A 40,959-nucleotide genomic window follows, 5' to 3' on the forward strand; every position below is an offset into this window, starting at 1 on the left:
TGAAAAATCCCATCTGTTTTGTAACCATAAAAAGCTCCTACATTTCCACCTACATAAGAACGGGTAATATCTTGCCAGTCATCAACAAAAGTTGGTGCGAACTGGGAAGAAAATTTCACAAATTCTTCTCCTCCAAGACTAGTAATTTCGTTGTCAATTGTTGTTAGATTAGCAGAAATATCCCATGTGAATTCTCCTTGAGTTTTTCTATAACCAAGCAAAAATTCAAAACCTTTATTCTGGATATTACCCGCATTTACTGGTCCAGAAGTAAAACCTGTTTGGGCTGGCTTTGTTTGGTACAACAAGAAATCTTTAGATTCTTTGTTGAAATAGTCCACTGTAAAATAAATTTTTCCATCAAGTAATTCTCCATCAATACCTAAATCAGTCTGAATTTGAGTTTCCCATTTCAAGGTACTGTTAGCTAATCCTGTTGGTGCCAGACCTGGCCAAAGTTGACCTCCAAAAGTATATCCGGCATCGTCTCCATTTACACCATTAGCATAAGTTGTTTTGTAAAGAAAAGGTCCAATTCCTTTGTAATTTCCTGTTTCTCCATAGCTTCCTCTTAACTTTAATACGTTAAAAATGCTATTTTTCATAAAAGATTCCTCATCTATGTTCCAACCCGCACCTGCAGAATAAAACGGAGAATATGGATCTTCTAAAAATCGATCTCCAACACCATCTCTTCTCGCTGTTGCTGTTACATAATATTTATTATCAAAGCTATAATTTAATCTTGCAAATTGACTCGCCAATGTACTGGTACGTGTATATCCATTTGTGTAATCAATTTTTCCAGCTGCCGATAAATCTCTTATATCATTACTTAAAAAATCTGAACCTCTTGTTGATAAAACTTCGGTAGTTCCTCTTTGAGCAGAAACCCCTATCAATAAATTGATTTTACTTTTGCCAAAAGATTTCGTGTAGTCTAATAATCCTTCAGCAATCCAATCATTATATAAATTATGAGAAATAGCATAAGATGCATTTGCTCTATTATCCGCATTGGCAGAACTACGGAAATAAGATGGTAAAAACTGAGCTCTATTATCACTAATAGTCGTAAAACCATAATTCCCTTTAATATTCAAACCTTCAATAATATCATATTCTAAGCCTAAATTGGCTTGTGTAGTATATTTTGCGTTATCATTATCTTGTTCTAAAGCTTGAGCCAAGACATTTGTACTTGTTGCAAATTGACTTACATCTCTAAAAGCACCATACAAACCATTATGATAAGGTAAATTTGTTCCTGTTGTATTAGACAAATAAGGAACGTTTGTGAATATTTTCCCTAAGTTATCATAACCACCACTTAACGATGTGTAAGTAGATTGTTTACTGTATTTTACATCCGCTTTGGCTCTAAATTTTTTGGTGATATCAAAATCACCTTTTAAACCTAAATTCCATTTTTTACTGGATGAACCTACAACAATTCCTTCTTCATCAGTAAGTCCAGCAGTTAAAGCTGCCCTTACATTATCACTTCCCCCTCTAATAGAAACATTAGTTCCGTATCTAACCGCAGATCTAAAAGCATAATCTTGCCAATCCACATTTGTTAAACCAGCCCCAGAATTCGCCCATTCAGGTAATGTTGCAACACCTTGAGCTGTACCCAGATCATTAGCAAATTTAGCAAACTGATTAACATTCAATAAGTCTATTTTTTTATGCAAATCACTTGTACTCAACCAAGTATTAAACTCAACAGCCATTGCACCTTTTTTAGCACTTTTGGTTTGCACAATCACAACTCCGTTACTTGCTCTAACTCCATACAAGGCTGAAGCAGAAGCATCTTTCAAAACAGAAATAGACTGAATATCATTAGGATTCAAATACGAAATATCTTCTATTGGGTATCCATCAACTATATATAATGGCGATGTACTTCCAAAAGAGCCGACGCCACGAATATTTACCGATATTCCTGAACCAGGAGCTCCAGAATCTTGTGTCACTTGCAAACCAGCAACTTTACCTTGCAAAGCCTGATCTACGGACGTTACTGGCATGCTTGTTAGTTTTTCTGAAGTTATTACCCCTACAGCACCAGTTAAGTCTTTTTTAGTGGTTTTTCCGTACGCCACCACTACAACTTCTTCTAATTTTTTCGAATCCGACTCGAGTACGATATTAATTTTTGTTTTTTCACCAACACTAACTTCTTGAGTAACAAAGCCTATGAATGAAAAAACCAAAACATCTGTTGATTTCAAACCGTTCAATATGTAATTTCCGTCAAAATCGGTTGTGCTTCCGTTGTTTGTTCCTTTTACAGTTACATTAACCCCTGGCAAGGCCCCATTAATATCTTTTACATTTCCCGATACGCTTGTTTGTGAAAAAGCAAAACTATTTGTCAATAAAAATAAAAACAACAATAGTAACTTATGATAATTAAACTTCCGATGAATTAAATTAAATAATGATTTTTCCATAATAATAAATTTGTTAGTTAGATTAAACAATCTCTGTAGTGAGGAGATTATTTTTTGGCATTGGTTGAATACCAAATAATTGACAAATTTATAATAGGATTTTACATCATATTGATATTATTATATCATTTAACGATAATATATTTTCAAAATCAAAGCTATAATTACACATAATTAAATTTAGATGGTAATTTTTTACGACATTATTATTTAATTCTTAAAATCACACATAAGTAATAATTAATAAAAACAAAAAAAACTCTTTGAAATACTTCTCAAAGAGTTTTGATAAATAATAATCATAAATGTTATAAGATCCTTTTCAATCCAGAGAAATCATCACGATATTGACTTGGAGTACATTTTTTAAAAGCCTTAAAACTTCTATTGAAATTAGCAATATTATTAAACCCAGATTTAAACGCAACCTCCGAAATACTTAGATCTTTTTCCACCAACCATCTGGCAGCATAACCTATTCGAATGTCATTTATATAATTGACAAATGTTTTCCCGGTGCGTTTTTTTATAAATCTGTTAAAAGAAATAGTTGTCATACTAGCAACTCCTGCCACTTCTTCTAACGACAATTTTTCTGCAAAATTCTTTTGAATATAATCATATATTAATTTCATCTTATCATATTCCTCAAATGTGTCATTTTCGACTGTAAATGTTGACAAAAGCCTTTGATTACGAGAGTTTGCAAGATCATATAGTATGGATATAATTTCCAGAAAATAATCCATTCCATCCAATTTGGATATCTTTATCAACCTTGGAGTAAGCATTTCAGCAACCTGTTTTGAAAATAAAATACCATGCACAGATCTATTAAACATTTCTTTAATAGGAGTCATAATTCTTCTCGACAGTAGAAAATCATGAAAAAGATCATGATGAAACTGAATTGTTATTTCATGAATATCTTTGCTTTTGCATTTATACTGTTCCCAACCGTGATACAAATTAGGCCCCACCAAAACCAGCTCAATATCATCAATTTCCTCAATATTATCTCCTACAACACGCTTTACTCCTTTTCCATTTAATATAAAATTAATCTCAAATTCGGGATGATAATGAATAGGATAATCGAATTCATCTTTAGTTCTGTCAAAAACTAGAAAGCTATCTTGAGACGCGAGCGGAACTATTTCTCTATGAAATTTTTTGAAACTACTCATAATTTTTTTTTGTTTGCAATAATAAGATATAAAATTGATAAAATAATATTAATTCAAAAGATGTTATTATTATCTTTAAAAATGGATTTATTTCATAAAAAAAAACATATTCAAAGCTTCAAATTATTTTAAAAGAAATTACCATACGTATGACTTTCTAAAAAAAATATCCCCTAATCTTTCGACCAGAGGATATCTTCAACTAATTCAAAAATCTATAAAAATCCAATATCGTCTATATAGATAATATTATCTGAGGTAAGTGGTATGTTGGAAAATTCTTGTATAAATACATTATTAAAAGTTCCTCCATCTAATGATTCAGGATGCAAATCTGAGATAGGAATTGAAATATTATTCCATGTACCTGGGATCAAAGTAACTGTAGTACCTTTGCTAGTGTTGCCTGTTTCGCTATTTATCGTTATAAAAATCTTAGTACTTTCGGTAGAATATACAGACATTTTAAGCAATTGATAATCTGCAGTATCTAAAACTAAATCGGAATTCATAAAAAATCCTGACCAAGGTTCTGCTACTTTTTTAATAGAATATGTACCTCTACTTACATTTTCAGTACTTTGAGCATCATAACTCCCTCCCCAGTCGTAAGCCCAACTTGGCAATGAATCTCCATAAAATAAGTACTTAACACCTATACTGCTAGGTTTAGAAACACCAAACTCAGTCTCTACAACAACAACACCATAAGTACCAAAATCAGCCGGCACTTTTACACGCATTTCGTATCTTGTTGGTGTTCCTTCAATCTCTGCCTCAGTATTATTAAATTTAACTGATTTTATTGATACAAAATTATCACCGTACAGTGTAATGATATCTCCAGGAGAAGCAAATGCTGTAGAAGCCCTAGAAATAACTGGTGCTGGAGCATTAATTTTAAATGGATAAACTACTGTACCACCTTTTGTAACCAATTTCAATTCATTCGAAACATTCTCAAACGGTGTGTTTTGATCAATTGTGACAAAAATAGTATTATCCGTAACCAATGCTGGATTAAAATAGGACTCTTTTCCGTTGAAATAAATTTTTTGGAGTCCTGAAAAGCCAGACCCTTTGATGATATACATTACTCCGGCATAACCTACCGAAGTCAACGAATCATTATGTGCAGGATTAACTGGTTTTGAGCTGCTCATTGCCTTACTTACACTATCAATTTTAAGTGGAGCAAGCTGCGCATCATCATCCGAACAAGATCCGAAACTAATTAAAAATATTGAAGCCATTACAAACAAGCTCAATATGTTATATATTTTTAAATTTTTCATATGTTACTATTTATTATTTTTTATCGGTTATATATATTGCATATCGTCATTGGTGTCTACCTCATCAATTGTCATTATATTTTAGTATTCAATGATTGTCAATTGTAGCCAATTTTACGGTGATGCTTATTTCATATTACCTTTTTATTAAACTAATTATTTAAATTCATAAGCTACTGGTGGATCTAGCAGCTTAGGATTTGTAACAACTTCGCTGGCCGGAATTGGAAAAATAAAATCAGACTCAACTGGAGTAACATAAAGACTTCCTCCCCACTGTCCTCTATTTTGTTTTTTAATCAATTCAATAGCTTCGGCTCTTGGCAAACGACATAAATCATACCAATACTCCCCTTCGAAAGCGAACTCCAATCTTCTTTGTTGAATCAAATCAGCATGAGTAATTGTAGTTACAGAAGGTAGTCCTGCTCTATTCAAGACTTGATTATAAGATCTCAAGGCTGTTGCATCCGAAGTGCTTGAATTTACACCCATAATTGCTTCCGCATTTATCAGTAACAAATCGGCATAACGCATAATATACATACAGCCACTAGTTCCATAAGCATCTTGAGGCCCAGTTTCATCTGTTTGTTTACCAAGAACAAATTTTTTAACATAAGATCCTGTTGCCGTACCTGAAGCAATTTTACTGCTAAAAGTATAACTGCTTCCTTGATCAGACACCAAATTAGAATATACATCACCTGATTTCATGAAAGTTTCTTTTCTTCTTTTGTCTTCAGGCTTATACTGACTCTGGATATCTGGAGTTGGAACATAACTAGCCCCCCAAGTACATTCAGTAAGCGAAGATGGGCCATATTGGATTGCATTGTAATTACTAAAACCCCAACCCATTGTAATAAATTGCCAAGAAAAAATAGACTCCTCGTTATTGTTATTTGATGGTAAAAACAAGTCTCCGAATGATTTTGCTGGTAATTCTGCCCCTCCTAAAAGCTTAAATTCACCACTAGCAATTACCTCATTTGATAATTTTACAGCTTCAGCATATTCTTTTCTGTACAAATGCACTTTAGCTAAAAAAGATTTTGCAGCACCGCTTGACAATCTAATATTTTCCGATTTATTTCCACCTCTAATTTTAGACGGCAAATTATTTACCGCATATTGGAAATCTCTTTTTATAAGAGTATAAACATCATCCACTGGATTTGTATTGATTAACGGATTTTGCATAAAGTCAAAATTGTTTTCAATAATTGGAACGTTCCCAAATAGTCTCACTAAGTAAAAATAGGCTAGCCCACGCATGAAATGAGCTTCGGCAACAGCAGTTTTTACAGTAACCGGGTTTACATCCGGACCAACATTTTTCTCTAAATTATTGATCAAGTTATTAGACTGAACCACAACAGAGAAACAAGTAGCCCATGGATCAGATAATGCCGGACTATTGGAGGTAAGTGAAAATGTTACCAATTCAGCGGCGTCAGCGCCTGCCTGACAATTTCCACTGGCCAACTCTCCTAATCCAACGTACCACTTTGTAGCAAAGGGCATCCATATTTTACCATAAAACGGAGTAAGACTAGCATCAACCTGTTCATTGGACGAATAAAAATTATCCATTGTATAACTATCTTCAGATGGTCGGTTCAAAAAATCATCACTACATGCTGATGACAGGAAAATAAGTGCCAATACGGCAATTATCTTTATATTTTTTATATTTTTCATAGCTGATTATAAATTAAAATTCAACATTTAATCCAAATGTGAAGGTTCTTGGTGATGGGTATCTACCATTATCTATTCCACTTAATAATACATCTTGATTTGTAGAACCAATCTCAGGGTCATATCCAGAATAGTCAGTGAACGTATATAAATTTTGAACTCCAGCATGCAATCTTAATCTTGTCAATCTAGCTTGAGAAATGACATTTGAAGGAAGATTGTATCCGAAAACTAAAGACTGTATTCTTAGATAAGAACCATCTTCGATATAACGATCAGAAATCAATAAGTTTGCATGGCCAATACCAACAACTGGTCTTGGAAATTTCGCATCTGTATTATCAGCAGTATAGAAATCTGCCGCCTCTGCAAGTTGATTTTGATACAATGAAGTGTTCATTGTGCCAGTTCTTCTTGTCAAGTTTAAAATTTTAGTTCCTTGAGCACCTTGCACAAAAACATTTAAATCAAAATTTTTATATTTAAAAACATTATTGAATCCAAAAGTGAATTTTGGTTGAGGATTACCAATTGCAACTACGTCTTTTTCATTTATTATCCCATCCCCATTTTGATCTTTATATTCAACATCCCCTAAAGAGCTTGGTGCTGGTTTTGTTCCTGTAAAAGGTACAGCTGCTTGGTCTAATTGTTCTTGAGTTCTAATGATTCCCAATGATTGGTATCCATAAAACTGCCCTATTGGTTGTCCTACTACAGTGTTTGTAACTACTGCTTGTGTGTAGTCATTCAGCATTGTTGTTTTGGCTAAATTTATACCATTTAACATACTTACTAATTCGTTCTCATTTTTAGAATATAGCAAAGTTGAACTCCAACTAAAGTTTTCACCAAATGTTTCTTTATAGTTTATAGAAAGGTCAATACCCTGGTTTTGCATACTTCCAACATTTGATATCGGTGCCGATACCCCTCCTTGATAATCAGAGCCACCAGTAAGATAAATTGGTAATGGCAATGGATATAAAAATCCAGCTGATTTTTTTCTATAAAAATCAACAATAGTTGACAACTTGGATTCAAACAAAGCAAACTCTAATCCTAAATCAACTTGTTTTGAATTTTCCCAAGTTACATCTGGATTAGCAAAATTACTTGCTAAAAACCCGTTCCCATTATACACTGGCATTGTTGTCAATCGAGAAGTATAGGCTCCGCCAGCGATATTTTGGTTTCCAGTTTCTCCATAACTAGCTCTTAACTTGATATTATCAACATATTTTTTTGTCTTTTCCATGAAAGACTCATTTGATAACTTCCAAGAAACAGCTGCAGAAGGGAAATAACCCCATTTATTACCTTCACCAAATTTAGAACTTCCATCTGCTCTCCAAGTTCCTGTAAAACCATATCTGTTGTCATATTCATAATTTACTCTTGTAAATAAAGAATACAAAGAACTGCTTCCTTTATAATCGGTACCTATCAAGGTAGATTTGTCTCCTAAATTGATTGTTGGATTATTGTTACTTACAAAATCTTTTACAGAGTATGAATTTCCGTTCCAATGATTATCATTTGCTTCTTGCCCCAATAACAAGTTAACATTATGATCACCAAAACTGTGAGCATAAGACAGTAAGTTTTTTACGTTCATCGAACTCCAATTTTGAGCTCTTGAAGTAAATTCAGCATGCTCATTTACCGATGTTCCCCAAACATAGCTTGGTTTAAATTCTGTATTTTCAGAAAATTCAGCGTTACCACCAATTTCAAAACGATACGTAAGACCTTCCGTAAATCTCACTTCCGAAAAGAAGTTCCCCATGAAATTTTTTCTAATCAAATTATTGGTATTTAATAATGCCTGAGCTACAGGATTAATAAAATATCCCTCACTTCCTCCTGGAGGCGGTCCAGCATAAGTTCCATCCAAATTTTTAACAACAACATCAGGAGAACTTAATAGCGAAGTACTAATAATACCATTACTAGAACCATTAAGAGTAATATCTTCATCAGAAAAACCTGCCGTTAAGTTGAAACCCATTCTTAACCAATCTTTTACTTTTGCATCCAAGTTTCCTCTGAAAGTATATTTTTTATAAGCTGAACCTATCACAGTACCCTCTTGATTGATAGCTCCTCCTGACACAAAATAGTTAATATCTTCTTTCCCGCCAGAAATAGATAATTGATGGCTCTTAAGAATTCCAGTTTGATAAATTTCGCCTTGCCAATCTGTTCCCTGACCTAATAAAGATGGGTCCACAAACTCTGGACGCAATCCATAACCATAAACATTTGACAATGCATTTTGTTGGGTTGCATACTGTTGAAGGCTCATTGTTTTAAGAAGTTTGGCCTGAGATTGCACTGCAAAATAAGTGTCATACACTAATTTTCCAGTTCCTTTTTTACCAGATTTAGTTGTTATAACAACAACACCATTTGCTCCTCTCGAACCATATATTGCTGTTGCGGCCGCATCCTTTAAAATATCCATACTTTCAATGTCATTCGGATTCAGAAAAGCAATTGGACTTACCACAACATTTGCAGGATTATCTTTTGAATGCGCTCCTGCCAATGGTCTTCCGCTAGTAGATTGATTATTACCATCACCAGAAATTGGAATACCATCAACAACATACAAAGGCTCGTTGGTTCCTCCTATTGAAGTTGCTCCACGAATATTGACAGAAACACTACTGCCTGGTTGACCAGAGTTATTCGTTACATAAACTCCAGCTGCTCTACCTTGCATCATTTTATCAACACTTACTAATGGAAGATCTTGTAAGTCTTTACCCTGAATGTTTGCAATTGAGCTATTAATGTAGCCTCGTTTGGAGCTACCATATCCCACTCGGATTACAATTTCTTTCAATTCTTGTGAAGCGTTAGTCAACACTACATCAAGTGTAGTTCGGCCTTCGACAATTATGTTTTTAGTAGAAAATCCTAAGAATGAAAAAGACAAAATAGCATTTGGTGATGCATCAATAGTATAAGTACCGTCAAAACCGGATGAGACCGATTTCTTAGTCCCTGTATTAGTAACATTGACACCAGCTAATGGCGTCCCACTAGCATCTTTAATAGTACCCTGAATTTTGGTCTGGGCAAAAATAAAGCTGCTTGTTAATAAGAAAAACATCATTGAAATCGATGCTATATCGATTTTCCAATGATCAAAATTAAAAAGTAATTTTTTCATCATAAAATTATTAGGTTAAATTCATAATCTCAGACGAGGAATGTCTGAGATTTTTTTGGGCATTATTTTTGGATTTGTACCTAACAAAACTATGACGGTCGTTAATATTATGTTAATACTATTGAGCCATTATATGATATTATTTCGCCAAACTAAAAAAACTCCATTACACATAATGAAACAATAACTGTGTTTATTTAAATTATTGATACTTAACAGCTCGTATTCATAAGACATATTGAATAATTCAAAAAAAAATGCCTCTTAAGTAGTTTTAAGAGGCATTTAATAAGAAAATGTCATTATTTACAAAACGTTCTCCAATTCCAAAAACCTATCACGATATTGACTTGGAGTGCATTTCTTGAAAGCTTTAAAACTCCTGTTAAAATTAGCTATATTATTAAAGCCAGATCTAAATGCAATCTCAGATATAGTAAGATCTTTCTCCACTAGCCATTTTGTTGCATATCCGAGACGGATATCATTGATATAATTGACAAAAGTATTTCCGGTCCGCTTTTTTATAAATCTATTAAAAGAAGTAGTCGTCATACTAACTGCGTTAGCCGCTTCATCCAATAATATTTTTTGAGAAAAATTCTTTTGTACGTAATCAAATATTGATTTCATTTTGTCATCCTCATCAAAAGCAGCTTTTTCGACATTTAATGTTGACAAAAGCCTTTGATTAGGGGAGTTTGCAAGATCAGAGAGTATAGAAATGATTTCCAAAAAATAATCCATTCCATTTACATCCAACTTAGATAACTTTGTCAACCTCGGAGTCAAGGTTCTAGCTACCTTATTTGAAAATGAAATACCCTGTGCTGAACGATTAAACATCTTCTTTATTGGCGCCATAGTTCGCTTAGACAACAAAAATTCATGAAAAAGCGTACCATCGAATTGAATAGTTATTACGTGTATGTTATTGCTCTTACAATTGTGCTGCTCCCAGCCATGAAGCAAATTTGGTCCTACCAAAATCAGATCAATGTTGCCCACCTCTTCTCTGCAGTCACCCACTATGCGTTTTAAACCTTTACCATTGAGAAAAAGAGAAATTTGAAATTCGGGATGATAATGTACCGGTAAATCATACTCATCTTTAGTTCTATCAAAAACCAAAAAACTATCCTGTGCTGTTAAAGGAACTATTTCTCTATGATACCTTTTACAATTGCTCATAATTATTTTTTTTGTTTGCAATAATAAGATATAAAATTGATAAAATAATATTAATTCCAAAGATGTTATTACTATATCTTTGAACACGGATTTATCTTATTAAAAGAAATACAGCGTTTAAAAAATATAAATCACTATTAATCACTATATTTTTTAACACATTAGCAAAAATTAATAAAATAAAACCTTCATTGCAAAATGAAGCCAAACTTAATATGAATCCTTTTGAATTTAATTAAGATCTAATATTCATTATCTCAACTTATGAAGAAAACACATTATATAATATCGTTTTTATTCGCTTTTAGCGCAATGCAATCAGGGTATTCACAAAAGAGTAATACTAAATTATCATTATGTGATAAGAAATCAACGAAATCTACCGTACAATTATATCAAAATTTAAACAAAACAGCGAAAAAAGGTATACTATTTGGTCATCAAGATGATTTAGCATACGGGGTAAACTGGAAATATGAAGAAGGAAGAAGTGACGTAAAAGATGTTGTTGGAGATTATCCTGCTGTGTACGGATGGGATTTAGGAGGTCTTGAATATAAATCTAATAAAAATATAGATGGAATTCCTTTTGATAAAATGAGGCAATATATCATCGACGGACACAAAAGAGGTGGTGTTATAACGATCAGTTGGCATTGCAACAATCCCTTGACTGGAGGAAATGCATGGGACACTACTCCAAAATCCTTAGCCTCTGTGTTGCCTGGGGGAGAAAGTCATGAAAAATACAAACAATGGCTTGATGAAGGGGTGAAATACATGCTTACTTTAAAAGACGAAAAAGGAGAACTTATTCCACTTTTATATCGTCCATACCATGAACTTACTGGGAATTGGTTTTGGTGGTGCAAAAACAACGGAAGTCCCGAAGAATTTAAACAACTCTGGAAATTTACTGTTGATTATTTTCAGAAAAAAGGGCTTCATAACTTGATTTATGTTTACAACACTGCCGGCGATTTTACCTCAAAAGAAGAATATCTGGAATATTATCCAGGCGCAGATTATGCTGATATTTTAAGTTTTGACAAATACCAATATAACGATCCTACACAAGACAACTCATTTGTTGAAAGCGCTCAAAAACAATTTGGAATAATAGATCAGATTGCCAAAGAGCAAAACAAAATTATAGCTTTTGCAGAGACCGGTTATGAGGCTATTCCATATAACAAATGGTGGACCAATACTTTGTTAAAATCAATGGCTAATTATAATATATCTTATGTTTTGGTATGGAGAAATCACGGTTGGCAGGAAAAAGAACAAAAAATGCATTATTATGCTCCATACAAAGGGCAAACTAGTGAAAAAGATTTTATAGATTTTTACAATTTAGATAATATCCTTTTCGAAAAAGACGCAGCAAAACTTAACCTTTACAAAAAATAAACCCCAAGATTATACTGTTAATAAAATGGAAGAAAAGATTAAATTAAAAGAAAAAATTGGTTACGGATTAGGAGATGCTGCATCGTCAATGTTTTGGAAAATTTTCAGCATGTACCTTATGTTTTTCTACACAGATGTTTTTGGAATAGCGCCAGCTGTTGTCGGAACCATGTTTTTAATTACCCGTATATGGGATTCTTGTTTTGATCCTTTAGTTGGAATTCTTGCCGATCGTACCAAAAGCCGTTGGGGTAAATTCAGACCGTATTTGTTATGGACAGCAATTCCTTTTGCAATAATTGGTGTACTTACTTTTTATACTCCAGATTTCGACGAAAAAGGAAAAATAATTTATGCTTACGTAACTTATTCGTTAATGATGATGATTTATTCTGTCATTAATGTGCCTTACGCTTCTTTATTAGGTGTAATGTCAGGGGACAGAAAAGAACGCACAACATTATCATCCTATCGTATGGTTTTCGCTTTTGGTGGGAGTTTATTAGCACTTTGGTTAATTGAGCCATTAGTAAACCATTTTGGAGGAAGTTTAAATTCCAAAGAAGGTTGGTTGTATACTATTATCGTTTTTGGAATGATCACTACGGTTTTCTTTTGGGGATGTTTTTTCTTAACAAAAGAAAGAGTTCAACCTATAAACGATGAAAAACCAAATTTAAAAGAAGACTTAAACGATCTTCTAAAAAACAGACCTTGGTGGATTCTGTTAGGTGCTGGAATTGGCGCTTTGATATTCAATTCAATTCGTGATGGAGCAGCTGTTTATTATTTTAAATATTATGTAAGCAGTACTGTAAGTTACAGTTTTAATATTTTTGGAGAGAATTTTGCAATGACTCCTACTACACTCTATTTAGTGTTAGGTCAAGCTGCAAATATTATTGGAGTAATTATAGCCACTCCTATTGCCAATAAAATTGGAAAAAAGAAAACTTTTTTCGGAGCTATGGCATTAGCAGCAATCCTAAGTGTCATTTTTTACTATTTAGGAAAAGAAGATGTAATTCTTATTATGGTTTTCCAAGTTTTAATTAGTATTTGTGCTGGTTGTATTTTCCCATTAATTTGGTCAATGTATGCAGATAGCGCTGATTACTCCGAATGGAAACAAGGCCGAAGAGCTACTGGTCTTATCTTTTCAGCTTCGTCCATGTCTCAAAAATTTGGATGGACAATTGGTGGTGCCGCAACGGGATGGCTTTTGGGATATTTTGGATTCCAGGCCAATGTTATTCAAACCGCTACTACACAAACCGGAATACAGTTGATGCTTAGTATTCTCCCAGCAATTGCCGCAGGTATATCCGTACTTTTTATCCTGTTCTATCCGCTTTCGGAAGAAAAACTTCAAGTTATTGAAGACGAACTTAATAATAAACGAAATATAAAATAATTAAAATATTATCTGATTTTAGCAAATTCTATTATGAATACAACAGCATTACAGCCCAATTTTAAAAAAATTAAAGCTAGTTTAGAAAACCAATTTAACACCTTAATACAAACCAAAAACGAACCACAAGATGGTGTCGGTAACGGAATTTACACACGTTACAAAAATCCGATTTTAACCGCTGCACACGCACCACTTGAATGGCGATTTGATTTTAATCCAGAAACAAATCCTTTGTTGTTGGAAAGAATTCAAATAAACGCCACTTTCAACGCAGGAGCTATAAAATGGAATGACAAATATGTTCTTGTAGCCCGTGTTGAAGGTGCTGACAGAAAATCTTTCTTCGCCATTGCCGAGAGCCCAAATGGTGTCGATAACTTCAAGTTTTGGGATAAACCTTGCGTGATTCCTCAAACAGCAGAACCCGACACTAATGTTTATGACATGCGTTTAATAAAACATGAAGACGGCTGGGTTTATGGTATTTTTTGTACCGAAAGAAAAGACCCTTCTGCCCCTACAGGTGACACTAGTACAGCAATTGCCAATGCAGGAATTGTGCGTACCAAAGATTTAATCAATTGGGAAAGATTACCTGATTTGGTTTCTAATACTGGACAACAACGCAACGTTGTATTGCATCCGGAATTTGTTGATGGAAAATACGCTTTGTACACTCGCCCTCAAGATGGATTTATTGATGTTGGAAACGGTGGCGGAATCGGACTTGGGTTTGTTGAAGACATGACTAATCCTGTTGTAAAAGAAGAAAAAATCATTTACGGAAAGCAATATCACACCGTTTACGAATTGAAAAATGGGCTTGGACCAGCACCTATCAAAACTGATAAAGGATGGTTGCATTTGGCTCACGGTGTGCGTAACACTGCTGCAGGTTTGCGTTATACATTGTACATGTTCATGACAGATCTAAATGATATTTCCAAAGTAACTCACGCTCCGGCAGGACATTTCATGGGACCTGAAGGCATAGAAAGAGTTGGAGATGTTTCGAATGTTTTATTCTCTAATGGATGGATTGAAGATAAAGACGGAACTGTTTATATCTATTACGCTTCTTCTGATACAAGAATGCACGTAGCTGTTTCTTCTGTAGAAAGATTAGTGGATTATGTGATCAATACTCCTGAGGACACATTAACTTCAGCAGGTTCTGTACAAACAATCATCAACCAGGTGAATAAAAACAAAGAAATTGCATAATCGTGAATTCAAATTTAAAAAATCTAAAAACCGAACTAAAGCTTGAACTTCAAAGCATTCTTTCCTATTGGATGGAAAAAACTGTTGATGCAAAAAACGGCGGTTTTGTTGGTCAGATAGATTACAATAACAACACAATTAGTGATGCTGAAAAAGGGTCTGTACTTAATGCACGTTTATTATGGACCTTTTCTGCAGCATATAAAATCTCAGGAAACAACGAGCATTTAAACACCGCCAAACGTGCTTTTGAATACATTTCAGAGCATTTTTACGACACTGAATTTGGTGGTATTTTTTGGAGTCTTCATGCTGATGGGACCCCAAAAGATACTAAAAACCAAATTTATGCTTTGGCTTTTGTTATCTATGGATTGAGTGAATATTATTCAGTTTCAAAAGATGAAAAAGCGTTGCAACTTGCGATTTCTTTATATTCTAAAATTCAGCAATACAGTTATGATTCTGATAAAGCCGGGTATTTAGAAGCTTTCACCCGTGATTGGCAACCTATTGAAGATTTGCGTTTAAGCGAAAAAGATGCCAACGAAAAGAAAACAATGAATACACATTTACATATTGTTGAAGGATATGCCAATTTGTATAAAGTCTGGAAAGATGAATCGTTACGAAAAGTTATTATTGAGTTACTAGAAACAATAGAAAAGTATTTCATCAATACTGAAACTGGACATTTGAGATTGTTTTTTGATGAAAATTGGGTAGAAAAAAAGGACGTCATCTCTTATGGACATGATATAGAAGCAGCCTGGCTTTTATTACAATGTGCCGAAATTGTTGCAGACGAAAATTTGATTGAACGCTATAAAAAATACGCCATTCAAATGGCAGAAGCAACAAAAGAAGGAATTGATACTGATGGTGGATTATGGTACGAATACGATCCAGAAACCAACGAATTAATGGCTGAAAAACACTGGTGGCCACAAGCCGAATTGATTATTGGTTATTTTACGGCTTGGCAACTTTCTGGTAAACAAGAATATTTGGATATTGTTCTCAAAAATTGGGAATTCACTCAAAAACACATCATCGACAAAGAAAACGGAGAGTGGTTTTGGGGTGTTAATAGCGATTACTCAAATATACAAAAAGATAAAGCTGGTTTTTGGAAATGCCCATATCACAACAGCAGAGCGTGTATTGAGTTAATTGACCGCATTTCGATTTAAATAAAACTTCAATTTAAATCCTAACGATTCCAAAAAAAAACAAATATGAAAAAATATTATACGCTTACGATTCTATCCATTTTATTTTTAGTATTTGCTTGTTCTGGAAGTGACTCAGACGCGACAACAGACATCCCTAACGATACTCCAAAAGGTGATCCACCAGTTGCAGGCGATACCGATCCATTGACCACTCAAAATGTAAAAACTTACATGGTCGATCCTAATGCAACTGCAGAAACCACTGCTCTATTTTATAATTTAAAAAAATTATCTAAAACTAAATTTGCTATTGGACAACAAGATGCATTTAATGGTTTTTACAACAATGGCGCTACAGATCAATCGGATATAAAGAAAACAACAGGATCTGATCCTGCGTTGCTAGGTTCTGATTTTATATTTATCACTGATAAAAATAATAATGAACAGGCTAATAATTGGTTTTATCAACAAGAACAAAAAACGATCAGCGATATCAAAGCGGCCTACGAAAAAGGAATGATCAATACGATGTCTTGGCATTTAAGGGAACCTAATAAAGAAGAAACTTTTTATGCCGATGACATGACTGCAGAACAAAAAGCGACAGCTTTCAAAAGTATTTTGCCAGGCGGCGCGAACCACGAATGGTATAAGAAAAAATTAGACAAAGTAGCTGCTGTTTTTTTGAAATTGAAAGATGTAAACGGAGTTTTAATTCCGGTAATTTTTAGACCTTTTCACGAGTTTGACGGAAGCTGGTTTTGGTGGGGAGCTAATTTTTGTACCGCTGACGAATACAAAACTGCCTATCAGTTTACCGTGACCTATTTGAAAGATACAAAAGGAGTTCATAATATTTTGTATGCCTTTTCTCCCGACAATTCTTATACTACATCTTCCAATTATTTGAGTCGTTATCCTGGTGATGCGTATGTAGATGTTTTGGGGATGGATAATTATGGTGACCTCAACAATCAAGGGCAAGCTGGTGCCGATAAAGCTAATGCTAAACTGAAAATATTATCTGATCTGGCGATCACCAAAGTGAAAATTGCTGCCATGACAGAAACGGGTTATAGAGTTACTACGAGTGTAAGTCCGGTAACCGATTGGTTTTCAACTTATCTTTACAATACTCTTACTGCAAATAGTATTCAGATTAGTTATATGATGTTTTGGAACAATAGTCAGGATGGTTACTATGTTCCAACGCCTTCAGCGACTAATGCCGCAGATTTTAAAACATTTGCAACCAAAACGAAATCAGCTTTGTTAAATACTTTGCCGAAGATGTATGAAATGCCAAAATGAATTTAAATTAGAACCAAAATATTTTAAAATAACGTAAAGCCCTAGCCCTGATAGTAGTGGAAATCCTTTTGTGCCGGGGTTCGGCACAAAAGATTGAAACGGATAGCAGGAATTAGCTCCTAAAAAAATAAATAATGACAAAAAGACTTTTTAAAACACTTGGTTTAACTTTACTACTATCTGTAATGGCTTGTCAAGCGCAAGAAAGAATCACTGTTAAAGGAACGCAATTTTTCAAAGGCGACAAGCCGTACTCCTACATTGGAACGAATTATTGGTATGGAAGTTTACTGGCTTCCAAAAAAGTTGGTGACCGAAAAAGATTGCTTCGCGAACTCGATTTAATGAAGAAAAACGGCATTGACAACTTGCGAATTTTGGTTGGTGGCGATGGTGGAAAATACGATTATACCGTTCGTCCTGCTTTGCAATATGAACAGGGAAAATATGATGCTGACTTATTGGACGGTTTGGATTTTTTGATTGCCGAAATGGGTAAACGCAATATGTATGCGGTTTTGTTTTTGACCAATAACTGGGAATGGTCTGGCGGAATGTCGCAATATTTGGAGTGGAATGGAAAAGGACCGATTCCTGTACCAGCGATCCCGCCAAATACGTGGCCGCAATTTATGTCGTATACAGAACAATTTCACAGTTGTGAGCCTTGTATGGAAGCGTTGAATAATCATGTGCGATTTATAATTGGCAGAACAAACGCTTATACACATAAAAAATACACCGAGGATAACACAATTATGGCGTGGCAGGTCGGAAATGAACCTAGACTTTTTACGGTAGAAAACGAAGCTAAATTTACAGCTTGGCTCAATAATATTGTTGATTTGATCGAAAGTTTGGATAATTACCATTTGATTTCGACAGGTTCTGAAGGTTTGAATAGTTCGAATGATGATATCGAAATTTTTAAAAGAACACATCTAAATCCTAATATCGATTATTTGACGATGCATATTTGGCCGAAAAACTGGAATTGGTTCAAGGCTGATAATGCCGAAAAAACATTGCCAACTACTCTTGAAAATGCTGGAATTTACATTGATAAACATGTAAAAGTGGCCAATGATTTAAAACGTCCAATTATCATTGAAGAATTTGGTTTACCAAGAGAAAATGAAAGTTTAACAGCTGGTTCTTCGGTTGCTAATAGAGATGTTTTTTATAATTATATTTTCGGAAGAGTTGCCGAAAGTGTAAAAAATCATGGCCCATTGCAAGCGGCTAACTTTTGGGGATTTGGTGGCGAAGGAAAAGCGGTTACTGCCGATGGTCATTGGAATCCCGGCGATCCATTAACAACAGATCCACCGCAGGAACCACAAGGGTTGAATTCGGTTTTTTCAACTGATAAATCGACTTTGGAAATTGTGAAGAAATACAATTCAGAATTCTGTAAAAAATAAGCCTCTCTAGACTTGAAGTCCATACTTTCAGTTTATCAGACTAAAAGTCTACAAGTTTGAACTACTTAGTTTCAACCACAAATTACACAAATTTGCACAAATATAATCTGTGGTAATTTGTGTAATTTGTGGTTGAAAACATTTTTAGAAACTGAAAACTAAATGCACTAAAATGTATAGTTTTAAACTATTTTCAATAAATACTCCATCATGAAAAAAACAGCTTTCCTTTTTTGTCTTTTATCCTTAAATCTTTTGTTTTCCCAGAAAGTACAAGACTTTGTTGTCACTTCTCCTAATGGAAAAATTAAAGTCAGCATTGTAATCAGCGATAAAATAACTTGGACTATCTCGCATGAAAAAGATATAGTTTTGGCTGCCTCCCCTATTTCAATGACTTTGGATCAAAATGAAGTTTTAGGAAAAAATGCTGTGCTTTTGAATTCGAAAAGAGAAAAAGTAAACCAGACATTTGATTCTCCTTTTTATAAGAAGAAATCTATTCAAAATAATTACAATCTTTTGCTTTTAAATTTTAAAAACGATTTTGCCATTGAGTATCGTGCTTTTGATGATGGTGTTGCATATCGTTTTATAACCAAAAAGAAAAAAGATATCACTGTAAAATCGGAAGAAGTAGTTTTGAATTTCGATCAGGATTACAATACTTTAATACCATATGTCCGTGATTTAAGAAATCCAAAAGACCCTTATATTTCTTCGTTTGAAGCGCATTACGAAAACAAAAAAGTCAGTGAATTTACCAAAGATACTTTGGCGTTTTTACCGTTTTTAATTGATTTTAAAAATCATAAAAAAGCAGTTTTTCTAGAAGCCAATCTGGAAGATTATCCGGGATTATTTGTAACCAATACCAAAGATAAAAAAGGGTTTGAAAGTCGTTTTTCTAAATATCCTTTACAGGAAAAAAACGGTGGATTCAATAATATCAACAGATTGATTACCGAAAGAGCTGATTATTTGGTAAAAACAAAAGGAACTCGCAATTTTCCGTGGCGAATTATTGTGATCTCAGAAAACGACAGGGATTTAGCCAATAATGATATGGTTCAAAAACTGTCTGAGCCATCAAAAATTAAAGATATCAGTTGGATAAAACCTGGAAAAGTAGCTTGGGACTGGTGGAATGACTGGAATATTTACAACATCGATTTTAAAGCCGGAATCAATACACAAACCTATAAATACTACATTGATTTTGCTTCTAAAAACAAGGTCGAATATGTAGTTCTTGACGAAGGCTGGAGTTTGGAAGAAGACATTATGAAACACAATCCAAATGTGGATTTGGAAGCTTTAATTGCTTACGGTAAAGAGCGAAATGTAGGCATTATTTTATGGAGTTCATGGATGGCATTGACCAAAAATACAGACGGAATTTTAAAGAATTATGCCGACTTAGGAATCAAAGGTTTCAAAGTTGACTTTTTAGACCGTGACGATGCCAAAATGGTCAATTCTGTTTATGATATTGCTCAAAAAGCAGCAGATTACAAACTACTATTGGATTTTCACGGTATGTATAAACCGACTGGAATTCAAAGAACTTTTCCAAATATTTTGAATTTTGAAGGTGTAAAAGGTCTTGAAAATAACAAATGGACACCAAATGATGATGTTCCTTTATACGACTGTTCGATTCCGTTTATCCGAATGATGGCTGGTCCTATGGATTATACTCCGGGAGCGATGCGCAATGCTACCAAAAGTGAATTCAAACCAAGTCATTCTAACCCTGTAAGCCAAGGAACTAGATGTCATCAATTGGCACTTTACACTATTTTTGAAGCGCCTTTACAAATGATGGCGGACAGTCCAACCGCTTACATGAAAGAACAGCAAAGTACTGATTTCATTGCTAAAATCCCAACTACATTTGATGAAACAGTAGCTTTAGATGGCGAAGTCGGAAAGTTTGTAGCATTAGCTAGACGAAAAAACACAACTTGGTATTTAGGTACTATTACAAACTGGGATTCTAGAGAAATCACCGTTGATTTTTCTTTCCTTGAAAAAGGCAAAACATACGAAGCCGAAATCTTCTCTGACGGATTAAACGCTGAAAAAGCAGCAAATGATTATAAAAGAGAAATTATAACGGTTGATTCGACCACTAAACTAAAATACAAATTGGCTAGCGGTGGCGGATTGGCGATGATTATTTTGTCAAAATAATCGTAGAGACGCACTGCAGTGCGTCTCTACAGTGCGTCTCTACAGAATTTGTGCAATCTGTTTTTAAAATAATTTTAAATTGTAACGACCAATCGTTTCCCGCCAGGAACATCGATATCCCAAGCTTTTTCGATATCTTTTATATCAATTGCGACTGTTTCTATAACCAATTTTTTGGATGCTGCCAGTGCAAACATTTCGGGCAAAATTTCATCTATTAATTGTACCATTTCTGCTTTGGTCCAGCTTCCAAAACCAGAGCCAAATAATTGCAGATCTACACTTCTGAGAATTTCTGCTGACAATTGAATCGTATCGCCTGCCAAAGAACCAACTGAAACAAATCTGGTCCTATTCGTAAACGAACCATTTCCTTTTAGGGATTTCAAGATTAATTCAGCTGAATGTCCCCACAAATAATCAATTATAATATCAATTGGTGTATTTGCGTGAATTTCTTTAAGTTGATTTATAAAATCTTCATCAGATTGCGTAAGAACTACATACTCATCAGCACCTAATTCTAATAATGATTTTAAAGTTTGCTCATTTCTTCCGGTGATAATTACTCGTTTTGCACCATAATATTTGGCAAGCTGAATGGCTATTTTCCCTGTAACTCCTGTTGCTCCATTTATTAAAACTGTTTCGCCTTTTTGAATGCCAGCTCTAAAACGTAATGCCATTGCCGAACCCGCAACCGCATTTGGCAGCGCTGAAGCTGTACAATCATCAAGACCTTCTGGAACTTTGACCAATCTATTTTTATCAATAATCGCTTTTTCGGCAATCATTCCTGTTACGCCCAATGCATAGACTCGTGTTCCATCTTCGAGTATACCTACTCCATCACCGCCAACAACTTTTGCTGTTTCTGTAGCATTAGCTGAATAATGCTTACCGCTTGCTATATGCTTGTCCAAATTTTTAACTGCCGATGCTTTAACAGAAATCAATAAGTGATTATCATTTTCGACAATTGGATCTGGAAAATCGGTGTATTTAGGTAATTTGCCATTTTTATAAATTACTGCTGCTTTCATAACATTACATTTTAAGATTGTTTAATTCTATGAAAGCAAAATTAGCCGACCGCAAATTGTCGAACGATAACATTTGTTATCAAATGAAGATTGCGTTTATTTGAGTATTTTATTTTTTATTCGGCTTAAATGGACCGAAGTTATTCCCAAAAATGAAGCAATATAATGTTGAGGAATACGCTTAATAATCTGCGGATTTTCCTTTAAAAGATTGTGATACCGCTGTTCGGGCGTGTCTTTTATAAATGAAACGAAGTGTTTTATATAATCAAAAGTACGTTCAAAAATATTGTCTATAAATTTTTCTCTTATTTCTGGAATCTCCATTACTTCATTGAGAATTGTATCAATATCCTTTTTATCGGCATACCATAAAATAGAAGGTTCGATAGTTTCAATTGTAATCGGACTTGGAATTTTTTTTCTAAAACTTTCGATAGAAGCGACCATTCCTCCTTCTAAAAAAAACTGAAGCGTTAAATCTTTTCCATCTTTATTAAACCAACATCTGATACAACCTTTTTCAATAAAAAACATTCGTCCTGAAACTTCTCCTTCTTTTAAAAGAACAGTCTTTGCAGGAACTTCAAGCTTATGAAAATAGCCTTTATACCTTTCCCATTTATGATTTTCTATTGGAAACTTATTTTTGAGATGATCGAACATTGTAGTGATAAATCTATTTTTAAATGGCAATAACTTTAAAACCTGATTGAAAGTTTAAAGATAAAAACAATTCCCCGCTATTTGTGACTAAGTTTACAAAGATTGTTAAACAACTAAGTTCTTATTGATTTACAACTAGAATGAATTACTTTTGCGCTTTCTAAAATCCCCCAATTTTGAAATCATTTTTAAACCTACTCATTGCTTCTTTTTTAGGAACCGTACTTTGTTTTTCGCAGCCCCAAACTGTTTTTAAAAAAATAAACAAATCATCTGGATTGTCTAATGGTAGAATTACCAGTATGGCAAAAGAGAGTAATGGTTTTGTATGGATCGGCACCAATAATGGACTCAATCGTTATGATGGTTTTGGTTTTAAAATTTACAATAAGGGAAATAGCAATATCGGGTCTAATGATATTTCGGATATTTTAATAGACAGTAAAAATCGAATCTGGATTACCACACTTGGAGGCGGGCTTAATTATTATAATCCGCTTAATGATACTTTTCAAATTTTTAGATACAATCCCAAAAATCCTAAATCATTACTGTCTAACAACGTTACTACTTTAATTGAAGATTCAAAAGGTTTTATTTGGCTCGGAACAGAAAAAGGATTGTGTTGCTTTAATCCAGCAACTAAAAAATTCACTTCATACACCAATCAATTCAATAACTATCAAACCAAAAAAAGCAATAGCATCACCAGCATTTATGAGGATAAAAACAAGAATTTATGGATAGGAACTTTTGGAAATGGTCTGTTTTTATTTGACAGAGTTTCTGCTAAATTCAATCAAATTAAATCGGGTAACACACAAATTTCCGACTTTATCAACGTCATTTTTCCTTTAAATCCAGACAAAATCCTTATCGGAACTAGCGGAACAGGCTTATTGATTTATGATTTGGTAACTGAAAAGTTTTCTGATTTTTTAAAAGAAAATTTAGGTTTAAAACAAGAAATAAACATTGTTCGTTCGATAAAAATAGACAGTAAAAACAATCTATGGATTGGAACTGATGGAAATGGTCTTTTTGAAATAGATTACCCAAACTCCAAAAGACCTGTAATTCGCAATTACATGTATAATTCCCAATTAGAAAATTCGCTTTCGGGGAATTCTATTTACGAGATTATGGCTGATAATGATTCGAATATCTGGATTGGAACGGCTTGGAACGGCATCTGTGTTTTGGATAAGAAAAACAAAAGCGAACTAATATACAGTGACATTGTTGGCCTAAATCCATCGCCTGTGCTTTCAATTTATAAAAAAGGACAAGAATTATTTTTAGGGTTGGATGGCGAAGGAATGACGATATTTAATACCCAAACCAATAAAATTAAATATTACAACGAAAAGAACCCGAACTCGACTATAAAAGGAAATTATATCCAGAAAATAATGGCTACCCAAGACGGTGTAATGTGGCTGGGAACTTTTAAAAATGGTCTAGTAAAATTCAACCAACAAACCAATCAATTCACGCAGTACAATCATAATTTTAATAATAAATCCTCTATCAGTTTTGATGATGTCAGAGATATTATTGAGGATAAAAATCATAATTTATGGATTGCCACTTGGGGCGGCGGGCTAAATTATTTTGACACAAAAACCCAGAATTTCACTAGTTACAGAGAAAGTGCCAATAACAACAGAACGGTAAACAATGACAATCTCATTGATATGGTTGTTGATGGGGACAAAATCTGGATCGCCACTTTTGGAGGCGGATTGAATTTATTTGACACTACAAAAAAGGTATTTCATTATTACAAATACAAAGATTCTGATTCCAACACCATTAGCAACAACAATATATTTTCATTATTTAAAGATTCAAAAGGTTATCTGTGGATTGGTACTGCTGGTGGCGGAATTAATCGAATGAATTTGAAAACCCATAAAATCGAACGTTTTGAAAAAAATGACAATATTAAATACCAAACCATAACGGGAATTATTGAAGATGATAACAATACCATTTGGTTTAGCACCAAACAAGGGATTATCAACTATAATTATCGCACGAATACCTTTAATAGTTTACCAAAAATAGCGTCCGAATTTCATATCAATTCTATTTTTAAGGATGAAAAAGGATGGATTTATTTTGGTGGAATTGACGGCGTAATAAAAATAAACCCAAAGACCATTGGAGAAAACACGAAGCAACCCAAAGTAAAGCTTACCAATTTTAAATTATTCAACAAAGAGGTTCCTGTTGAAAAAAACGGAATTCTAACCAAAGATATTGCTTTTACAGATGAAATCACGCTAGATCATTATCAAGATGTATTGACATTTGAGTTTTCCGCATTGCAATTTCCTTTTTCCAATAGTTGTGAATATGCGATTAAAATGGAAAATTTTGATAAAGAATGGCGTTTTATCGGAAAAGACAGAACCGCCACTTTTACAAATCTATCACCTGGAAACTACATTTTTAAAGTAAAAAGTAAAGAAGTAGGCGGACAATGGGGCAATGATTATGTTGCCATAAAAATTCATATTTTAAGACCTTATTGGTTGCAATGGTGGGCTTTTGTACTCTATGGTGCAATATTGTTTTTTCTGGTTTACTTGTTTAGAAAATATACGATTGAGTGGGAACGATTAAAAACAAATTTAGAATTTCAGAAATTAACCCACGAAAAAGACAAAGAATTATACAACCTAAAACAACAGTTTTTTGCCAATATTTCCCACGAAATCAGAACTCCGGTAACCTTGATTTTGAGTTCCATAAACCGCTTATTTGATAATGGGGAAATGGTGGACAGTAAGCAAATCAAGTCCGCGCATACTATTCGTAAAAACAGTAATTTATTGCTTCAATTGGTCAATGAACTTTTGGATATTCGAAAATTTGAAGCAAATGATATTCAATTAAAAATTACTGAAAACGACTTTGTTGCTTATTGCAAAGAGATTTATTTATCATTCACCGAAATTGCTTCCGATCGAAATATTGAGTACACTTTTGAATCCGAAAATCTAAAAATAGACCTATGGTTTGATAAAAATCAATTGGAAAAAGTACTGAATAATTTACTGACCAATGCTTTCAAATTTACAAACAATGGTGGCGCCATAACTGTTACAATAGAAACCGATGACAAAGCCGTTTACCTGATAGTCAAAGACACCGGAATTGGAATGTCTAAAGCACATTTAGGCGAAATATTCAATCGTTTTTATCAAATTAACAATGCAGAAACAAAAGACAAATCTGGTTTTGGTTTGGGATTATCTATTGCAAAAGAAATTATAGATCTTCATAAAGGATCGATCGAAGTAAAAAGCGAGAAAAATAAAGGAAGTGTTTTTGAAGTGAAATTATTAAAATCTAATGATCACTTTTATGAAAATGAAATTGAAAAACCAGAAGTGGTTACGAACCACGGATTGGATGCTATTAATCATTTAAAACAAAAAACTACTAAAAACGAACTCAAAAAAGAGACTATTTTGATTGTTGAAGACAATGAGGCTATTCAGGAATCATTGAAAGAAATTTTGAATAATGACTATTCGATTCTTCAGGCTTTTAATGGCGAAGAAGGTTTGAAAATTGCTTCCGAAGATTTTCCGGACTTAATTATTAGTGATATAATGATGCCGGTAATGAACGGAATTGAATTTGTGAAAAATTTGAAATTAAACACTTTTACCAGCCATATTCCGATTATTATTCTAACAGCCAGAACCACTGTAGAAAACACTATGGAAGGCTTTGAAACAGGAGCTGACGATTATATTGCTAAACCGTATGATGAAGATTTATTAAAAACCAGAATTAGCAATTTATTAAACAATAGAAAATTAATACGAGAGAAATTTATAAATGACAATCTTTTAAACCCAAGAGAGCTAGCCATTAGTTCTCCCGATCAATTATTCTTAGAAAGATTGTATGAAATTCTGGAACCAAATTTAGAATCGAACAATCTGAAAGCAGAAATAGTTGCCAAAGAAATCGGAATGAGCCATTCGGTAATGTATAAAAAAATAAAGGCATTGACTGGATTGTCTTTTGTTGAATTTATTCGCGATTATAGATTATCAATCGCCAAACAGCTCATTCAGGATTTAGGTTATTCTGTTTCCGACGCTTGTTATAAAGTGGGTTATTCTGACAGAAAATACTTCAGTAAATTATTCAAAGAAAAGTTTAGAAAGAACCCTTCGGAATTCCTAAAATCTTATGACGCAATTTAATTAATTAATAATTTATTTGCTTTTTATTACACATATTACTAAAAACAAATATTTTACCTCCAGAACAAACGAATTCCTCCCCCTTAATCAACGAAATTGACCCACATCAAAACTCCTAAAACCGGGGTAATTTCGCCTATCAAATTTAGCTGATCTTTTATTAAATAATTCTAAAAAGAAGACTCACTAAAACCAATCTTAACCTATTAAATTTACAATTTATGATGAACCGCTATCGAAAAAGAGGGCGCAATTTTCATGTAAAACAACCTTATTTTATAATGTTGTTTTTATGTTTCACCCTTGCTTCTTTTGGTCAAGAACTAAAAGTTTCAGGAACTATTACAGATGCCAAAACGGGAATTCCTCTTCCGGGTGTAAGTGTAACTATTAAAAATTCAAAACAAGGAACTACCTCAGGTTTTGATGGTAAATACCAATTTCAGGTAAATAAAAATGAAGTTTTGGTATTTTCTTTCATGGGTTATCAAAAAGCCGAAAGAACAATCACATCGACAACTGTGAATGTTAGTTTGACTGAAGCTAATCAAAAATTAGAGGAAGTTGTTATTATTGGTTATGGTAGCACGAAAAGAAGAGATGCTACTGGAGCCGTATCTTTGGTTACCGCTAAAGATTTTAATAAAGGAAATATCGTTACTTCAGAAAGTCTTTTGACAGGACGTGTAGCTGGTTTATCCATTACAACAGGTGGAGATCCAGGCGCAGGATCTACAATTAGAATTCGTGGAGGAGCATCTTTAGGAGCTTCAAATGATCCATTAATTGTAATCAATGGTTTGCCTGTAGATAACAATGCCATTGGAGGTTCACGCTCTATATTGAGTTCGATTAACCCAAGTGATATTGAATCTTTTTCTGTTTTAAAAGATGCATCTGCTACCGCTATTTACGGTTCAAGAGCTTCGAATGGTGTTATTATCATCACATTAAAGAAAGGAACAAAAACATTGTCTGCTACCATAGATACGAACATGGGCGTAAATACTTTGGCAAAAACAATGGACGTTTTTAGTGGAAACGAACTACGAAGCTTAATAAGCGTACAAGACCCTACTCTATTGCCTTTATTAGGAAATGCAAATACCGATTGGCAGAAAGAAATTTACAGAAACAGTATTTCATCTAATTTGAATGCTTCTGTAAACGGAATGTTGTTTGACAAAGTTCCATCGAGAGCTTCTTTCAGTAATACACTGCAAGAAGGTTTAATGTTAACTTCAGGATTTCAACGTACTACTGGATCGGTGTCTTTGAATCCAAATTTATTCAAGGATCATTTAAAAATCAGTGTAAATGCTAATGCTTCTTTGGAAAAAAATAGATTTGCTGCAGGTGTACAAGGAACTGCTATAACATTTGACCCTACTCAACCTGTTTATGACACCAATTCGCCATTTGGAGGGTATTTTCAATATTACAAAGACAATAATGACGGTGTAATAAACAAAAGCGACTTAATCGCCCTTGCTCCACTAAATCCAGTGGCAGAGTTGATGCAAAGAAATAACAGAAGTGAAGTAAAAAGAATCTACGGTAACGTAAAATTTGATTACAACTTCCATTTTTTACCTGAATTGTCAGTAGTTGTAAACTTAGGATTAGACCAAAGTTCAGCTAATGGTTATGCAAAGGTTTCAGATAAAAACCCACTTGCTCAAGCTGATGGACGCATTGTTGGTTCCTCTTCAGAATATTCTAATGACATGAGCAATCATTTATTAGATGGCTATTTAGCGTACAAAAAAGCATTTAGAATCTTCAATCTGGATGCAACAGCTGGTTATTCATATCAAAAATTCACCAACGAAAGATACAACTCTAATGAATTGTTAGACGATGGTGTTGATAGTGCTCCTGTTACCACTATAGATCCAAACTTGGTTTTAATCGGATTCTTTGGAAGAACAAATCTTTCGTTTTATGACAAATATCTTTTTACAGTTTCTTACCGTAGAGATGGTACTTCTCGTTTTAGCGAAGATAATCGTTGGGGTAATTTCCCGGCAGCGGCTTTTGCATGGAAGATTAAAGATGATTTTTTTGCTGATTCTGAAACGATATCTAATTTAAAATTAAGATTAAGCTGGGGTGTAACTGGTCAGCAAGATATAGGACAAACCAATTTGGATTTGTATATGGCAAGATATTCAAAAGGTTTACCAACTTCTCAATATATCTTTGGAAATACGGTAACCAATATTGGAATTCCACAATTTAGAAATGAAGATTTAAAATGGGAAGAAACAACTACTTACAATGCTGCTGTAGATTTCGGATTCTTCAATGATAGATTGACAACAACTGTTGAAGGTTTTTACAAAGAATCGAAAGATTTATTGGCAAATGCAGCTATTTCAGATGGTTCTAACTTTAGTAATTCCGGATTCCAAAACATAGGGAACTTTACTTCAAAAGGAATTGAATTTACGGTTAATGCTGATATTATTAAAAATGAAAAAGGCTTTAATTGGAATGCTAATTTCAACTCAACTTTTATCAATACAAAAATTGAAAGTCTGGCTTTAGATCAAGATCAATTAATTGGTTCAGCAGGACCTGTCAAAGGATCAACAGCACAAATACACAGAGTTGGTTACACTCCGTATTCATTTTATGTGTACAAACAAATTTATAATGAAGCAGGCAAACCAATCGAAGGTGCTTATGCCGATTTAAATGGGGATAACATCATCAATGACTCTGATTTATACATCCACCACAATGGTGCGCCTACCGTAACTATGGGATTTGCATCTAATATGACTTACAAAAACATTGACTTGTCATTTAATATGAGAGCTAGTTTGGGTAATTATGTTTATAATGGATCAAATGCTAACAGAGCTCAATATAATTTATTAAAAAATGGCTCTGTAGTTTCTAACTTACCTACTTCGGTTTTAGATACTGATTTTAAATCGAATGAAACTGTATTATTATCTGATTACTACATCGAAAACGCTTCATTTTTAAAAATGGACAATGTAACACTTGGATACACATTCCTAAATACATTTAATGCTCATTCCTCAATTCGTTTATCCGCTGGTGTGCAAAATGTATTTACCATTACCAATTATTCAGGTTTAGATCCTGAGGTATTCGATAATGGAATTGACAATTCAATAACTCCTCGTCCTAGAACTTATCTATTAGGAGCTAATATGAAATTTTAAAAAGAAACAGTATGAAGAATATAGTAAAACATAAAATAATTTGCATTTTAGGAATTGTATCAGCCTTTGCCAGCTGTACAAAAGACCTTGATGTTGAAGTTAAAGATCCGAATGTACTGTTGGTAGATCAATTTTATTCTACTCCAGAATCTTACAAACAAGGATTGGCTGGTGTCTATGGTAATTTAAGCTTAACAGGTGCTTCAGGTCCGGGAAGTTCTAACATTACAGGTCTTGATGCTGGAACAAGTCAGTACGGAAGAGGTTTTTGGAACATGCAGGAACTAACAACGGATGAAGTAAAATGGTCTTGGGAAAATGACCCGGGATTAAAAGGATTAAACAACAACACTTGGACATCTGACAATGTAATTATCAGAGGTTTTTTTGGAAGATGTATGACCGAAGTTGCTTTTGCTAATGAATATCTTAGACAAACAAGTGATGCTAAATTAAATAGCCGCGGAGTAAGTGCTGAATTGCGTGCTGAAATTAAAATCTATAGAGCGGAAGCTCGTTTTTTAAGAGCATTATCATACTATCATTTAATGGATTTATTTGGTAAAGCTGGTTTTGTTACCGAAAATGATCCGGTTGGTGCTTATCAATCTCCACAATATGAGCGTCCTGAATTATTTGCTTTTATCGAATCAGAAATAAATGCCATTCTTCCAGATTTGAAAGATGCACGTCAAAACGAATATGCAAGAGCTGATAAAGCTGCTGCTTGGATGTTGTTAGCCAAAATTTATTTGAACGCAGAGGTTTTTATTGGTCAAAAAAAATACGACGAATGTTTAGCTAATTGCAAAAAAATCATTGATGCTGGTTATACTTTATCTCCAGTCTATGCAAACAATTTTAATGCAGACAACAATAACAATTCAGCAAAAAACGAAATTATTTTCCCAATCGTTTCTGATGGTGTTGTAACTCAAAATTATGGTCCAACTACCGTAATGATTAATGCTCAAGTTGGATCTATAGAACAAAATGCAGCTGATTTTGGTGTTGTTGGATGGGCAGGCGGATTGAGAGTTCCTAAACAATTCTCTGAAACTATGCTAAATGGTAACTATGACAATGATGATAGAAACACTATTATCAGCAAAGACAGAACCATCGAATTGACTAGTATGAGTAATTATGCTACTGGATATATTACTGCAAAATGGTCTAACAAAACGTCAGCAGGAGTAAATGGTTCCGCAACTGAAATGGTAGACACCGATTTTCCAATGTTTAGACTAGCAGATGTTTATTTAATGTACGCCGAAGCGGTTCTTAGAGGAGCTACAGGTGGTTCGAAAACTACTGCAACAGATTATGTAAACTTATTGCGTTTAAGAGCCAATAACACTAAAACAATAACTACTGCAGATCTTACTTTAGATTTAATCTTAAATGAAAGAATGGTTGAATTGTATGGTGAAGCGCACAGAAGACAGGATTTAATTCGCTTTGGAAAATTCACCGGAGGAACTTACAATTGGTCTTGGAAAGGAGGCATTGTTAATGGTATTGCAATCAATGAGAAATACAAAGTATTCCCAATTCCTAAAGCAAGTATCGCTGCCAATCCAAATCTTAAACAAAACACAGGTTATTAAAATTATAGACAAAAAATAAAAATATAGATACAAATGAAAAAATTAATTTTACTATTTATAGCATTTACGGCATTACTAAGTTTTAATGCTTGTACAGACGACAATGAACCTGTTTTTGTAGCAAAACCTGCTGCTGATGGAATTGCGTTTACTAATGCTTTTGCTGCAAATTATTTAATAGCGCCAGCAACAAAAACAAACATAGCAGACCGTTTTATGTGGAATGCAGCCGATTTTGGAGTACCAACCAACATCACTTATGAACTTGAAGGTGCTACTAAAGAAGATTTCTCTGATGTTAAAGTAGTGGGTAAAACAAGCGAAACCAATATGCCTGTTACGGTTGATAATTTATTAGATTTCGCCAAAGTTTTAGGTCTTGATGGCGATCCATCAACTACTAATTCAGATGGTTCTGCAAATAATAAAGGTTTAGTATATTTTAGAGTAAAAGCGTCTACAGGTACAACTGGAACTAATGCAATATTCTCAAAAACACAAGTTATTTCTATTGAATGGATCGAAACCGTAGCTGCAGGAACTGGTTGTCCTTCACTTTGGGCAGTTGGAGAAGCATTGGCTGATATCGGTTGGAATTTCAAACCAGATGGTGAAATGAAATGCGATAAAAATGTATTACAATTAAAAGCAAAATTCACAAATGGTAACTTTAGGTTTTTCCAGGAATCAGGAAACTGGTCATCAGCGCTAAACTATTCTTACTACAAAACCGCAGGATATGCTATTGATTCAAATTTAGAAGATGCTTTAGATAATGATGGAAATTTCAAATTTGTTGGAACTCCAGGAATTTACACTTTGACAATTGATAACACTAAAAAAACAATTGTTATGACAGCTTCGACATCACTTTGGGCAGTTGGAGGAGCAGTTCCTGGCGCTTGGAATTTTGATACTGCTAATACCATTAAATTTGTTGAAGCTACTCCAAATATCTGGTCAGCTTCTATAACTTTATCAAATGATGTTTTCAGATTCTTCCACGAATTTGGTACTTGGGATACTAAAAACAACTTTGCTTATTATTCAGATGCTGGTTATAAAATTAATGCTAATTTAGTAAATGATGGAAGTGGTGATGCTAATTTTAAATTTGTAGGCACTCCTGGAACTTATAAATTAACAATTAATGCAGTTGCAAAAACAATTACATTAGAATAAATTCAATCTTTTTATGAAATGAGCATGACCGAAAATTGGATACCAACAGACGTCATGCTCATTTTTTTTACAATAAAAAAAAATAAAATATGAAAAGAATCATAACCTTATTATCTCTTTCTGCTTTATTAAGTATTCATTTTGCTTGCTCAAGCAGTGATTCTGACGAAACACCTGTTGTAGATCCGCCAGTTGTGACTGACAGTTTTATCAGAGCTGCAGATATTTCTTTTCTTCCAGAAATTGAAGCTGCAGGAGTTGTTTTTACCAATAATGGAAAAGCTGAAGATATGCTTACCACTTTAAAAAATGCTGGTTGTAATACTATCCGAATCCGTTTATGGAAAAATCCAACTGGAGGACATTCCGGGTTAACAGAAGTAAAAACACTCGCAACCCGTGTAAAAAATGCAGGTTTAAAAGTATGGCTTACAGTTCATTATTCAGACACTTGGGCTGATCCGGCTGCTCAAACTATTCCTGCTGAATGGAAAAACTTGTCTTATGCAGATTTAAAAACAGCAGTAGCAAATTATACAGCAACCATAATCACAGAAATTAATCCTGATATTATTCAAATCGGAAACGAAATCAATGATGGTTTGTTATGGCCACAAGGAAAGTTGAGTACCAATGAGGCACAATGTATCGAGTTACTAAAAATTGCAAGTTCAACTATTCGTTCCAAAGCGCCGACTACTAAAATTATGATCCATTATGCTGGTGTAAAAGCATCAGATACGGATTGGTTTTTCAGTAAAGTAAAATCGGTTGACTATGATTATATCGGACTTTCTTATTATCCTGTTTGGCATGGTAAAGATTTGGCGGTTGTAAAAAGCACTATCGATGCTTTGGGAACTAAGTTTAGCAAAAAAGTAGTTATTGCTGAAACAGCTTATCCTTTTTCATTAGGATATAATGACTGGACAGATAATATTGTTGGACAAGCTGATCAATTGGTTTCTGGTTATCCCGCAACACCTGATGGACAAAAAAGTTTTGTATTAGCCATTAAAGATCTTGTAAAAACATCTAACTCTGGTATAGGATTCGCTTACTGGGGAGGAGAATGGATTTCTTTCAAAGGAAATCAAGCTAGTAACGGTTCAACATTCGAGAACCAAGCTTTGTATGATTTTAATAATAAAGCATTACCTGTTTTTGAAGCTTTTAGTTCAAAATAATATGAAAAATATACTATTATTACTAGCATTTGTTTTAGTTTTTACTGTGTCATGTAGTACACCTAGTCAAACAACAGAAAAAACTAAAGGAAATTCATTTTCTAAAGGCGCCGATGTGGGTTGGTTACCACAAATGGAAGCTACAGGCTATCAATTTTATGATGCTGACGGAAGCAAAAAAGATTGTTTACAATTATTGAAAGACCGCGGAATAAACACCATACGATTACGCGTTTGGGTAAATCCTTCGGATGATAAAGCCAGCGGACATTGTAGCAAAGATGAAACTGTAGCTATGGCAGTTCGCGCTCAAAAATTAGGAATGCGCATTATGATTGATTTTCATTATAGCGATTCATGGGCAGATCCTGGGAAACAAAACAAACCCTTGGCTTGGAAAAACCATACTTTTCCTGAATTGCTAAACGATGTATATTTTCATACCGAAGACGTGCTAAAAGCACTAAAACAAGCAGGAGTTACTCCAGAATGGGTGCAGGTAGGAAATGAAATCCCGGGCGGAATGCTATGGCCTGAAGGAAGCACAGACAACTTCAATCAATTGGCTCAATTATTAAACAAAGGTTATGATGCAACCAAAGCTGTCGATAAAAACATCAAAGTTATTGTTCATTTAGACGAAGGGAACAAAAGTGAAAAATTCAGGTGGTTCTTTGATAACGCCAAAGCAAATAATGTAAAATACGATGTAATCGGAATGTCTTATTATCCGTTTTGGATTAAGAGCGATTACAAAGAAAACATTACCGATTTGGCCAATAATCTAAAAGATATGGCAGCACGTTATGACAAAGAGGTTATGGTTGTCGAAGTTGGTGGTGACTATACTTTGGAACAAAACACTCACGACATGTTAATTGCTGTCATAAAAGCTGTTAAAGAAGTACCAAACAATAAAGGATTGGGTGTAATTTATTGGGAACCTGAAGGTGAAAAATCTTGGAGTGGCTATCAATTAAGCGCTTGGAGAACAGACGGAAAACCATCAATGGCTTTAGATGCATTCAAGGAGTAGATGCTAAGCTTCCAAGTTTCTGAGTCGCTGAGATTTTAGTAGATAATAATCATGTCAAAGTTTTAAAATAAACTCACTTTATTTTTCAGAGAAAAGGACTTAACATTAATAACTTAGAAACTTAGAAACTTAAATATTAAATAATTAGACCAATTGATAATGAAAAAATTGATACAAATTCTAATTGCATTTTTAACAATTACACAAATCTCCTTTGCACAAGTCCGAATAGTGAAAGAATTGGATAGTGACTGGAAGTTTCAAAAAGGAGATTTTGAGAATGCTTTTCAAACCAATTTCAATGATTCCAAATGGGAAAAAGTAAGTATCCCTCATGATTGGGCAATTTATGGTCCATTTGACAAAGAAATAGACAAGCAAAATGTAGCTATTGTTCAAAATGGCGAAAAAGTAGCCTCTGAAAAAACAGGTAGAACCGGTGCTTTACCGCATGTTGGTTCGGCTTGGTATAGAAATAAATTTAACATTTCAGCAGTTGAGAAAGGCAAGAAAGTGATTCTGCTTTTCGAAGGCGCGATGAGTGAACCACAAGTCTATTTAAATGGGAAAAAAGTGGGCGAATGGGCATATGGCTACAGTTATTTTTATTTTGACATCTCTGATTTCCTTACCGAAGGAGAGAATACTTTAGCAGTAAAACTGACCAACAAAGAATTTGCTTCACGTTGGTATCCGGGTGCAGGTTTGTATAGAAAAGTGAGTCTTATTATAAAAAATAAAGAAAGCATTGATCAGTGGGGAACTTCCATTACTACACCGTTTATTAGCAAAGATGTTGCCAAAGTAAATATAAAAACAAATGCTTCGGTAGAGAATGGATATTTAGTTACCACCGTTTTTGATGCTGATGGAAAAAAGGTAAGTTCAGATAAAGCAACTACAAAATTCGGAACTCAATTCGATCAAAACATCAAAGTTGAAAATCCAAAGTTGTGGAGTCCTGAAACTCCTTATTTGTACAAAGCCGTTACGCAATTATTTATTGGGGAACAATTAAAAGACGAGGTTACAACACGTTTTGGAATTCGAGACATAAAGTACGAACCCAATAAAGGTTTTAGTTTAAATGGAGAAATAACAAAATTCAAAGGAGTTTGTTTACACCACGATTTAGGCCCTTTAGGAGCTGCAGTAAATGTAGCAGCCTTGCGCCGTCAATTGACGATATTGAAAAACATGGGTTGTAATGCTATTCGAAGCTCTCACAATATGCCGTCATTGGAACAATTAGAATTGTGTGATGAAATGGGTTTCATGTTTCTGGCTGAAAGCTTTGATGAATGGGCTAAACCAAAAGTGGAGAATGGATACCATAGATTTTTTAATGAATATGCTGAAAAAGACATCGTCAATTTAGTTCGCGCCACCCGAAATCATCCTTCAATTGTAATGTGGAGTTCCGGAAATGAAGTTCCAGACCAATGGGGAGAAGAAGGTGTAAAACGTGCTAAATGGTTACAAGAAATTTTCCACAGAGAAGACCCAACGCGCCCCGTAACTGTTGGTATGGATCAAGTAAAAGCAACTATGGAATCTGGTTTTGGAGCGTTGTTAGATGTTCCGGGATTAAATTACCGTGTGCATTTATACGAAGAGGCGTTTAAGAAATTCCCACAAGGATTTATCTTAGGTTCTGAAACGGCTTCAACCGTAAGTTCCAGAGGAATTTATAAATTTCCTATAGTTCAGGAAAAAGACAAACAATACCCCGATTTCCAATGTTCTTCTTATGATTTAGAAGCTTGTAGCTGGTCAAATGTTCCCGATGAGGATTTTGTTTTACAAGATGATAAACCTTGGGTTATAGGTGAATTTGTCTGGACAGGTTTTGATTATTTGGGAGAACCAACACCTTATGATGAAAAATGGCCTTCTCGTAGTTCATATTTCGGAATTAACGATTTAGCAGGTTTGCCTAAAGACCGATTCTATTTATATAAAAGCCGTTGGAACAAAAAAGAAGAAACGCTACATATTTTGCCTCATTGGAATTGGGAAGGACGCGAAGGTCAGATAACACCTGTTTTTGTTTATACCAATTACGATAGCGCTGAACTTTTTGTAAACGGAAAAAGCATGGGAATCCAGAAAAGGAATACTGCAACACCACAAAACAGATATCGTTTAATGTGGATGGATGTCAAATACGAACCTGGAACTGTAAAAGTAATTGCCTTTGATAAAGATGGAAAATCAGTAGCAGAACAGGAAATCCATACCGCTGGAAAAGCCTATAAAATGGTACTTGATCCAGACAGAAAGACAATTAAAGCCGATGGTAAAGACTTGTCTTATGTTACCGTTTCAATTGTAGATGAAAAAGGAATTCCATGCCCTACAGCTACAAATCAATTGCAATTTAAAGTAACGGGAAAAGGAAAATACAGAGCCGCTTGTAATGGTGATGCTACTTCATTAGAACAGTTTCATCTGCCAACAATGAAAGCCTTTAGTGGAAAATTAGTCGTACTGGTTGAATCCTTAAAAGAAGCCGGAAACATAGAACTCACCGTTACCGGAAAAGGACTAAAAACAGCAACTGTGACTCTAAATTCTACAAAATAGAAATTTATATTAAAATGCAAAAATCCCTCTTTTCAGAAACTGAAAAGAGGGATTTTTTTGATACGCTGTAGAGACGCACTGCAGTGCGTCTCTACGTGGTGCGTCTATACGTGGTGTGTATGGCTAAAAACCCTTAAAAAAATATAGCCCACGGTTGAAACCGTGGGCTATATTGGTAAAAATTTTATTTATTTTATTTCAATTCAAAACCGCTTTCTAAACCTTTGTCAGAGCTACCTCCAACCATGATTTTAAACGTTCCTGGTTCTACCAAATAATTACCTTCATTATCATAAAAACCAAGTTCTTTGTCTGTTAAAGTAAAAGAAATTGTTTTAGTTTCTCCTTTTTTCAAATTCACTAATTCAAAACCTTTTAACTCTTTTATTGGACGAATAATACTTGCATAATCATCATGAATATACAATTGTACCACTTCTTTTCCATCGTAATCTCCTGAATTAGTAACCTCAACACTTACTTGTACAGGCTCTCCTTTTGCAAGTTCAGTTTTATTTAATTTCAGATTTTTATAATCAAATTTGGTATAACTTAAACCAAAACCAAACGGAAACTGAGGTGTTTTCTCAACATCGCTATAATGTGACCAAAAAACATTTTTATCACTATTTGTAGGTCTTCCAGTGCTGTATTTGTTGTAGTAGATTGGCACCTGACCCACATTTCTTGGGAACGACATTGGCAATTTTCCACTTGGGTTATAATCTCCATATAAAACTTGCGCCACAGCATTTCCGGTTTGTGTTCCTAAATGCCAAGCTTCAACAATAGCAGGCACATGTTCAGCAGCCCACGGAATACTCAACGGACGACCATTATTTAGAACCAAAACAACATTTGGATTTACTTTATACACTTCCTCTAATAATTCCTGTTGCAAACCAGGCAAATTAAGGTCGGTTCTACTGCGCCCTTCCCCACTACTAAATCCGTGTTCTCCCAAAACCATTACAACCACATCAGCTTCTTTGGCAGCTTTTTTGGCAGCTTCAAATCCACTTTTATCTGTTGTATTATAAACAACCTCATCCAAGAATGATGTTTTGCCAACTAAGAGATCAGCACCCTTTTCAAAAGTCAGTTTATTGTCTTTGTATTGTTGCATTCCTTCCAAAACCGAAACCGCCGTATTATCATCCGAAGCAATTCTCCAGCTTCCCAATGGGCTGTTTTTATCATTTGCCAAAGCACCAATCAAAGCAATTTTTTGTCCTGATTTTTTCAATGGCAATAAATTTTTGTCGTTCTTTAAAAGCACAATTGATTTTTTGGCCATATCTAATACACCGTCAACATGAGCCTTGTTTCCAATCGATTCTTTCTCACGTTTTTCGTCACAATATCTGTACGGATCATCAAATAATCCCAACTCAAATTTCACTCTCAAAATTCGGCGAACCGCATCATCAACCAAAGCCTCTTTTACTTTTCCTTCTTTAACCAAATCAACCAATTTAGCCACATACAAATACGATTCCATATCCATATCTGAACCTGCAACAACACCTTTCAAAGCCGCATCAGCTTCATCTTTGGCATAACCGTGCGCAATCATCTCACGAATCGAAGCATAATCTGAAATCACAAATCCATCAAACTTCCATTTTCCTTTCAGAATATCTCTTTGCAAAAATGCATTTCCTGTAGCTGGAACGCCATTCAAAGTATTAAACGAATTCATAAACGTACGAACGCCAGCATCTACAGTCGCTTTAAATGGTGGCAAAACCGAATTGTATAATTTCGAATTACTGATATCCACAATATTATATTCCAATCCAGCTTCCACATAACCGTAAGCCGCAAAGTGTTTCGCACAAGCAGCAATAGTGTTCACTTTAGCCAAATCAGCAATAGTTTCTCCTTGAAAACCTTTTACTCTCGCAGTTGCAATTTTGCTTCCCAAATAAGGGTCTTCACCCGCACCTTCCATCACGCGTCCCCAACGGGCGTCGTTGGCAACATCAACATTCGGACCAAAAGTCCAGTTAATTCCAGATGCCGAAGCCTCATCTGCGGCAATCTCAGCCGATTTTTTAATCGCTTCCAAATCCCAACTCGCAGATTCTGCCAGCGGAATAGGACTCAGCGTTTTATATCCATGGATCACATCAAAACCAATAATCAACGGAATTCCCAATCTGGTTTCTTCAACGGCAATTTTCTGTACTGCACGAACATTTTTCACTCCACGAACGGTCAGCATCGAGCCAACATATCCTTTGCGAAGATGCTCGTATTTCAACTCGGCAGTTCCACCTTTTGGCGCTGGTCCGGTCACTTCCCAAAATCCATTGTATTGATTCATTTGCCCTACTTTCTCTTCCAAAGTCATTTGTTTCATCAACAAATCAATACGTTCTTCAATAGGTTTAGTTTTGTCTAAATGTGCTTTTTTTTGTGCATTCATAGTTCCAATAGTAATCAGGGTAAAAATCCCTGCAGTAATTTTTCTTTTCATTTTTAGAGTTAAGGATTATTTTTTGCAATGTCATTTTTTAAAAACAGCTTTTGTTCCAATTATTTGGGCGTGACCACAATAAACAAAGGGGGCAACTCACTAATCGCTTATACGCCCCCTTTGTTTATCGCGGTCGGGCTATCACGAGCGCTATGGCGCCTTGTTCTATCCCTCACGCAGCTTCACGGATTTTAAGACATTTATTCGTGTCAAATAAATCCAGAACAAAACAAAGTTGCTTAAAAACGATAAGCAATGTACGTTTCTATTTTTTTAATAAATATGACGGATGATGCATAAACTAAAACAAATGTGCCTTTTATTCTAAAATAAGTGTTGCTATACCAATTATAATTGTCAATTAATATCTGTTTTCATATTATATTGGTATTATTCACTTATAAAAGACGAAGCTGGTAAATTAGCTTTATTAAAAAGTGTCGATTGATCAGTGTTTTTCCATGCATAACGCACTTTTACAGGAATTTTAACCTGAGCCGACTGTAACACAACTGTATTGTTTTTAATAATAGCCGTTGCCTTGTAAAACAC

Annotated in this window: 23 protein-coding genes; 14 read left to right on the top strand and 9 right to left on the bottom strand. The window is 34.4% G+C overall.

Features of this window, described 5'->3' with window-relative positions; all coding sequences use genetic code 11:
• From VLC96_RS14790 to VLC96_RS14815, 6 genes are all read right to left on the bottom strand, one after another.
• Positions 1-2,462 (bottom strand): SusC/RagA family TonB-linked outer membrane protein (locus VLC96_RS14790; protein ID WP_325264127.1); only part of this gene is annotated, 2,462 nt, incomplete at its 3' end.
• A gap of 308 nt (positions 2,463-2,770) precedes the next feature.
• Positions 2,771-3,649 (bottom strand): helix-turn-helix domain-containing protein, encoded by an 879-nt coding sequence (locus VLC96_RS14795; protein ID WP_325264129.1) that lies wholly within the window; start codon positions 3,647-3,649, stop codon positions 2,771-2,773.
• Between the two features lie 215 nt (positions 3,650-3,864).
• Entirely contained in the window at positions 3,865-4,944 is a 1,080-nt protein-coding gene (locus tag VLC96_RS14800; protein ID WP_325264131.1) for an IPT/TIG domain-containing protein, read from the bottom strand.
• A 156-nt stretch (positions 4,945-5,100) separates the two neighbouring features.
• Complete coding sequence (locus VLC96_RS14805) at positions 5,101-6,648, bottom strand: RagB/SusD family nutrient uptake outer membrane protein (protein WP_325264133.1); 1,548 nt, start codon at positions 6,646-6,648, stop codon at positions 5,101-5,103.
• Positions 6,649-6,661: 13 nt separating this feature from the next.
• A complete protein-coding gene (locus tag VLC96_RS14810) occupies positions 6,662-9,832 on the bottom strand; it encodes a SusC/RagA family TonB-linked outer membrane protein (protein ID WP_325264135.1) in 3,171 nt (1,056 codons plus the stop codon).
• A 303-nt stretch (positions 9,833-10,135) separates the two neighbouring features.
• A complete protein-coding gene (locus VLC96_RS14815) occupies positions 10,136-11,020 on the bottom strand; it encodes an AraC family transcriptional regulator (RefSeq protein WP_325264137.1) in 885 nt (294 codons plus the stop codon).
• 264 nt (positions 11,021-11,284) lie between these two features.
• On the opposite strand from VLC96_RS14815, the gene VLC96_RS14820 reads away from it, so the two are divergent.
• The 7 genes from VLC96_RS14820 (at position 11,285) to VLC96_RS14850 (ending at position 21,183) form a co-directional block, all read left to right on the top strand.
• Positions 11,285-12,433 (top strand): glycoside hydrolase family 26 protein, encoded by a 1,149-nt coding sequence (locus VLC96_RS14820; protein WP_325264138.1) that lies wholly within the window; start codon positions 11,285-11,287, stop codon positions 12,431-12,433.
• A gap of 25 nt (positions 12,434-12,458) precedes the next feature.
• A complete protein-coding gene (locus VLC96_RS14825; protein WP_325264139.1) occupies positions 12,459-13,847 on the top strand; it encodes an MFS transporter in 1,389 nt (462 codons plus the stop codon).
• Between the two features lie 33 nt (positions 13,848-13,880).
• Positions 13,881-15,074: a glycoside hydrolase family 130 protein gene (locus VLC96_RS14830; RefSeq protein ID WP_325264140.1), complete on the top strand. Its 1,194-nt coding sequence runs from the start codon at positions 13,881-13,883 to the stop codon at positions 15,072-15,074.
• Positions 15,075-15,076: 2 nt separating this feature from the next.
• On the top strand, positions 15,077-16,267 hold the full coding sequence (locus VLC96_RS14835) for an AGE family epimerase/isomerase (RefSeq protein ID WP_325264141.1): 1,191 nt from the start codon (positions 15,077-15,079) through the stop codon (positions 16,265-16,267).
• Positions 16,268-16,312: 45 nt separating this feature from the next.
• Positions 16,313-17,563, top strand: a complete 1,251-nt coding sequence (locus tag VLC96_RS14840) for a glycoside hydrolase family 26 protein (protein ID WP_325264142.1) — start codon at positions 16,313-16,315, stop codon at positions 17,561-17,563.
• 134 nt (positions 17,564-17,697) lie between these two features.
• Positions 17,698-18,987 (top strand): glycoside hydrolase 5 family protein, encoded by a 1,290-nt coding sequence (locus VLC96_RS14845; RefSeq protein WP_325264144.1) that lies wholly within the window; start codon positions 17,698-17,700, stop codon positions 18,985-18,987.
• A 210-nt stretch (positions 18,988-19,197) separates the two neighbouring features.
• Entirely contained in the window at positions 19,198-21,183 is a 1,986-nt protein-coding gene (locus VLC96_RS14850; protein ID WP_325264145.1) for a retaining alpha-galactosidase, read from the top strand.
• 74 nt (positions 21,184-21,257) lie between these two features.
• On the opposite strand, the gene VLC96_RS14855 is transcribed toward VLC96_RS14850, so the two are convergent.
• Positions 21,258-22,226: a quinone oxidoreductase family protein gene (locus tag VLC96_RS14855; RefSeq protein ID WP_325264146.1), complete on the bottom strand. Its 969-nt coding sequence runs from the start codon at positions 22,224-22,226 to the stop codon at positions 21,258-21,260.
• A gap of 96 nt (positions 22,227-22,322) precedes the next feature.
• The gene (locus VLC96_RS14860; RefSeq protein ID WP_325264147.1) at positions 22,323-22,892 is read right to left on the bottom strand and encodes a Crp/Fnr family transcriptional regulator; all 570 of its coding nucleotides are present in this window, start codon (positions 22,890-22,892) and stop codon (positions 22,323-22,325) included.
• Between the two features lie 176 nt (positions 22,893-23,068).
• On the opposite strand from VLC96_RS14860, the gene VLC96_RS14865 reads away from it, so the two are divergent.
• From VLC96_RS14865 to galB, 7 genes are all read left to right on the top strand, one after another.
• Complete coding sequence (locus VLC96_RS14865; RefSeq protein WP_325264149.1) at positions 23,069-27,124, top strand: hybrid sensor histidine kinase/response regulator transcription factor; 4,056 nt, start codon at positions 23,069-23,071, stop codon at positions 27,122-27,124.
• 221 nt (positions 27,125-27,345) lie between these two features.
• Positions 27,346-30,324, top strand: coding sequence for a SusC/RagA family TonB-linked outer membrane protein (locus tag VLC96_RS14870; RefSeq protein WP_325264151.1), 2,979 nt, complete (start codon positions 27,346-27,348; stop codon positions 30,322-30,324).
• Positions 30,325-30,335: 11 nt separating this feature from the next.
• Complete coding sequence (locus VLC96_RS14875; RefSeq protein WP_325264153.1) at positions 30,336-31,934, top strand: RagB/SusD family nutrient uptake outer membrane protein; 1,599 nt, start codon at positions 30,336-30,338, stop codon at positions 31,932-31,934.
• A gap of 33 nt (positions 31,935-31,967) precedes the next feature.
• On the top strand, positions 31,968-33,116 hold the full coding sequence (locus VLC96_RS14880; RefSeq protein ID WP_325264154.1) for a SusE domain-containing protein: 1,149 nt from the start codon (positions 31,968-31,970) through the stop codon (positions 33,114-33,116).
• A gap of 89 nt (positions 33,117-33,205) precedes the next feature.
• Complete coding sequence (locus VLC96_RS14885; protein ID WP_325264155.1) at positions 33,206-34,303, top strand: glycoside hydrolase family 53 protein; 1,098 nt, start codon at positions 33,206-33,208, stop codon at positions 34,301-34,303.
• Position 34,304: 1 nt separating this feature from the next.
• Positions 34,305-35,339 (top strand): glycoside hydrolase family 53 protein, encoded by a 1,035-nt coding sequence (locus tag VLC96_RS14890; protein ID WP_325264157.1) that lies wholly within the window; start codon positions 34,305-34,307, stop codon positions 35,337-35,339.
• Positions 35,340-35,498: 159 nt separating this feature from the next.
• On the top strand, positions 35,499-37,925 hold the full coding sequence (galB, locus tag VLC96_RS14895; protein ID WP_325264158.1) for a beta-galactosidase GalB: 2,427 nt from the start codon (positions 35,499-35,501) through the stop codon (positions 37,923-37,925).
• Between the two features lie 193 nt (positions 37,926-38,118).
• Here galB and bglX read toward each other — a convergent pair whose 3' ends face one another.
• Positions 38,119-40,407 (bottom strand): beta-glucosidase BglX, encoded by a 2,289-nt coding sequence (bglX, locus tag VLC96_RS14900; protein ID WP_325264160.1) that lies wholly within the window; start codon positions 40,405-40,407, stop codon positions 38,119-38,121.
• Positions 40,408-40,959: the final 552 nt, after the last annotated feature.

The sequence above is a fragment of the Flavobacterium sp. genome (genome assembly GCF_035456085.1).
In the GTDB taxonomy this organism is placed as follows: Bacteria; Bacteroidota; Bacteroidia; order Flavobacteriales; family Flavobacteriaceae; genus Flavobacterium.

Bases quoted from the DNA above. Each gene is read 5' to 3' on its own strand.
- VLC96_RS14795 (WP_325264129.1), bottom strand. From the start codon at position 3,649: ATGAGTAGTTTCAAAAAATTTCATAGAGAAATAGTTCCGCTCGCGTCT.
- VLC96_RS14800 (WP_325264131.1), bottom strand. From the start codon at position 4,944: ATGAAAAATTTAAAAATATATAACATATTGAGCTTGTTTGTAATGGCT.
- VLC96_RS14805 (WP_325264133.1), bottom strand. From the start codon at position 6,648: ATGAAAAATATAAAAAATATAAAGATAATTGCCGTATTGGCACTTATT.
- VLC96_RS14810 (WP_325264135.1), bottom strand. From the start codon at position 9,832: ATGATGAAAAAATTACTTTTTAATTTTGATCATTGGAAAATCGATATA.
- VLC96_RS14815 (WP_325264137.1), bottom strand. From the start codon at position 11,020: ATGAGCAATTGTAAAAGGTATCATAGAGAAATAGTTCCTTTAACAGCA.
- VLC96_RS14820 (WP_325264138.1), top strand. From the start codon at position 11,285: ATGAAGAAAACACATTATATAATATCGTTTTTATTCGCTTTTAGCGCA.
- VLC96_RS14825 (WP_325264139.1), top strand. From the start codon at position 12,459: ATGGAAGAAAAGATTAAATTAAAAGAAAAAATTGGTTACGGATTAGGA.
- VLC96_RS14830 (WP_325264140.1), top strand. From the start codon at position 13,881: ATGAATACAACAGCATTACAGCCCAATTTTAAAAAAATTAAAGCTAGT.
- VLC96_RS14840 (WP_325264142.1), top strand. From the start codon at position 16,313: ATGAAAAAATATTATACGCTTACGATTCTATCCATTTTATTTTTAGTA.
- VLC96_RS14845 (WP_325264144.1), top strand. From the start codon at position 17,698: ATGACAAAAAGACTTTTTAAAACACTTGGTTTAACTTTACTACTATCT.
- VLC96_RS14850 (WP_325264145.1), top strand. From the start codon at position 19,198: ATGAAAAAAACAGCTTTCCTTTTTTGTCTTTTATCCTTAAATCTTTTG.
- VLC96_RS14855 (WP_325264146.1), bottom strand. From the start codon at position 22,226: ATGAAAGCAGCAGTAATTTATAAAAATGGCAAATTACCTAAATACACC.
- VLC96_RS14860 (WP_325264147.1), bottom strand. From the start codon at position 22,892: ATGTTCGATCATCTCAAAAATAAGTTTCCAATAGAAAATCATAAATGG.
- VLC96_RS14870 (WP_325264151.1), top strand. From the start codon at position 27,346: ATGATGAACCGCTATCGAAAAAGAGGGCGCAATTTTCATGTAAAACAA.
- VLC96_RS14875 (WP_325264153.1), top strand. From the start codon at position 30,336: ATGAAGAATATAGTAAAACATAAAATAATTTGCATTTTAGGAATTGTA.
- VLC96_RS14880 (WP_325264154.1), top strand. From the start codon at position 31,968: ATGAAAAAATTAATTTTACTATTTATAGCATTTACGGCATTACTAAGT.
- VLC96_RS14885 (WP_325264155.1), top strand. From the start codon at position 33,206: ATGAAAAGAATCATAACCTTATTATCTCTTTCTGCTTTATTAAGTATT.
- VLC96_RS14890 (WP_325264157.1), top strand. From the start codon at position 34,305: ATGAAAAATATACTATTATTACTAGCATTTGTTTTAGTTTTTACTGTG.
- galB (WP_325264158.1), top strand. From the start codon at position 35,499: ATGAAAAAATTGATACAAATTCTAATTGCATTTTTAACAATTACACAA.
- bglX (WP_325264160.1), bottom strand. From the start codon at position 40,407: ATGAAAAGAAAAATTACTGCAGGGATTTTTACCCTGATTACTATTGGA.